This is a genomic window from Gaoshiqia sediminis (assembly GCF_025907915.1).
In the GTDB taxonomy this organism is placed as follows: Bacteria; Bacteroidota; Bacteroidia; order Bacteroidales; family Prolixibacteraceae; genus Gaoshiqia; species Gaoshiqia sediminis.
Genome location: NZ_JAPAAF010000005.1, coordinates 173,015 through 230,315, shown reverse-complemented (window position 1 = coordinate 230,315; position 57,301 = coordinate 173,015). Strand labels below are relative to the sequence as shown.

Sequence of the window (57,301 nt, the reverse complement as noted above, 5' to 3'; positions counted from 1 at the left end):
GACCACCGGAAACCCCGTTTCTGCACGTCGTATAAAATGTTCTTTAAACACGCCGACCCGGTTTTGTCGGATATGGCCGTGCAATGGCAGCAACAGCAGCACGATATGCAGCAAGCTCAACAGAGCCGGGGGAATTACAACGCGTTTTCCGATTTTCTGGGTAAATAACAGTCTGGTTTCAACGAATTTTGTGAGCTATGATTAAACAAAAGGAGATCTCATTGCCAAATTTTAGAAGAGGCTATCATTTAATTACATCGCTGATTGAACGCGAGTTGCCTGATTTACCCGAAACTGGGCTGCTGCACATTCTGGTGAAACATACTTCGGCTGGTATCACGCTGAATGAAAATGCCGATCCCTCGGTGCGACACGATTTTGAATCGTTTATGAATGTGATGATCCCGGAAAATCATCCGGTTTACACGCATACCTACGAAGGCGATGACGATATGCCTGCCCACCTGAAATCGTCGGTCGTTGGCGCCGAGATGACCATTCCCATCACTCGTGGTCGCCTGAATTTGGGTACCTGGCAGGGCATCTATTTTTGCGAATTCCGTAACTATGGTGGTTCGCGCAGGTTGGTGCTGACGGTTTACAGTTAATACGAAAGGAAATCCCGTTTATTTCCGGAACTCACCCGGGCTAATACCGGTTTTATTTTTAAATATGCGGCTGAAATAATGTATGGACTGAAAGCCTAATTCAAAACTAATTTCTTTGATGCTTTTATCCGTTGAAAGCAACAGCTCCTTGGCGCGCATAATCTTCAATTCCAAATGGTATTGGTGTGGCGCCACGCCGGTGTAGCTTTTAAACATTTTGCGGAAATACGAGTAGCCAATATGATGTTCACGGGCGATCTCTTCCAGGTCGATGGCTTTGTCAACCCCGGCGCGCATCTTAAACCGGGCTTCCTCGATGATGGTGGCAATGCGTTTCCCTGTAAATTCTTTCTGCATTTCGAACGAAAGCAGGTAGCCCAGCAATTTAATCACCATGCCTGCAGCAATTTGCTGAAAACCGGGCTTTTCTTCCTTCACCAAATCGAAAATTTTCAAATAGGTGTCGAGAATTTCTTCGCGGATGCCAATGTTGATAACCGGTTGTTGCGGCGAGAATAACGGATGTGCCAAAAATTGAGCAGCAATTTGTCCGTTAAACCCGATGTATTGTTCCTTCCATCCGGTTTTGAGCAGTGGTTTGTACCGGTGCCATACATTGGGAGAGGTGACCAGGATGCTGCCCGGTTTTATTTGAAATCGTCCGTTTTCGTTTTCCAGTACCCCTTTCCCTTCAGTAATGTAATTCAGCTGATATTCGTTCAGATAACGGCCTTGCTCCCAATTGAAATGGTAACCGGTGGGGTGTTGCGGCGACGGGTAAACACTGGAGGGTGCTACCAGCGACGAGCCGGCCACGTTCAGAAAAATGCCCCATTCTTTATCGCGTTCGCCGGGGGTCAGGTATTTTAAAAAGTCTGTCATCCAAAATCAGGCTCAAAAAGTGCAAATAATCTGCCAAATTGTGTATTGATAAAAGCTCTTTTACAAGCTACTTTTGATTCGACTTAATGAAATAGAATCAGACCAAAAGTATTAAATAATCGTCGTAGAACCTGATCAATCAATTTAAACTATGCAAACTATTTTAGGAATTATCTTTCACTCCCTCGGTGGTGCTTCATCCGGAAGCTGGTACATGCCATATAACGTTGTAAAGAAATGGCGTTGGGAGGTCTATTGGATTGTTGGCGGACTTTTTTCATGGCTTATTATGCCATTTATCGCTGTGTTGTTAACGACTCCGGGATGGCAGGGCGTTTTATCAGCCGCTGATTCTTCCGTCGTACGTTTGACCTATATCCTAGGCGTTCTTTGGGGAATTGGAGGACTGACCTACGGCTTAGGTATTCGCTACCTGGGAATGTCGCTTGGTAATTCGGTCCTACTTGGAATTACCTCGTTGGTGGGGTCGTTAGGATTGCCAATTCTTCGCGATGTCGGTAATTTAGCTGAAGTTTTACCAGCAGGTGATTCGTTTACCGGTATGTTGGCAAGCTCCAGCGGCCGTGTGATCTTGTTCGGTATTCTTGTGCTGATGATTGGCATTGTCCTTTGCGGCAAGGCCGGTCTCATGAAAGACAATGATCTTGTGGGCCATAAAGATGGCGTTAATACCGAGTTTAAATTGACAAAAGGTTTAATTATCGCCGGGATCTCCGGTGTTTTAAGTGCCTTTTTCAGTTTTGGAATCGATGCCGGTAAGCAGATGGGAGAGGCCGTTCGTGAAATTGCTGTAACAAATAATTTTCCATTTGTTAGCGATGGTACCTACCTGTTTGAGAACAATATCATTTTCTTAGTTATTCTTTGGGGTGGGTTAACGACCAATTTGATTTGGTCGGTTGCGCTTATTGTTAAAAATAAAACCGGAGGCGACTTTGTTGACTCATCGACTCCATTGCTTAAAAACTATCTGCTTTGTGCATTAGCCGGGACAACTTGGTTTCTTCAATTTTTCTTTTACGGAATGGGTGAAACAAAAATTGGCAATGGTGCCAGTTCCTGGATTTTACACATGTCAACGATTATTCTTACGGCTAACTTCTGGGGATTTTATCGAAAAGAGTGGGCTGGCGTTTCCAGCAAGACTCGTTCTACCATTTTTCTTGGAATTGGTCTGATTTTATTATCTATAATTATCATGGGTATTGCTAAAAGCGATTTCTTAAATTAAAACACAAACAGTATGAATCGTTTAGCTTTTAAAATGTACCTGAATGAAGGTCAAAAAGCCGAATATAAAAAGCGGCACGATCAGATCTGGCCCGAACTGAAAAAGCTTTTGAAAGACGCTGGGGTCAGCGAGTATTCCATCTTTCTGGATGAAGAAACCAACACCTTGTTTGCCTTTCAGAAAGTGAGCGGTGAAGGTGGTTCGCAAGACCTCGGCAAAACAGCCATTGTTCAGAAATGGTGGGCCTACATGGCCGATATCATGAAAACCAATCCGGATAATTCTCCGGTCAGTATTGCGCTGGAGGAAGTGTTTTATATGGAGTAACGTTTCAAGTTACAAATTCCAGGTTTTAAAAATCAAAATCTAAAAATCAATAAAAATGAGCAAGACAGAACTAATCAAAAAAGCTTACGAAATTGCAAAAGAACAGTATGCTGCGCTGGGCGTTGATACGGATGCGGTTTTGAAAAAAATGAGTGAATTGGCTATCTCGTTACATTGCTGGCAAACCGACGATGTAGGTGGTTTTGAAACACCTGACGCGACTTTGTCGGGCGGTGGCATTCAGGCAACCGGAAACTATCCGGGCAAAGCAAAATCGATTGCCGATGTTCGTGCCGACCTTGAAAAAGTACTGGCACTTCTTCCAGGGAAACAACGCCTGAATTTGCATGCTATCTACGGTGATTTTCAGGGTGAATTGGTGGATCGTGACCAAATCCAAGTGAAACACTTCCAGAGCTGGATTGACTGGTGCAAATCGCAGGGTATTGGGATGGATTTCAATGCTTCCTGCTTCTCGCACCCGAAAGCAGCTGATGGGTTCACGCTGGCCAGCAAAAACGAGGAAAATCGCAAATTCTGGGTGGAACACGTTGCTCGTTGTCGTGCAATCGCCGCCGAAATGGGTAAACAATTAGGAACGCCTTGTGTGCACAATACCTGGATTCCGGATGGTTCAAAAGATGTGCCGGTTGATCGTAATGGCTACCGTAAAATCCTGATGAAATCATTGGATGAAGCAATGGCTGTTGATTACCCGAAAGAATACATGAAAGATGCTGTTGAAAGTAAAGTATTCGGTATTGGTGCTGAAGCGATGACTGTCGGTTCGCATGAGTTTTACATGGGATATGCCATGAAAAACAATAAAATGATTTGTTTGGACAATGGTCATTTCCATCCGACAGAAGTTGTTGGCGATAAAATTTCGTCGTGCCTGCTGTATGTCGATGAAGTGCTGTTGCACGTAACACGACCTATTCGCTGGGACTCTGACCATGTGGTTACCCTGAACGAAGAAATTCAGTTGATCGCCTCGGAAATTGTACGCAACGATTTTATGAGCCGCGTGAAAGTTGGGTTAGACTTCTTCGATGCTTCCATTAACCGGATTGGTGCTTATGTGGTTGGTACCCGTGCTGCACAAAAAGCATTCCTGATTGCCATGTTGGAACCAACAAAATCATTGATTGAGTTGGAAGAAGCAGGACAAAACTTTGAGCGTTTGGCTATGTTGGAAGAATTGAAAACCATGCCTTTCGCTGCTGTGTGGGATTATTACTGTCTGCAGGAAAATGTTCCTGTTGGTATAGATTATATTGCTGAAATTCAGCAATACGAAAAAGACGTTTTAAGCAAACGATAATTATAAACTAAAACGAAAGACAGTTCCTCAAAGACTGTCTTTCGTTTTTTTTCTACTGGTTATGAAAAAAGTAATTGCTGTTTTCGACATTGGGAAAACCAATAAAAAACTACTTCTTTTTGATGAAAACATGCAGGTGGTTTTTCAGCAGGAGCAGAAGTTTCCTGTCATTTCGGATGAAGATGGTTTTGAATGTGATGATATCGACCTGATTACCGCCTGGATTGAGCAGGAATTAAGCGCGTTGGTTGCCGGAAACAATTATGGACTGATAGCAGCGAACTTTTCAACGTATGGCGCGTCGCTGATGTTTTTGGATAAAGACGGAGAACGATTGACGCCGGTGTACAATTACCTGAAGCAGGTTCCGGAAGCAATTGCCGAAGATTTGTTTAGCAGGTATGGAGGTAAAGATGAATTTTGCCGCCGCACAGCCAGCCCGGCCCTGGGATTGCTGCTAAACTCGGGGATCCAGATCTTGTGGCTGAAACTGGAAAAAGCGGATGTATTTGATAAGGCCCGGTCCATTCTGCATTTTCCGCAGTATTTGTCGTATTCGTTGTGCGGAAAAGTCGTTTCGGAACCAACTTCCATTGGCTGCCACACGTTTATGTGGGATTACGATAACATGGCTTATCATCCTTGGATCAAAGATCAAAACATTGAATTACCACAGCCGGTGACCAATGATGTCGTTTTTGAAAGCGAAATCAGGGGTAAAAAAGTATTGGTGGGAACCGGCATCCACGATAGCTCGGCATCGCTGGTGCCGTACCTGAAAGGCAGCGATGAACCTTTTATCCTGTTGTCAACCGGAACCTGGTGTATTACGATGAACCCGTTCAACAGTGAGCCGTTGACTGCTGATCAGTTAGAGCAGGATTGTCTTTGCTTTCTAAGCCCTGACAAACAACAAGTAAAATCTTCCCGTTTGTTTATGGGGCATTTCCACGAAGTGTGGGCCGAAAAACTGGCCCGGCATTTCCAGGTGGAAACCGGCCGTTTTAAAACCGTTAGTTATGACGAAGGGCTCGTCAACTCATTGGCGCAGCAGCCTTCCGTTTTCTTTCCAAATGGAAAAGAAAGCTTTGAAGAAGGTTTGAAATCAGTGGATTTATCAGTCTTTACATCTTACGAGGAAGCTTATACGAAACTGGTCATGGAGCTGACCGAGCTTTGTATAAGATCCATTCAACTGGTCATCCCTCAAAAAGATGTAACGCAAAACCTGTATATTTCCGGTGGTTTTGCCCGGAATGAAATATTTATCCGCCTATTGGCCAAACACTTTTCGGATAAAAAAGTATATACATCAGAAATCGATAATGCCAGCGCGCTGGGTGCGGCGTTGGTAATTGCCGGAACCATTGGCCGTAAAAATCTTTCGCAATTGGATTTAGGGCTTAAACGTTGGAGCGAATAGGTCAGCGGGCTTCCATGTTAAAAAGGACACCTTATTAGTTTAGTACCAGATATGAGAAAGTTAGACCCTGCATTGATGCATCCGCGTGATCAGATCACGATGATCATCGACAAAATTTACCGGAGCGGCCTCACCACCACTTCCGGAGGAAATGTTTCTATTATTGATGAAAACGGCGACATTTGGGTGACTCCCTCCGCCATCGACAAAGGTTCGCTGCGCCCATCGGATATCATGTGCGTGAAAAAGGACGGTTCGATTGTGGGACGCCATAAACCATCGTCGGAGTACCCCTTTCACCGGGCGATTTATGAATGCCGGCCCGAGATCAAGGCGGTTATCCATGCGCATCCGCCTGCGCTGGTGTCGTTCAGTATCGTGCGGCAAATTCCGAACACCAATGTGATTCCGCAAGCCAAATACATCTGCGGCGATATTGGCTATGCGCCTTACGAATTGCCTGGAAGTGAGATTCTTGGTGATGTGATTGCCGAGGAATTTAAGAAAGGGTTCAATGCTGTGATCATGGAGAACCATGGAACGGTGGTTGGCGGAACCGACATGGTCGATGCTTTCCAACGCTTCGAAACCCTGGAATTTTGCTGCCGGACCATCATCTACGGAAATACCATCGGAACACCGAATTACCTGACCGATCAGCAAATCGATGAATTTGAAGACCAAATTCCACGTCTGCTTCCCGAAATGGAATCGGTGGAATATCCTTCGGATGAACGGGCTATTCGCGAAGAAATCAAGAAAATTGTACACCGGGCCTGTGCACAAGGACTGATGATCAGTTCGTATGGAACGGTTTCGGTTCGCTGGCGCGGAAACGATTTTCTGATTACGCCTCCCACCGTTTCTCGCTGGGACATGCAAAACGAAGATATCGTGCAAATTAAGGACGGAAAGCGCGAACCCGGGAAAATACCAAGCCGCTCTACCTGGCTGCACCAGGAAATCTATAAGCGCAATCCGCATGTGAACTCAATCATCCTAACACAAACGCCTTATTTGATGGCATACAGTGTTACCGGTGAGAAATTAGATGTACGCACAATCCCGGAAAGCTGGATCTTCTTACAAGATATTCCAAATATGCCTTTTGGTTCTCATTTCGCCGGTGAAGAAGCCATTCTGAATACCATTTCAAAAGATACTCCGGCAGTTTTGGTAAACAACGATTCAGTGATTGTTACCGGCGACAAATTGCTGGGGACTTTCGATAAATTGGAAGTAGCTGAATTTAGCGCGAAATCTCTTGTTATGGGGGCTTCTTTAGGTGCATTGGTGCCAATCAACGATGACCAGGTAGAAGATTTGCGCAAGAAATTTTTGAGCTAAACGGTTCCGTTACGCCGGATAACAGCAAATTATAACTCAATTTTAAGCTAAAAAGGCAAGTTGTTTTGAAACAGCTTGCCTTTTAAATTTTTTAGGAATTTTCCGGTTGAGAATCCTGTCCACCTTTTTGAACCGCTATTTTTCAAACGAACAGGCTATCCAGTTATTCCGTTCTTTAATAGAAAGCTTTCGCAAAAACAGCTCCGAAGCTTTGCCCATGATATCTTCCAAATCATCTTTATAAAAACCACTGACGATCAGAATGCCATCATCATTCAGAACAGAAACATATTTTTCCAGGTCCTGTAGGATTATATTCTTCTGAATATTAGCCAGGATCAAGTCGAATTTCTTATTCCCCAGCAAGGTTGCGTCACCAATAAAAGCGTCAAGATTTGTGATGTTATTCAGCCGGCAATTTTCGAGTGTGCCCTCAAAAGCCCAATGGTCGATGTCGATGGCAGTTACCTTTTTGCAGCCAAGCATCGATGCAAAGATTCCCAGTATCCCGGTGCCGCAACCCATATCCAGCACAAGTTGGTCGTGTAGGTTCAGTTCCATCAGGTGTTCGATCATGAGCGAAGTTGTTTCATGGTTTCCAGTGCCAAAAGCCATGTTAGGCTCAATGATGATTTCATAAGGCGCTTCCGGATAATCTTTATGGAACGGCGCCCGGATCAAACATTCATTCCCGATCAGCAGCGGTTGAAAATAGTTTTTCTCCCATTCTTCGTTCCAGTTTATGTCGGGCATTTCTTCTTCCGAAAAATGCACTTCAAAAGGCAATTCGTCCACAATCTGTTGAATATCTTCCGGGGTCACTTTCCCGACCGGGTAGAACGCATTTAATTCGGTTCCCGATTCATCAAAGCTTTCAAAGTTGAGTTGGGCCAGGAATGCCGTTGCTATTTCACGGTTCGTTTCGTTATCCGGATTTAGTTTAAATGAGGCTTTTATGTATTGCATCTTTTTTTGGTTACAATGAAAGGATTATACGAGGTTTCGTTCTTTTTTGAGTTGTTCGTAAGCTTCGTTTACTTTCTGGAACTTCTCGTGAGCGGCCTTTTGAAAGTCCTCGCCCAGGTAGCTTACTTTATCCGGGTGATATTTCATGGCCATTTTTCGGTAGGCTTTTTTGATTTCTTCATCCGTTGCAGATGGTTCAACTTCCAGTATTTTGTAGGCGGCATCTGTATTCGCAACAAACATGGATTTGATGGATTCAAAATCTTTGGCGGTAATATGCATGTTTTTTGCGATATGGTCGATCAGATTCAGCTCAACCGGATCGACTTTTCCATCGGCTTGTGCAATTCCAAACAGAAAGTGGAGCAATTGCAGGCGCGAAGAATAATCCATATTTTTTTGGATTTGGTGGCAGATATCGGCCACCGGAATGGTTTGGTTTAGCAAATCGCGCAACATTTTAATGGCCTCCTGCGCCGATGCGGCACCAAAGGAGCGCACAAAAAAGGCTTTCACATAATCCAACTCTGATTTCAGCACTTTGCCATCCGCCTTCATTACGGCGGCCACCAGTACCAATAAACTCATCACGTAGCCACCGGTGGTGGTGCGCGTTGCCTGTCCGGCTTCGGGTGCAGTAACTGGATTTCCATTTTCAAACATGGAGCCGACCACAAATCCAACAATTCCGCCAATCGGGCCAAAGAAGGCCCATCCCAGTCCGCCGGCAACCCATTTTCCAAATTTAGCCATGTGTCTTAAATTTAATGTCCAATTCAATTAATTGAGGAAGAATCAGTTCCTCGTTGTTGTTATTCAATATGTATGTCGCCAGTTTCATTTTTTCTTCATCGGGCCATTGTTTCGAAATCCGGTTCCGGATATCTTCTTCATTTGTATTTTCGCGTGCCATCACCCTTTTAATCCGTTCTTCCAGCGGGGCGGTCACCAAAATGGTTTGGTCCATCATCCGGTAAAAACCGCTTTCGAACAGGATGGCCGCTTCATGAACGATGTAGGGTGCTTTTTGTTTTTCGCACCATTCAAAAAAATATTTTCGCACCTCGGGGTGTATGATGGAATTGACTTTCTCCAGCAAAGGTGGCGAATTAAAAATCAAACCAGCCAGTTTTTTTCGGTCAATGGTCTGATTGGCCAGGTAAATGTCCTTGCCAAAAAGCATCTGCATGTTGCTGCGGATTACCGGCGATTGGTTCATAATTTTTTTTGCTTCCAGATCAGCCTCAAAAATTGGCGCCCCCAGCAGCCTGAAAAAGTGGCAAATTGTAGACTTTCCGCTGCCAATGCCTCCTGTTATTCCTATTTTGAGCATCATTTTACTGTTCAATCAAATATTCAACTTTTTCGGGCGAGAAGGAAACCGAAAACGAATAGGGTGGTTGCGATTCGAGCTTTAGATCCAGCAGCTCCACTTTATTCAGAATATCCTGAAACGAAACACTGATCAGAAAGTCGGTGGGTTTTATTTCGGAGAAACGGTTTAGGCTGATCAAAAAGTTCACTTTCACCTTATCGGGAAACAGGTTTACCTGTACACTGTCAGGTAAATTACGGACAGTTACGGGCACCATGAGTTGTTTCTCGGTATATTCTTCTACCGGAATATTCAGCGCCACGCGGTTGGGTTCATACACCATGTTTTTATTTGGCGCCAAGGCAACCTGCTGCTGAATGGTATGGTCGAGCGATTTAAAGTGCTGGTGTTTCGTTTGAATGAATTGCAGGGTGTCGAGTACCGTTTCCGGTCCCCAAACCATCGCCGAATCGGGCTGGGTAGTTATGATGCTGCTCAAAAGGTGTTGTTTTTTCAGTTCATAACTTAGGTTTGGCTGGATAGCAATTTTTTTGGCAACAATACGGTCGAACCTGAAATACAAGGTGTCCGGGTGTATTTCTGTTATTCTCAGTTCATTGCTTACCTGTTCGGATATCCGGTTGATGAATTGTTTGCTGGGGATGGCGTATTCGGCATGATCGCTTGTCTCCATCCGTTTTCCGGTAAATTCATTGACATCGAAAACCAGCGGTGAAAACGCCAGGCTTAATTTGTGTCGCAGTATGGTGAAACCGTACGAATTTACTTTCAGTGAAAACCGGTCGGGTGGGGTGTTGGACAATAACTTGTTTTTGGGAAGGTTGGTGTATTTCACCGGGAAGTACAGCTCAACGCTATACTCTTTGTTCAGGGCATTCAAAAACCAAAAAATAGTGGATATGGCAACGCAAATCAAATATATGATCAGTCTGCGGTCATTCTTCATCCGGAGCAACCTGAAGATAGCCTGAATACTATTTATCCATTTGTAATTCACGCAGCCAAAGATAAAAAAAAGGGCTGACTAATATGCCGGCCCTTTCTCATTTCTTATTTGATCGGTCTATTTTTGCTGGGGTACATCAGACATGTCCTTCACCACTGCACTTTTGTCAACGCGTAATTTTACATTGTCGTCAACCTGTAACAGGAGGTAGTTGTCTTTAATTTCTACTACTTTTCCGTAAATACCACCGGTTGTTACCACCTTGTCGCCTTTAGAAAGGCTTTCGCGGAATTTTTTCAGTTCTTTTTGTCTTTTTACCTGTGGGCGGATCATGAAAAAGTAGAAAACCACGATAATCAGGATCAGTGGTAAGAATGATGTCAGCGGATTTGCTTCGGCGCCTTGTTGCGGGGCCATTAATAAGTAATTCATTTTTTAGTCTATTTAATTTTTACTGTAGATATTTATCAATTCGTTTTGCACTGTTGCTGCAATAGCCAATTTTGTTTCGTCGGGTTCGGTGTTCGAATATAAGATTATTTCTTTGTACACCTTCCCAACTTCACCGGCCGCGTTAAAAATGACTTCCACATAACCCGTTTTTCCAGGCTGAATTGCTTCCCGGGGAAATTCCACCGTAATGCAGCCGCAATCGCTCTCTGCCTTTTCAATCATTAAATCACCGTCTCCGGTATTGGTGAACTGAAAACTGTAGGCTACGATTTCTCCGGCCTGCAGTGTCCCAAAATTATGGAATTCTTGCAGAAACGCAAATTTTGGCACCCCTTGATTTTCGGAGGAAGATTCCTGCTTTTTCTGTGTTGCATTCTGACAGGCAAAGGCCAGCAATAAAAGTAAAATCTGAATTATCGTTCTATTCATCCGGAGTTTCTTCACCAATGAGTCCGCGTCCGGCTTTAATAACGCGATTTTCTTTTTTTAGTGCTTTTAGCGATTTGTCGAGGATGCCATTGATGAAGTTGCGGCTTTTCTGTGTGCTGTAGTATTTCGAAAGCTCGATATACTCGTTCAGTGTAACTTTTGTAGGAATCGAGGGGAAGTAAAGAAACTCAGCCATCGCCAGTTCCAGAATCAGGTTGTCGATAACCGCAATCCGCTCCACATCCCAATTTACCGTGTGTTCTTCCACGATCTTTTTTAATTCGTCGTGGTTGAGAACGGTTTTACGGTAAAGGTTTTTGGCAAATTCACGGTCTTCTTCATCCTTGAAAAAGGGCAGCAGCGCCAGGTCTTCTCGCGAATATTCCTTGAACTTTTTCAGTGTTTTGATGATCATGCTAACCACAAAATCGATATCATCGTTCCAGTAAATGCTTTGTTCCTCAAGCAGGTGGAGTAAATCTTCGGATTGCAGGATGACTTCGCCGAAAAGTTGTTCGACCAATTTTTTGTCGTCCAGGTAGCTATGCTCTTTGGCCGACATATATTCGGCATAGAAATCGGTGTTGATCAGTGCCGTGTATAGCTTTTTGATCAACTCAGGCTCGTCTTCCCAGCTCAATTTTGATTGGGCCAATTGCTTGTTCAGTGCATTGTTTGTTTTAAGCTGATAAATTAGCAGGTTGTTTACAAACCGGGTGTTTGGCGTTAAATCTTCGGCTGTGGGAAAGTGTTTTTTCTTGCGTAGCTCGATCACCGAGTTGGCATGATTAGCAATTTCTACCGCTAGTTGGAATAAATAATGATAAAGGTCGTACGTTTTTTGAATACTGAAAAACAGTTCTTTTTCGGTATTGTTAATGGATTTGTCCGGCGACGTATAAAAGGCATATAATACCTGTAATACTTTAATTCGGATAATTCTTCTGCTAATCATTTTTATAGAACTTGTTATCTTTTTGAGGGTGGCAAAGTTAAGAAAATTCTCTCAGTGCTTTTCAACATGTTTAAGTTTTTTCCTGCTCAGCCTCATTTTTGTTCTCGTGCCAATCGGCAGTCCCGCCATCTTCGTTCGCAACAAGGGCATCTTCATCATCGGGTTCATCTTCCCACTCAAAACGTGAGCGTTGCGGACCTTGGTGACGATAAAAAACGCTGAGGAACAAACCACTGGCAGCTCCCCATAAATGGCTTTCCCAAGAGATCGTTGGTTCAATCGGAAAAATACCCCAGAACATGCCGCCGTACAAAAACACCACAATGATGGCAATGGTCAGCAAACGGACATCGTTTCGGAAAATACCGCTGAAAAACAGGAAAGCCCCCAGCCCATATACTAGTCCGCTTGCCCCGATATGCCATGCCTCGCGTCCGCCCAGCCAAACGCAAATGCCTGAAAGAAAATAAATAAGAAAGAAAATGCGATAAGCCAGTTTGCGATAGAAATAAAATAGGGCCAGCGACAGAACAAAGAATGGAACCGAGTTGGCAAAAAGATGTTTAAATCCGCTGTGAATGAAGGGCGAAAAGAGAATCCCTTTCAGCCCTTTCAGTTGATGCGGGAAAATGCCAAACTGGGTGAAATTGTAGCCTAGCGTTGATTCAACTAAAAGCACTAACCAAAAGCACAACAGGAAGAAGCCGGGGAAAACCATGCTGTGTTTGAAGATTTTCTTTTCGAGCCGGGCATCTGTCTCACTTTTGTTTGGGTAGTAGTTGAACAGGCGCATCGTCAGAGCAATCGTTTTAAAGCTTCCACAAATCCGTAAATATCGTCTTCAGTAGTATCAAATGAAGTCATCCAGCGGACTTCCGAAGTGGCTTCATCCCATACGTAAAAGAAGTACTGCTCCTGCAATTTGGAAATGATTTCTTTTGGGAGAATGGCGAAAACGCCGTTGGCCCCTGTTTTTTGGGTGAGTTTTATACCATTTATTTTTGCGATTTCAGTTTCCAGTAAGTTGGCCATTTTATTGGCATGTGACGCATTTTTCTTCCAAAGTTCGTTTTCGAAATAGGCCAGAAACTGAGCGCCTACAAAGCGCATTTTCGAAAAAAGCTGCATGCTTTGCTTACGGATGTATTTGGTGCTGCGTGCCTGTTCGGGGTCGAAAAAGACAACGGCTTCGCCCATCATCATGCCATTTTTTGTGCCGCCAAACGAAAGTACATCAATGCCGGCATCTTTGGTGAATGCTTTAAAAGGCAGGTCAAGCGCCACGGCAGCATTGGCAATCCGGGCGCCATCCATATGAACAGACAGCCCGTATTCATGTGCCAGCGTAGTAATCGCTCTAATTTCTTCCACCGAATAGACGGTACCCAACTCGGTTACCTGCGAAATGGAAATAATGCCGGGTTGAGCATGGTGCTCAAAATCAAAACCGTGCAGGTATTTTTTTATCTCGTCGGGGAAGATTTTGCCGTTAACGGTTTTTACCGGAAGCAGCTTGCATCCGGTCAGTTTCTCCGGCGCGCCGCATTCGTCTACCTGAATGTGGGCTGTTTCGGCACAAATGATGGAATTGAAACTGTGTGTCAGGCTGGATAGCGAAAGCACGTTCGCCCCGGTACCGTTAAATACAAAATAGACATCAATATCGTCTCCAAACTCCTTTTTGAATTGATTGACAGCTTGTTCGGTCACCGGATCGCCGCCGTACCCAACCATGTGCCCCTGGTTGACCGATGCCATCGCTTTTAATATCTCCGGGTGCACTCCGGCATTGTTGTCACTGGCAAAACCTCGTTTCATTATGAAAATTTTCAGATTGATTAAGTTGTTCTTATTTTTTTGAATGACCAAACTAATAAAAATTGCCGGCAAATGCGGTTTTATCGTCGATATTTCTATTGCATGAAATTTCTGGAAGGGCAGGGTTTTTATTGTAATGATTAGCTTTTTAACGGGTGACAAAGGAGGATGCTTAATCGGTGAAGCTTGGTTACCCTTTGGGTTTTATCCCAATCCCCGGAAGTTCATTCAAGGAAACTTTGCCATCCACAATCTTTATTCCGTCAAAAAGGTCATTGGTGATGAGCAGGTTGCCGTCCAGATCGGCCCAGTGGCACAAGGGTGAGAGTTGAGCGGCAGCCGAAATGGCACAGGATGTTTCTGTCATGCAGCCAATCATGATTTTCATATTCAATGCGTTGGCCGCACTAATCATGTTGCTGGCCTCGAGCATGCCGGTACATTTCATCAGTTTGATATTGATTCCGGAATAAACCTGATAAACAGACGCGATATCAGACAATCGTTGCACGGACTCATCGGCAATGGTTGGCAGCGGGCTGTGGGCAGTCAGCCAGGCCATTTCATCGGTCATGTGCTTGGGCATGGGCTGTTCAACAAACACCACTCCCTGTTCCTTCAGCCAGTAAATTTGTTCCAGCGCTTGCTGTTTATCTGTCCATCCCTGGTTGACGTCGACACATAGGGGAACGTTAGTGACCGATCTGATCGTGTGAATCATTTCGCGGTCGTTGCCTGCACCCAGTTTCACTTTTAATATGTTGAAGGATGAAGCATCTTTTACTTTCTCCGTAACAATCTCAGGTTGGTCAATCCCAATGGTGAAAGAAGAGTAGGGAGTATTGGCAGCATTCAGTCCCCAGATGCTATGCCACGGCTTGCCGATTAATTTGCCGGTCAGGTCATGCAAAGCAATATCAACAGCTGCTTTAGCGGCGGTGTTTCCGGCTTGCACCCGATCTGTGTAGCTTAAAATTTCTTCTATACGGAATGGATCGTGAAACTGGGAGAGGTTGAGTTGCGATAAAAATTGAGCGGCACTTTGTTGGTTTTCTCCCAGGTATGGCGGCATGGAAGCTTCGCCATAGCCGATAAAGCCGTCGTATTCAATTTCGGTAAGCATGATTGGTGTGCTTTGCCTTGAACTGTTGGCCAACGTGAAAGTGTGCTTCATCAACAGTTCATATGGGCGAAACCGCAATTTCAACCTGTTTTTTCGGTTATGAGCCCGGAAATTTCCAAGTGGTCTATAATGCTCAGCGGATGCAGTCAGTGCTTCTGATAGATAATTGTTGTTTTCGGGAGTTTCCATTTCAGGTTTTTAGATGGGGAGTAAATAAAGAAAAGCAAAAAAATGACAAACCGATCCCCCCAGGATAAACAAGTGAAAAATGAGGTGAAAAAACGGGACCCGATGATACAAATAGAAAAATACGCCGCCCGAATAACTCACCCCACCCGCCAGCAGAAACCAAAGCGAAGTGTTGGGAACGTTTTGTATTACGGGCCCGATGGCCAGAATTACCAACCAGCCCATAGCTACGTATAGCCAGGTTGACAAGGTTCTCCATTTGGAAGAGTAGAACCAGATTTTGAAAACCACTCCGGCAATGGCCAGCGACCAAATCAGTCCGAAAATGGTCCAACCTACCCAGCCACGTAATGAAATAAGCGAAAGCGGCGTGTAGGAGCCGGCAATCAGAATATAAATCGCCGAATGGTCCAACTTGTTTAGCATTACTTTTAACCGGGGCTTTTTTACGCCATGAAATAGGGTAGAGGCGAGGTACAGTAGAATCATGCTGGTCCCAAAGACCGAGAAACTTATAATGTGCCAGATGTTTCCGTAAACGGCCCCAAAAGCAACCAGTAAAGTTACGCCTGCCACAGCCAAAGCAATGCCAATTCCGTGTGAAACACTGTTGGCAATCTCTTCTGCTTTTCTCAGCCTTTTTCTTTTTCCGTTTACCATTTCTTCAATTCCCCCAAAAGCTATGACAACGACAAAAATACAAAAACCATTTCACACTATTTTTACTAAACCGGAAGATAGAGGATCGAACTTTTGCGGTTTGTTTTTTGGGAAAGAATGATCGCGTTGTAGTTTGGCCCGTCCGGACGTTGTCTGCCGGATTTTTTCAAGTCGGGTGGTTTACAGATCGTTCTCCAGGATTTTTTTATACTCGATATCTTGCTTGATGCTTTTTACCAGGTATTCTTTGCATTTGTATTTCCGTTTTTTGGCATATTTCTCACCCTGAAATCCCATAACCTGCGCGATTTGTTTCAGTGGAACTTTATCGAAAAACATTTGGAGTATTTTTTGGCAGTCTTTCCCCAGGTTTTTAAAATGCTTTTGGTACAACCGGTATTTTTCGTTCATATCCACCGTTGTTTCAAAAGAACTGTCGTAAATATCATCGTTGAAATCGTGGTTGTCCCGTATTTTCTCTCGTTCGTTTTTCCTTTTTTCCAACTGTTTCAACCATAAAAATCGACAAACCGAATAGAGGTAGGTTTCAAATGAGCAGTCCAGCACCAGATCGTTAGCTTTCAACTTTCGGTAGATAATGATAATTGCTTCCTGGAAGATATCATTCGAGTCTTCATCATCTCCGCTGTTTTTTTTGATGAAGAAGTTAATCTTATAAAAGAAGTTCTTGTAGATATACTGAAGGATCAAATTGTCGTTTCTGAGGATCCCATGTAGGAGCTCTTCGTTTGTATAGTTTATCATTTTACCTCTTTTTGCTTAAAATTTCCAATGTTTATACAGCCTTAAAAAGAGCTTTTCTGGCTGAAAACCTGATTTCCTTCATGCAACGATGTTCATCGGTTAAATATGTCTATAAAATGTTGAATATACAAGAGTGTCGTTCAACATTTTTGGCCGTTGGTTTTGAAGGGTAAATGTAGCTATTTTCTTTAAAAACATGATGTTTCAGATGTTTTTATCTGTGTGGTTTAATTTTGAAAGAGATGTTGCCTTTTTTGTTGATTTGCATACGCTTGTTTTGTGTTTATTAAAAATGAAACTATTCGATGTAACTTGCTGTTTCAATAAATATGAAAATCACAACAATGAAAGAGCAACCTGTAACAGTATTTTGGTTTCGGCGCGATTTGCGAATTTCAGACAATCATGGGCTTTTTAAAGCATTAACTTCCGGTAGGCCCGTGCTTCCGGTTTTTGTTTTCGATACCGATATTCTAAATGACTTGGAGGACGATGATTCATGCGTGTCATTCATCTTAAGGCAGGTGCAGCAGTTGCAGGATAAGTTTGAGGCTGATGGGAGTTCGTTTTGGATTTATCACGGGAAGACGCTGGATGCCTTTAAGCGCCTGGTAGCTGAATATTCGGTTGAGCGCGTTTTTATCAATCAGGACTATGAACCATACGCCCGAAAAAGGGATCAGGAAATATTTGAATATCTTGGATCTATGGGTATTGAGATGAAGGCTTTTAAAGATCAGGTGATTTTTCATAAAAATGAAATATTGAATGGCGACGGAAAGCCTTATACGGTATTTACGCCTTACAGTAAAAGATGGCTGGCCAAGCTGTCTGAAAAGGATTGGAAGCCCTACCCATCCGAAAAGTATCTGGGTAATTTATTGAAGATGGCCCCATTGCGAAAATTTCACCATGTAGATATAGGCTTCCGTCGCGGTTCGTTGGAGATTCCACCACAGGAAATTACCCCGGAAATACTGACCGCTTACAAAGATAAACGCGATTTTCCTGCCGTGGATGCTACTTCTCGCTTGGGAGTTCATCTACGTTTTGGGACCATCAGTATCCGGCAGGTTACAGCTGCTGCGGTTCAATATTCGTCGGCGTTTTTAAACGAATTGATCTGGCGTAACTTTTATATGGATATCCTCTGGCATTTTCCACAGGTGGAGAAGCAATCGTTTAAACCGGCGTACGATCATATTGCCTGGATCAATTCTGAAAAGGATTTTGCCCGGTGGTGTGAGGGAACTACCGGGTTTCCGTTGGTTGATGCGGGCATGCGGCAACTAAACCAGACCGGCTTCATGCATAACCGGGTCCGTATGGTTACAGCGAGCTTTTTATGCAAGCATTTACTGATAGACTGGCGATGGGGTGAAGCCTTTTTCGCAGAAAAGCTACTTGACTACGAATTGGCATCGAATAATGGAGGTTGGCAGTGGGCGGCAGGTTCGGGGTGTGATGCTGCTCCGTACTTCCGGGTTTTCAATCCAATCCTCCAGCAGGAAAAGTTTGATCCTGAGTTGGTTTATGTGCATCGCTGGGTGCCGGAGTTTGGTACGGATCATTATCCAAAACCGATGGTCGATCATAGAATGGCGCGGCAAAGGGCGATTGATACGTATCGGGCCGGGTTGGTGGAGCGGGCTGGAGGTGAGGCTGTTAAGTCGGTTAAAAAATAAAAGGTAGACCCTCTGGCCTACCTTTTCTCACTAAACTAACTAACCTAACTAAACCTAAACTTATGAAAAAAAACGTACTACAAAGATATGCTTTTAAACAGTAAATGAGTTTAAAAATTTGTTAATTGTTGTTAAATTAGTGTTTTCTTTTAAATTATTGCCGCTATTGAGCGACAAAAGTGTAGGTGATGGTTCCTTTTTGCGGTGAAGGAGCCGCCTGGTTGGCATTAAAGATGGTCCTTAAAGCAGCTTGCCGGGCATATTCCGGAAGCATTTGATCATTTATCTTTCCTGCCGGACGAACCTCAGCTCTCACTACCTTCCCGGAGGTAGCTACCCAAATGTCAACCGTAATGGTGCCACCCCCTTGCGCCAGGTAAACCGGTACGGGGAGCCTCAGATGGTATCGGTTTTCAAGTGAATAGTGAATGTTGCTTTCCCCTGAATAAATCGTATTCCGGATGGAGTCAGGATGAACGCCTTCGGTTGTTTCTTCGGGCATTTCAAATTGTTTTATTTCGGGAATCTTTTTTGAAAGCTGGTTGTTAACATCGGAAACCAATTTCTGGGCCGCTTCCATTTCCTGTCGGTATGTTTCATCAAAAAACGGATCTTTGGCAGCGGCATCGTTCACTGCCCGGTTGCTACGAGTAGTGGTGGACAGTTGATCTTCACGTGCCGGGGTGTTTTCATCCTCTTGCTCTTCTTGTGGTATTTCGGGCAAATCGTCTTCAACGTCGCTAAAGTCAATGATAACAGGCTCTTCTTTCAACTCTCCCTTTAAATTGACATCGGCAAGCAAGAAGCTGCTAACCAGTAGGATGTGGAAGATCAATGTCCCCATGACGCCGTAAATATGATCTTTGTATAGTGTTGTCAGTTTCTTCATCAACTAAAATTCTACTTTCCTTTAATGGACTCGGGCTGCATTTTGTACTTTTTTGAAGCGTTTTTAAAGCGCCGGGTTTGCAGGGGTAAAGTTAAAAACAAAGAAAGGTATTTCTATTTATTATTTGCTTTTTCAAATATTGGTGCACGGTGTACGTTCAAAAGAAATTGATCTGCTGAGAATATCGATGGTGCTTTTAAAAAGCAGATATATTTAAAGAGGTAAGTCAATTGTTTTGACAAAGGATTAAGTAAATTGGAAGTGAAGATCTTTTTTCGGGTTAGTTGTTTATTTTTAACAGCAGAAGAAATTTTGAAAAAGGAAAGCTGAAAACAGAGGAATCGCGTGTGAAGATCTGGTGCATTATATGGATATCGGTGGTATTAATCCGGGCAAATGTAGCCTGGGGCGGTGATGCCATGACTGATTCGGTGGCTTCGGGGATAAACGATGCGGAACTTTTCTATGATAGCTTGAAAACCAAAGCATACCGCCACGGTTTAACCCGTTTCGTTTATCAAAATATTGTCAACGGAGTTTCCAGTCAACAGGAGTTGACCCGGCAATATGAGCAGTTGAAGCGTTTTCAGGGAAAAACCATCGCATCGGTTAATTTGAAACCGCTGGATGTTTTTGGGCCTACTTTTCGTGATACAACGCAAGTTGCACATTCGAAATTGGGTGTTTTTGCCAATAAAATGCATACAAAAACCAATACCCGCATTATTCGAAAGAATGTGCTATTTGAGCCTGGTGATAGCCTTGACCTGGAAAAAGTGATGGACAATGAGCGTATTTTTCGCTTGCTTCCATACATTAAAGATGTACGTTTTCTGGTTTCGGAACACGCGACTGACACCAATCTGGTAGATTTGACAGTATTGACCAAAGACGTTTTTTCATTTGGGATCGGCGCTCGTTTCAATGGCGTAGAGTCGGGCAATATCAATATGTATAACCAAAATATTTGGGGGGCCGGGCATCAAATTTCTGCCAATATAATTGGTCATATCCACGAAGAGCCTTATATCGGTTTTGAAGGCTATTATACCATCAATAATATTCATGGCGATTTTCTCAACCTTACTCTTGGCTATGCCAATTCGTACCGGCGTGAAGGGTTTTTATTCAATTTCGACCGACAGTTTTTGCGTACATCAACGCGCTGGGGTGGAGGATTGCTGGCTTGTCATTTTTATGAAACCGACCGGCTGTATCAACATTATCCGGTGATTACGGATACGCCGCTAAATTATAAATCGGTGGACTGGTGGAGCGGTTATGCTTTTCAGTTGAATAAAGGGCAACCAGCAAAAAATAAGCAGTTGGTTTTGTCAGGGAGGATTTGTTACCTGGAGTTTTTTGGCCGGCCCGGACCCGGGGCGGATGGTAGCCAATTTTTTGCAAACTCCAATTTGTACATGGCCGGACTGTCATTATCCAAACGCAATTATATTCGCGACCACCACATTTATGGCTACGGCATCACCGAAGATATACCCAAGGGCTTTTTGCATGAACTGGTGGTCGGTTTCGACGATCATGAATTTCATAACCGATGGTATGCCCATTTGTATCTGTCATCGGGGAACTTCATCCGCTACAAACCTTCCTATCTTTTTGCATCTGCCGGTATCGGAAGTTTTTTTAATGCCCGGCGTCAGGAACAGGGGCAACTGGAATTTAACCTGAATTATATCAGCCGGTTTTTCCCTTTCTTTGGTCAAAATGCACGTCAATTCATCCGGTTGAAATATTTGTACGGGATCAACCGGTTTGAACAGGAAGACCTGTTTCTGAAAAATGATTACGGGATCCGGGGTTTTTACAGCGATGTGGCTACCGGAAAGCAGCGGCTTGTTCTTAGTTTGGAAACTGTTCTCTTTCAAAAACGGGAAATCCTGAACTTCAATTTTGCCTTTTTTGGTTTCACAGATCTGGGTATCATTGGCCCGTCCAATCAGTCGGTATTTGCAGGAGATTACTATACTGGTATTGGCGCCGGATTGCGAATCCGGAATGAAAGTTTGGTTTTTAAAACCTTACAGCTTCGTTTAGCTTTTTACCCCGGCCATCCGTCTGATGTTAGCGCTATGGGATTTGGTTTTACAGAATTGGGGCGCCATTCGTTTTACAGTTTTCAGCCTCGAAAACCCGAACCGATGCATTTCTATTGAGATAAGGTGGTTGGATGAAACGGTAACAGTTGAAAACTTGCGAAACTGACCTGTTTTTCACATGTTTTCAACTGTTACCGGCTGCTTTTTGTTTTTCAACAGTTAATGTCTATGTCTTTGACGATAAGGTATATCCGGGCTAATTCTTCTGAAATGCTGTATTGGATAGCTCAGCTGGGTTAAAAACCGGAAAGTAATCCCCAAAATACTGGCTTACTTTGGTCATCAGGTGTACACGGTCCAGCCCGCGCACATTGTGCGGGTGGGTCGGATAAGCGAAAAAGTCAACCTGTTTGTTCAACCTTACACATTCACGCAGGAATTTTATGCTGTGCTGCATGACCACCGTGTCGTCCTGAACGCCGTGAATGAGCAGCAGTTTGCCACTCAGCCGATCGACAAGATTGATCATGTTTGACTGGGAATAACCAGAGGGATTCTCCTGTGGCATGTCCATATAGCGTTCGCCGTACATGATTTCGTACATTTCCCAATCGACTACCGGCCCACCAGCCACGCCAACCTTGAAAACATCCGGGTGCCGGAGCATCAGGTTGAGGGTCATAAAACCGCCGTAGCTCCAGCCATGTACTCCAATCCGCTCCGTATCAACATACGGGAGGCTTTTCAGATATTCAACGCCCTTCATCTGGTCGCCGGTTTCTTCAATTCCCAGTTGGCGGTGGATTACCTCTTCAAAGGCTTTTCCCCGATTTGCCGAGCCCCGGTTGTCGAGGGTAAAGGAAATGTAGCCTTTGGATGCCATGTAATACTGCCACAAACCGGCATCATTCAGCCAGGTGTTGTTTACCAGCTGCGCATGTGGCCCGCCATACACGTAAATGATGACCGGATATTTTTTGGAAGCATCAAAATCAGGTGGGAGGATCATCCGGCAATACAAATCGGTTTTTTCATCTGCCGCCTTGATTGTAAAGAGCCGGTTTTCGCCCAGCTCAAATTCTTCGAGGGTGTTTTTGCCTTGATGGACATTTCGCAACTGTTTTCCGGTTGTACTTATCAAATCGGTTTTTGAAGGCACATCAACCGCCGACCATTGGTCGATCAGTTTGTCTTTTGATGGCGACAACATGGCTTGGTGGGTGCCGGTAGCGCTGCTGAGCCGTTGGATTTTCCCGGTGGCAATTTCAACCCTGTAAATGTGCCGTTCAACCGGACTTTCTTTCGTGGCCTGGATGAAAATGAATTTTTCTTTTGCGTCTGTTCCGTAAAAATCGGTCACTTCCCAGTTGCCCCGGGTGATTTGGCGGATTAATTTTCCGTCGGTGCCAAACAGGTAGATGTGGTCCCAGCCGTCTTTGCGCGACCAATAGTAAAACTGATTTGGGTTTGTTTTTGAAAACTGAAGGGGGTGCTGTGGCTCCACGTAAGTTGCACAGGTTTCTTCAAAAAGCGTTTTCACTTTTTCACCGGTTTCCACTGCGTATTGATTGAGCTGCATGTGATTTTGTTCACGGTTCAGTTCGGCCACGTAAATGTATTGGTCGTTTGGCCCCCAGCTTATGTTGGTCAGGTAATGGTCGGCTGGCTCGCCGGTTTTTAGAGACACGGTATTTCCGGTTTCCAGGTTGTAGATGCCCAGTGTAACCTGATGACTTTTCATGCCGGCCATGGGGTATTTTACCGGCGTGTGTTCGGCCTGGCGGGTCATAAAATCAACCAGCGGATAATCTTGAACCATGCTTTCGTCCATTCGGTAAAAGGCGAGGTACTTGCCCGAGTTCGACCAAAAAGTACCCTTTTCAATGCCGAATTCGCGCCGGTGCACTTCCTGTCCGCAAACGATTCCCGGTTGGGTTTCGAAAGTGATTTGCTTTTCGCCATCCGAATTTAAGATGAACAGATTTTGTCCTTTAATATAGGCTAAGTGGCTGTTTGCCTGACAGAAATCCAATTTGTCGGCCTCGTCTGGGATCGTGAGGTTCAGACTGATTTTCCGATCAGCCAAATTAAACTGCAACATATTTTTCCGGTGCCGGATGTGCAGTCGGTTTTTGTCTGAAAACGAAAAGTCCGGAAAACGTACCAACGAAATTGCGGTTTGGGCCAGCGACTGGTTAAGTTCGTCCAAGGTCAGCAAAACAGTGGGGGAGTCCTTTTTTACCGTGTTGGCCCAAAGCGTGTCGTTGATCAAGTATGCAAAGGTTTCGTCATCTTTCCATTGCAGCGATTGAAGCCGTTCGGGCCTTAAATAGGTATATTGACCAACAACGGCATCTTCGATACTGAGTTGTTCTTGGGCAGAAACTGCGGTTAAAAACAGCGTGAATAGCAGCCAGAAAAATGATGTCTTCATAATCTATTATTAAAGCAGGTAAAATTAGGATTGAATTGTTTTTGGTGAAATGAGTTATCGCATCTTTCGTTTCGTTACAGCTCGCTAGCTGAGTAAATTCAGGATTTCATCCTTGGTGATGGCTTTGAACGGGTTGTTAGAGTTGATAAATTTCTCGGCCAACGATGATTTTCGCTCCTGTAATTGCTGAATTTTGCCTTCGATGCTGTCTACGGTGATAAAGCGGTAAACCATCACTTTTTTGTCTTGCCCGATGCGGTGGGCGCGGTTAATGGCTTGCAACTCGGCTGCCGGGTTCCACCACGGATCGATGATGAACACATAATCGGCCGAGGTCAGGTTCAGGCCAACGCCACCGGCCTTCAGCGAAATCAGGAAAATGCGGTTGTCCGGATCTTCCTGGAAACTTTTGATAACCTGTTCGCGGTTGGTGGTTTGGCCTGTCAGCAGGGAATACTTCCATTTTTTCATCTCAATTTGTTCTTTCACCAGTGTGAGGTGTTTCACAAACGACGAGAATATCAGTACTTTGTGTTTTTCTGCCATCAAGCTTTCCAAACTACGGAAAATTTCGTCAAACTTGCCCGACTCGTTTTCATCGGTATCGTGCAACATCGATGGGTGGTTGGCGAGTTGCCTTAGCTTGGTGAGTCCCTGCAAAACGACAAAGGCTGATTTTTCAACGCCTTCCTTTTCAATGTTCTCCAGAATTTGGTTCCGGATGGCCGACTTTTCTTTTTCGTAAATACGCTTTTGGTTGCCGGTCATCTGGCAGTAGCGGATTTGCTCGGTGAGCGGCGGCAAATCGCGAGCAACTTGCTCTTTGGTCCGCCGCAACACAAAAGGCCGGATCAGCGTTTGCAGCTTTTCCTGTTTCTCCGGATCATTTTTCTTTTCGATGGGCGTGATAAACTCGCGTTTAAAATAAGCGAGGTTTCCCAGCAGCCCTTTATTGATGAAATTGATCTGCGACCACAGATCGGACAGTGAGTTTTCGATGGGCGTTCCGGTAATTACCAGTCGGTTACGGGCTTTTAGTTGGCTAACCGTTTGGTAGGTTTTCGACCCCGGATTTTTAATGTTTTGGCTTTCATCCAAAATCAGGTAGAAAAATTCATGTTCTTGCAGTAAATCAAAGTCATTGCGCACCGTACCGTAAGTGGTTAGGATGATGTCGTAATAACCCAACAATTGTTTAAAGCCACCGGCCTTTTTTCGTTGAATGCCGAAGTGCTTATATACTTTCAGCGATGGGGTGAACTTTTGGATTTCATTTTCCCAGTTGTGAATCAGCGAAGTAGGCATCACAATCAGCGAAGCGGGTTGATCTTTTTCTGCCTGCTCCTCGTTTTTGTGATTTTCGGTATCCGAAAACAAACTCATTTGCTCGCTGTGGGTGTCAAATTCAGGGATGACGATTTGCTTTTTGAGTCGTTTCAGTTTCAGCAGCAGGGTCAGGGTTTGCAGGGTTTTGCCCAAGCCCATGTCATCGGCCAGACAGCCGCCAAATTGGTGCTCGTACAACTGGTACATCCACGAAAAGCCTTCGTGCTGATACGATCTCAAGGTAGCCTGAATGTTGGCTGGGAGGGCAACTTTCTTTTCCGCGTTTTTTCCAATATCGAGCAACCGCTGATAAAAGCTTTTGTCGATACCTTTCAGCCGCTTCTGGATGAGCTGGTAATGGTATTTTCGTAGGTGGAGGACTTGCCCGTCCTGCTTGGCAAAGTGCATTAAATCCTTGTATTCGGTGAACCATTCGATGGGCAAAATGGCTGTTTCTCCGTTGGGCAGTTCAAATTCGCGAATGTCATTCAAAATGTACTTTCGTAGCTTGAGGAACGGGATTTGGTAATCGCCAAACGTAACATTGGCATAGATGTCGAACCAGTCGGCATTGGTTTTAATTTGTATATCCAGCGCTTGTTGCTCAGTGAAATAGCGCTTTTCGAATTGGTTTTGCTGAAGTTGGAAACCGGCATCATTCAGTTGTTGCCGGTTTTTAGCAATCCAGCTAATCAATTCATACAAACGGTCAATATCCGAAAGCAGCTCTGCGCCCTTGGTAAACCAACTTCCGTCTTTTTCAATCAAACCCAAATTTTTCAAGGTTTGCAGCAAACCATTTTCCCATTCCCGATTACGCAGAATTTTGATAAAATGATAATTCCCGTTTTCCTGTTTCAGGCTCACGGCCACTTCGGTTTTACTGTTGGCCAGGTATTCGTTACCGTTGTATTCAAATTTTGGCAGAAAAATGGCTTCCATCCGCAGGTTGGGCTCCAACGATAGGATGGCCCGCTTATTGCCTTCCCCTGCGGACACGGTGAAGCCGGTAGCTTTTACCGAATGTTCTTTCAGGGTATTCAGCACAAAGCTTTTGTAGTATTTATCTTCTACCTGTGACGGAATAAAAATGGCTTCTTTTTCGAAAAAAGGCAGCAATTTTTTGGCGCTGATTTTTTCGAAAGCATACATTTTATTCTGCCACACCAAGGCACATGGATTGCTGCTAACCAGGGTGACTGTTCGATGCAATAGATTTAGCGGTTTATTGTCGTGCTCCAGTTGCAGGCTATAACGCGTACCCGCCTCCGAACGGTCGAACCGGAAAATACATTCGGAAAAAGTAGTGGGCACCGTAATCACGTCTTCGTCGTACAGGTTGGAATATTTTGCCTGCTTAAAAAATAGACGTGTCTGTCCGCCCATTAACAGGCGGATGATGCGGTTTATGTGTTTGTCGATGTACGGGCTGATGTGGTTCTCGAACAAGTCCGGATCCATTTGCTGGAAGAATTTGCTGGCTTCTTTTAGCTTCGAAAATTTCTGAACCAGCTTTTCGTCGCTGTATTGTTCAATCTGTTTTACGAGGGCGATCTGTTCTTCATTAAGGTTGAGGGAGGCCAAGTCGCGCAGTTTCACCAGCTTTTCGATGGCGTAAAAAGAGATTCTTTTTTCAATCAAAAAAGCTTGAAAAATATACCCGAAGGTGCGATGTTCCGTTAATCCTACAATAAATTCCAGCGCCATATTCCCGTATGAAATTATAAGTCAATATCATTTGCGAAGGCGTTCCGATAAACTCCTTGCTTCAACCCAAAACTTCAAATATACATGAAAGGGAAATGTCGCGGAAATTTATTTTTCGAGTATAAGGAAAAAAGTAGCAGCTGGTTACGGGAAATTACTGATCACTCAGGAATTCCAGCAGGATTTGATTGGTTTCGAGGGTTTTTTCAATGGCGATGAGATGGGCGGATTCTAATATTTCGGTTTGCAGTTTGCCGATCGGTTTGGTGCGCTCCGTCACCTGTTGGGGCGTTCCGGTGTGTTGATCGTTTGTGCCCAGTACCAGCAACACGGGAGCTTCAATTTTGGCGAGCTCTTCCGGGGCGATGGCCATGGGGTAGGCCGTGTGGGGCACACATCCGCGCAATACGGCATCGTACCAGTCAGTCCATGCGGCGGTCGTTTCCGAAGTTCCAATCGTCCAGGTAGCCACTTTTTGCCGGATTGCGGGCAGCGGAAACATGCTGATGGCCAATCGCTGCCACAGAAATTCCGGGGCGGGTTTATGAATGCCCATGGGAGCGATCAGCGCCAGTTTGCTGACACGCCCGGGGGCGTTGATGGCACGTAACAACGCGTTTCGTCCGCCCGTACCCGCGCCGGCCAGTGCCATGTTGTCCAAGCCCAGGCTGTCGGCAATTTCGAGGTAAAGCCGGGCCAGTTCCTGTTCGCTTTTCGGGAAGCTGTTTAAGTCGGCCAGTTTGCTTTTCCCGGCTTCACCCGGATGGTCGATGGCATAGCAGCGGAAATGGCTTGCCAGTACCGGGAAATTGGCGCTCCAGGAAACAGCGCCCATATTTTCAGCAGGAAACAACAATAATGGTGGAGCCGTATCCGGGCCTGCTATCAGCACATGAATTTTACCGTATTGGTTCCCGATGAACAGGCTTTCAGTGCCGGTTGGCCAATCTTTTTGCAGCTCATCATACCGGGCCATAATTTCTTCCCGGTCGGCTGCTGAACGGTAAATTGTGGAGCGCAGGTAAATTTTTCCGGCAGAAAAGTAGGAAACCAACAAGAAAATGATGATCAGCAGCTCGGTGCGCTGGCTGTAATTGTTGATTTTTTCGCTCAAAAAATGCCGGACGGGCTTCATAAACAGTAGGGAAAGTATAAGCACAACGGGTACCAGTTGTAGGTACTGTTTGGTGAGGAAGGACGACAGGCCCAGTAAAATGATGATTAGTAGGAATAAGGCTTTCAGTATTCTTTTTATCAGGTTCATGGCGAAAAATCGAAATTTGTTTTCGCTGTAAAAATAAACCTTTTAACGGAGGCCGTAAAAAAAGCAGCCCGGAAAGCAATTGACAAAGTCATCCTGAACTTGTTTCAGGATCTAAATCAACTCGGAGACTGATCTTGTAATAAATTCGGAATGACAGTTTTTGACGAAATCTTTACTTCCTACACAGCCACGCCATTGTCAATAGCTTTCCGGACAGCCTTGTCGTTTGCTGTCGTCATTAGTCCTCGATAAATTGTCAGGACCAACGACCAACGAATTTTTCTATTGCCCGGTTAACAAAAACTTGTTGATGTTTTCGACAAACATATTTTTGGTGTCTTCTTTTGTTCGGCCAATGCCTGCAGTCATTACCGGTTTGCCTTCCACCGGGATATATAAAAATGCCGGAATACTTTGGATGCCAAACACACCGGCCAGTTCCCGTTCTTTTTGCGTGTCGATTTTATACACTTTCACTTTCCCGGCATATTCATTGGCAATTTCTTCCAAAATAGGCGCAGCAATTTTACAGGGGCCGCACCAATCCGCATAAAAATCGATGATGACGGGCACTTTGCCCAGGAACTTCCATTCGTTTGGCGATTCGTTGTAGTTCCATACTTCTTTTAAAAACTGGTCTTTGGTGATGAGGGTCGTTCCTCCTTCATTTGCTTTTGTTTCTGAAACACTTGCTATGTCTGCCGGATTTGCTTTCCCGTTTTCGGCTGCGCAAGCCTGAAAACTTAGGGCTGCCAGGCTTAGGATAAATACTAATTTTCTCATATTATTACTGTATAACTGTTTTCTGGACATGATTTTCATTTTAAAAACATGTAAATATATAAATATATCAGAAGATATCCATCAATAGCCATGCCACTTTTTTTTGCGTCCTAAACGCAACCTTCCATGGCTGATTTCAATCTTTTTTTAAATGTTTGAAAGGAGGAAGTCTATGAAAGAGTTGTTGAAACTTAGTTTAATCGGGCTGTTGGCCTTGGGATTGTTTGGTTGCGATTTGAATGATGATGACGATTATTCGTTGGGCAAATTTTGGGTTGGTTTCGGTGTGGTAACTTTTGATGACCTGGAAGGTACAAGTTACACCGTGAAAATGGACAACGGCTCGGAGTTGTTCCCGGTAAACATATACCGTCCGCATGGGATGGAAGACCGCGACCGGATTTTGGTGAATTATACCATTGTGGGCGACAAGCTGGTGACCGATGATGTCAGGCAGTACTTTGTGAAGATCAATTCGATGAAGGACATCCTGTTTAAGGGGATTTTCGATATCACACCCGAAACGGAAGACAGTATCGGGAACGATCCGGTACACGTGAAGGATGTTTTGAAAACAGATAGTTTATTGACGCTTGAACTGGGTTTTTACGGGAATGGTGGAATCCATTACATCAACCTGGTTAAAGAACCCGGTGGGCTGACTGCCGATGATCAGCCTATTCAGTTGGAGCTGAGGCACAATGACAATGCCGACGAGCCGCGGTACAGGATGTCAGCCTTTGTTTCGTTTACACTGTCAGCTATTCAGCTGGCCGGACAGGATTCAGTTTCGTACGTGGTTACCGGCGACGATTATGATGGCGAAACATTCACTTACGAAGGGGTTTATCGTTATTGATGCGTGTTGGTCGTCATCAATTGGTTAAGATGGCACCTGTCTCTGTGGAGGCGGGTGTTTTTTTGCATTCACTTTTCAGATTGTTATTTTGCCGGAAGCCTGTCATCTGATCTTTCAATATTCTCGGTAAAAACGTATTTTGTGCACACTGAAATTTCTGAAAACGTTACATACCTATGAGAAAATTTTATGTGTTACTTGTCGCGGCCACGCTGATTGGTGCCTGCACAAAACAAACAACTATGACAGACGAAAAGAAAACTTATGTGCCAGGCACGCCAACGCTAAGTTCCGATGTAATGACCCCCGAAGTGCTGTGGTCGTTCGGAAGGGTGGGGAACACGACGCTTTCGCCCGACGGAACGATGGTGCTTTTTGCGGTTACCTACTACAACAAAGATGAAAATAAAGGCTACCGCGAGTTGTACACGGTGCCTGTTTCGGGTGGCGACGTGAGCCGGATTACCAACACGGCCACGAACGAGTCGGAGGCCAGGTGGCGTCCCGACGGCAAAAAGATCGGCTACCTTTCTTCTGAATCAGGCAGCGTACAACTGTGGGAAATGAACCCCGACGGTACTGAGGCCGTTCAGGTAACAGAAATTGAAGGTGGGATTAGCGGGTTCAACTACTCGCCCGACCTTAGTAAAATCTTCTATATCAAAGCCGTAAAACTGGATGAAAATGTACAGGATCTGTTTCCTGACCTTCCCAAAGCCAATGCCCGCCTCGAAAGCGATTTGATGTACCGTCACTGGGATAGCTGGCACGATTACACCTACAACCACATCTTTTTTGCCGAATACGGAAATGGGAAAATCACTTCGGGAAAAGACATCCTGGAAGGCGAGAAATATGATAGTCCGGACAAGCCATTCGATGGTTCGGAGCAGGTGGCCTGGAGCCCCGACAGTAAATCGATTGTGTATTCCTGCAAAAAATTGCTCGGGAAAGCATACGCTTTTTCCACCAACACTGATTTGTACCAGTATGACCTGGAAACCGGTGAAACCCGCAATTTGACAGAAGTGCACAAAGGCTACGACAAGAACCCTGTTTTTTCGCCCGATGGCAACCTGCTGGCCTGGACCAGTATGGAGCGAGATGGCTACGAATCGGATCAGACGCGCCTGTTTGTGATGGACATGACCACCGAAAAGCAGGTCAATTATTCTGCAGGCTGGGAGCAAAACGCCGGGCATTTGAGCTGGGGCCGTAACGGAAATTCGATCTTCTTCATCAGCGATATTCATGCTACCGAAGAAATATACCGGCTGGATCTGGCAGATGGCAAAATCACCCGCCTGACGGATGGTGTGCATGATTATCATTCGGTGGTTGAAACAGCTGACGGAAAGCTGCTGGCCGAAAAAGTATCCATGTCGCAACCGGCCGAGCTTTACCTTGTTGACCCGGCAACAGGAACCGACGTGCCGCTGACTGCCATTAACAAGGGCCTGATGGACCAGCTGACATTGGGCAAGGTGGAAAAACGCTGGGTAAAGACGGTTGACGATAAGGACATGCTGGTGTGGGTGATTTTTCCGCCCCACTTCGACCCGAGCCAAAAATACCCGGCCATTTTGTACTGCCAAGGCGGGCCACAAGGAACGGTCAGTCAGTTTTGGTCGTACCGCTGGAATTTTCAACAGATGGCGGCCAACGGTTACATTGTGGTGGCTCCCAATCGCCGAGGATTGCCCGGTTTTGGAATGGAATGGCTGGAGCAAATCAGCAAGGACTACGGCGGACTGAATATCCAGGATTACCTGTCGGCCATCGATAATGTGGCTAAAGAGCCCTACGTGGATGAAAACCGGTTGGGAGCAGTGGGCGCCAGTTATGGTGGCTTCTCGGTGAATTACCTGGCCGGTCATCACGAAGGCCGCTTCAAGGCGTTTATTTCGCACTGTGGCATTTTCAACTTCGAACAGCAGTATGTAACCACTGAAGAAATGTGGTTTGAGGATTGGGACATCGGCGGCCCTTACTGGGATAAAACCAACCAGGCAGCCCAGCGTTCGTATAGTTTTTCGCCACACCTTTTTGTCGAAAAGTGGGATACGCCCATTCTGGTCATCCACGGCGAAAAGGATTTCCGCATTCCTTACACGCAGGGAATGGGAGCATTCAATGCCGCAGTGATGCGCGATATACCGGCACAGTTCCTGTTTTTCCCGGAAGAAAACCACTGGGTGGTTCAACCGCAAAACGGCATCCTTTGGCAGCGGGTTTTCAAAAACTGGCTGGACAAATGGTTGAAGTAAGTTAAACTGAACATTCGATACGAGGCCGTTTCCTAAAGGGGACGGCCTTTTTCCTGTGTGGCGGAATGATACCTCTGACGGGAAACAATCTTTTGCTTTTACAAACAGTTGTCCACAAAACTCATGTTTTCGCTAAGGCCATACGGGGGCAGGCTAGCCTCCATCTCAGGCTGTTAGCAAGAGAAACACTACTCGTCCCCAAAGGATGCCATCGGAATCCCATTTATGGATCAAGCGGAAAACCTGGAGGATTTTATCTCTCATTTATTTCAAGCAGGAGGGCTAAAAACAATAATGGGAACCATTCTGTATGAATAGCTCCCATTCACGTCCAACAACATGCGTTATTTTCTGCGCCAGGCTACTGTTATTTTTGCCGGCGGCTTGACGGAAACCTTGCGGCCCATTTCAAACTGCCCTGTCCTTTAGAATTGGCTTGTTACAACCTTTCCCTTGGGATGTCCTTCGGTATTTCTTGCGAAACCCTTCCCGGACGAAGTCTTTGCAGGCTTTTGAAGAAGTTTGGTCTTTCGATTTGCTTCATTCAATTTGAAGATTTCCGGGATGTTACTCGCTTCCATCTTTGTTTTCTTTCCGGAACGGAATTCCTTTATGAAAACTCCTGCTGCAGTCAAAACTTACCAGAACGCTGTGCGATCTTTTTGTCTTGATTTAAGCTTCCGGAGAAGACTCCTTTCACTTAAAACTTCGGCTCTTTCGGATGGCAGGTACTTAAACCTGATCGACTTAACTACGGCTCAACTAAGAACTTTGGTTTCCTCCTCATCTTCCGGAGCAGCCTTTTATCGCTCACCTGATAAATCAAAGTTACAACCTCCGGACTATACAAGTCAATAGTAAGCCAATTTTTTTAATGAACGGTGTTTCCACTTTTGTTATCAACAATAGTTAATAACTCCTATATGTGAATAAAGACAATGAATATCACCGTTTTTTGTTTCTTCTTCTTGAAAGTTATGAACAGATTTTAATCATACTTGTGGTTGGGATTTGCAGGGCCACATTCGCACTCGCAATCCAATCCCTTTTCGTATTGTTCCAACGCACGAAGGCTCATCCCCATTGAGGAAAAACCGCCATCGTGGAAGAGGTTTTGCATGGTTACTTTGCGGGTCAAATCCGAGAATAGCGTGATGCAGTAATCAGCACACTCATCGCCAGTAGCATTGCCAAGGGGTGACATGCGTTCGCCAAAATCGAGCAATTTATCGATCCCTTTTACTCCACTACCTGCTGTAGTCCGGGTCGGCGACTGCGAAACAGTGTTGATACGCACGTTTCGTTCGCGACCATAGATGTAGCCAAAACTGCGGGCGATGGATTCCAGCAGGGCTTTTGCATCAGCCATGTCATTGTATCCGTAAAACGTACGCTGAGCAGCCACATACGATAGGGCAACGACTGATCCCCATTCATTGATAGCATCCAATTTACGGGCAACTTGCAAAACTTTGTGAAACGAGATGGCCGAAATATCCAGGGTCTTTTCCAGGTAGTTGTAGTCCAGGTCACTGTAATGGCGACCTTTACGTACGTTAGGCGACATGCCGATAGAATGCAGAATGAAATCGATTTTTCCACCCAGTATTTCCATGGATTGTTTAACCAGGTTTTCCAGGTCTTCTACGTTGGTGGCATCTGCCGCAATCAACTGGGCGTTGCATTTTTCGGCCAATTGTGCTGTTTCGCCCATACGTAGGGCTACGGAAGTATTGGTTAACGTGAAGGTAGCTCCTTCTTCATAAGCACGTTCTGCTATTTTCCATGCAATAGAATCAGCATTTAATGCGCCAAAAATAATTCCTCTTTTACCTTTTAGTAAATTATAAGCCATGATTTTAAATTTATGAGTTAAACAACTCGCTTTTAAAATGGTTTTAAAAATTTCTTCAAAACAAAAATACCGGCGTTGGCCGGCATTTAATCAGATTTTTTCGAGGCTGTTTGCGGGCAACCATCCTTGGTTCCCGTCAGCCAGGCGGATTTCAATCCAGCTGCCCAAGCTGTCTTTAATTTTGACTTTTAAGCCTTCGTGAATTAAAAACAAATCGGTGCCACTTTCTGATGGTGAGCTTTTTACGGTTACACTTGGCTGAGTGATAATCGCAAAATTATGCTCGGTTATCCGTTTTTTCTGCCGGGCGGCAAAGTTAAAACTAAAAATGGAAATTGCTACTATTAAGATTCCTGCCCAGAATGAAATTCGTTTGATGGCTGTTACCTGGCTAAAAAAGAATATCCCGGCCAACAACAAAGCTACAATAAAGGCAGCTACGCTGAGTTTTGCCCACCCATCGGCTGAAAGTTTATTCACGATGTTATGAAACCACCGCACAAAGAATACCTGGGGCAGGGGTTCGATGGCATCAATCACATGCTGGTTGGCCAATTCCAGGTTGAACCGGATATCTTCGTCATTAGGTGCGAGCAAAGCAGCGCGTTCGTAGTTGATAATGGATTGGGTAAACTGATTTGTTTTAAAATAGGCATTGCCCAGGTTGTAATATAACTCAGCAGATTCCACATTTCCGTTCAGGATTTCCAGGTAGGTTTTGATGGCTTCTTCGTATTCGCCGGCAGTGTAATGTTGGTTGGCTTTTTCAAGCAGTTGGTTTTGTGCAAAAGTAGTTAATGCCAGAAACAGGATGAATATCGTTGAAATAATCGCTTTCATTTTCCGTAAATTTTAAGGTTACTTATCGGATCTGTTTTTCCAATTTGCCCATCAGGTCAACTGATTTTCGGTATAATTCCTCCAGCGTGCCACCAGCTGCACTTGGCGCATATCGGGCAAATTCGCAGGTGTCTATCATGCTGATAAATTCACTGACAACTTCTTCACTAACCTGACGTTTGGCCAATGTCGCCGTTGCTTTGTCCCGGTTGAGATCGGCTACCGGAATACTCAGTTTATCACTTAAATAGCCCCAAAAAGCTTTTAATACAGCTTCATAAAACTCTTCCGCTTTCTGGTGTTTCATCGAATTGGCTGCTTCTTTTAGCCGCTTGCGGGCCACTTTGTTGGCTTTCTTATTTTTTACCAATTGCAGGTCGGCATTCTCGCGTAATTTTTTCCGGTAAACGATGAAGATAAAAAAGAAAATAAGTGCCGATCCAATGTAGGCAAACCAGAAGGACGGGCTTCCATAGAAAGATGCCTCTTTCTCTCTCAACTTATATTGATTTTGTTTAATATAGCGAATATCTTTTCCGATGAAACGGACATCTTCCTTTGAAAAAGCGCTGGTTACGGTGGTGCTTTGGCTGTCGTCTCCCTTTTCAATTTGTAAGGTGAATGCGGCAGACACATCGGTCTTGAACTTTCGGGTAGCCGGATTAAAGCTGACAAATTTGACAGGCGGAATGGAGTACTCACCAGCAAAACGGGGAATGATCAGGTATTCGAATGTTTTGCTCCCGTTGAGCCCATTTTCAGTAGCACGTAGGTTTTCGCTGGTTTTGGGGTCGTACACTTCAAAATCAGCCGGGAAGTCAACTTTAGGGGCTTCAATCAATCGGAGGTTTCCGGTTCCCGAAACGGTCATTCTCAGGGTGAGGGCTTCATTGGCACGGGCAGTGGTCCTGTCAAATGAAGCGGAGAAATCCAGGTTTCCCACGCCACCGTAAAATCCATCGGGTTGCGATGGAAGTTCTTTTACGGAAACCGTTACCGGTTCGCTAACAACTTTTGCGGAAACTGTGCGGTAATTGTCAAAAAAATCATCAAAAAAACTGCGTTGCCGTTTTATTTGCTGGCGAACTGAACAGGTGATTTCGAACGGATCGATTTTTATTTTGCCGGTTTGCTGCGGAAAGAGAATGGTCTTTTTCAGCACGCCAACCTGATAAATCTTATTGTTGAAAACTTCGCGTGTGAAACTGATCTGGCTGGGTATTTCAATCTCCTGTGTCCAGAAACCGGCGTAAGAAGGGAGTTTTACATCTTCAAAATTGGTGATGGGCACATTGGGCGACACATAAATTTTTACGGTGGCAATAACCTGCTCTCCCCGGAACACGTCCCTTTTATCGAGCTCAACCCTGACAAATAAGTCGTCTTTACTTAATTCGGTGGCAACCGCTGCCGGTTCTTGTTGTTGCTGTTGAGAGGCAGCGCTTTGTTGTCCGGCCTGCCCTTTTACTACCTGTATTTCCAACTCGTTGGATTCGTAAATCTTTCCATCCACCTTGATGGATGCGGGCCGGATCGTAAACTTGCCCTCCTGTTTTGCCCTCAAAATGAAAATATAGGAGAAAGAAACTGATTGGGTTGTTTTCCCATTAATGATTTGGATGCTTGAACTTTGCGAGGTTGATGGCCCCATCAAAATGTCGAATCCTGATAATTCGGGCAATTGCAGGTCGGTGCCGCGTTCGTTCAGGGTGAAGGAGAGCCGGAATTGTTCGCCTACGGTTACGACATTGGGCCCCGACATGGTAAACCGTACATTATCTGCCCCGGCAAAAAGAACGGGGATCATTAATAAAACTGAGAAGATGAGCTTTCTGATCATGTTACTCATTATGCGTTATTTAAATCGGTTCAAAAATAACAAATTATCCGAAGGGGAATTTCTGGCAGTTCGCTGTACTTACCACTTGATTTACCACTCTTTTTCGGTCTTGCGCTGCAGGGCTTGTTCGGCTTTTGCCTTTTTTACCCTTTCCTGAATTTTTTCTTCATCGTTTTGCAGGGCCTGCAACAATCGTTCCGCATTTTCCTTTGAAATTTGTTGTTGTTGTTGTTGTTGTTGTTGTTGTTGTTGGTTCTGCTGGTCTTGTTTGTTATCCTGATCCTTATTTTGATCTTGTTGGTCTTTGTTTTGATCCTGGTTTTGATCTTTGTTCTGCTGGTCTTTATTCTGATCTTTGTTTTTGTCCTGATTCTTATCCTGATTCTGCTGTTGTTGTTCCTGTTGTTTTTTCATATTCATAGCATACAACAGGTTATATTTGCTTTCCAGATCGTTCGGATTGTTGCGCAACGCATTCTTGTAGGCTTCAATACTTTCGTCCAGTTTGTTTTGCATCAACAGCGAATTGCCGATGTTGTGGTAAGCCCGTGATTTTTCGGTTTTGTCGGTACTTTTTTGTGCGACTTCCTCAAAGGTGCTGGTGGCCTGGTCAAACTGCATTTGCTTGTAAAGTGCATCGCCCAGGTTGAAGTTCCAATATAAGTCGTCCGGTCGCTTGTCCAGTGCGCGTCGGTAAGCTGTTTCGGCCTGGCTGAAAGCCAGTGTGTCGAGTTTCGTGGTGTCGGCCAGTGCTTGCTCGTAAATTTTATTACCTTGACGTACAAATTTTCGCTCGTTTTGGGCTTGAAGTTGCATGCTGATCAAACCCAGCAGCAGGATTAAAAGTCCTGAATATGTTTTTTGTCTCATGTTCATTTTCCAAATAATTTGATGTTTTTCAAATATTTGTTTTTACGTTCCAGTATCAGAAAATCAATCAATAACAAGAAAAGTGCGAACCCAATAAACCATTGAAACTGATCCTCGTATTCGGCATATACCAGCGATTCGAGTTCGGCTTCTTCCATCTTATTGATTTCCGTGAAAAGGGTATTCAGCCCCACCTGGGCATTGTTTGCCCGCACATAGATGCCTTTTCCGGCAGCGGCAATTTTTTGCAGCATTTGCTCGTCCAGTTTGGTAATCACTACCTGCCCGTCTTTATCTTTCCAGTAGTCGCGCTGTCCGTTACGAATAACCGGAATGGGCGCCCCCTGCGGAAGGCCCATGCCGATCGTGTGAACGATAATTCCATTCTCGGCGGCAGCTGTTGCTGCGCCAATGGCGTCGTCTTCGTGATTTTCGCCATCGGTAATGATAACAATCGCCTTGTTGCCGGTAAATTGCGGGCTGAATGAATTATTGGCCAGATTGATGGCTGCTCCAATTGCGGTGCCCTGGCGGGGAACAATCTGGGTGCTCACGGCATTTAAAAACAATTTGGCTGAAGAGTAGTCGGAGGTTATTGGCAACTGGGTGTATGCGTCGCCGGCAAACACAATTAATCCGATCTTGTCGTCGTTCAGGTTGTCAACCAGTCGCGAAATAGCTCGTTTTGCCCGTTCCAGTCGATTGGGCTGGATGTCTTCGGCCAACATGGAGTTTGATACATCAAGTGCTATAATGAGCTCCACACCTTTACGCTTTTCGGTTTTCAATTTGCTTCCAAACTGTGGCTGGGCAATCGCCAAAATAATGCCAGCCAGTGCCAGCATCCAAATCAGGAACTTCACAACCGGCCTGTATTTGCTCACATTTGGCATCAGCTGATTGACGATTTCTTTTTGGCCAAATTTTTCGAGTGCTCTTTTTCGGCCCATTCGTGTGAGGGCAAACAATAAGATCAGCACCGGGATAATGGCCAGGGCGTATAGGTATTCAGTATGTGCAAATCTGAACATTTCCATGCTAGAATGAGTTAAGGAATGTTTCTAAATAGGGATGTTTTCAGCAGTAATCCAACCATCAGCACGAGTGCGCCAAGCAGGGCGAACTGCCGGTATTCTTCATCTTTCCTGCTGTATTCTTTTACTTCTATTTTTGATTTTTCGAGCTGGTCAATCTCATCATAAATTTGTTTTAGTTTTTCGTTGTTGGTGGCCCTGAAATACTGACCGCCCGTCAAATCTGCAATTTGCTGCATGGTTTCTTCATCAATTTTTACTTCCACATCGCGGATTTGTGTGCCAAAAGGGGTTTGCACCGGGAAGGGAGCCGTGCCGATGGTTCCCACACCAATGGAATAAACCCTGATTCCGTATGTCTTAGCCAGTTCGGCAGCCGTGATTGGGGCAATTTCGCCCCGGTTGTTTTCACCGTCGGTAAGCAAAATGATGACTTTGCTGATGGCTTCGCTTTCTTTCAACCGGGAAACTGCCGTGGCCAATCCGTTACCGATGGCTGTGCCGTCTTCAATCATTCCGCTTTCAATGTCTTTGAAAAGGTTGATCAACACAGCGTGGTCGGTTGTCAGCGGGCATTGCGTGAAGCTTTCGCCGGCAAAAACTACCAGCCCCATTTTATCGTTTGGGCGCCCGGCAATAAACTGCGTGGCAATTTCTTTGGAGGCCTGCAAGCGGTTGGGCTGAAAATCGCGGGCCAGCATCGAACTGGAGATATCGAGGGCAATAACGATGTCAATCCCTTCGGTGGTTACGTTTTGCCAGCTGTTTGACGATTGCGGGCGGGCCAATGCCGTGGTGAGCAGCGTAATCCCTGCCAGTAGCATGGCAAATGGCAAATGGCGCAAATAATGCTTCCAGCTTTTAGCTATGTTTTGAAAACCCATCGTGGTGGAGTAGCGGATGCTGGCGCCAGCTTTCCGGTGTTGGAAGATATACCAGACCAGCATGGGTACCATCACCAGCAGCAAATAAAAAAACTCCGGGTTTTTAAATACTATTCCGTTCATCATTTGTAACTATTTTAGGACAACTTCCTCTCCGTCCCGTTCATTTTCCTTTGTCTGGCTTGTTTTCTTTTCTTCCAACTTGGTGTCGTTCACAAAGAAATAAGCGTTCATCAGTGTCAGGTTGTGGTCATCGGGCAGGGGTTCGTACTTGGCAAATTTCACCAGGTCGGCCAGGCTAAGTATGTTTTTCAGTTCACTGAAGTTCTTTTCGTTTAGCAGGCCTCGTTGAGTCTGAAACGCCTTTATTGTTTCGTCGGTGGTATATTCCATGGCATTAATACTGAACCGTTCTTCGATATAGGTTCGCAGCGTGTCGGAAATATCGCTGTAATATGTTTTTACCTGATTTTGCTGCCACAGTTTTTGTTCTTTTATCTGGTCCAGATGCCGGAGGGCGATTACATGTGCCGGTTCTTTTGGTTTTTCAGCTTTCCGAAATACCGGTTTGTTTTTCTTCCGGCGCTGAATGTAATAAAACAGGAAGAAAATCAATGCGCCAATCAGGATTGCCCCCAAAATGTAAGGTGAAACTTCCTTCAAGGTGACGGGGGCCGCGTATGGTTTTTTAATGTCAACCGGCCCTTTTGTGGTATCAATGGGCATCCCGTGCACAAAAAACTCAGCTGGCAAACTTTCGATCGTATCGGTCAGGTTATTGTATTTCAGCTCAAATTTCAACGATGGCACCACTTGTCGCCCAGTGTCAAACGAAGTGATGGTCAGGTTTTGGATGATTTTTAGTTGCTGGCTTTCGTCCAGGGTAAAGGTATCCAGCGGCGATTGTGCAATCACTTCGATGGTTGGCGAGAGCGAATCGCCGATTTGCGGGAAATCCACTCTCACCCCTTGGGGCTGGTCAACTTCAAGCCGTAGATTGAATTGATCGCCAATCAGCACATGGGTCGAGTCGATCACCGCACGGGTGCTCACCTGTTGGGCCGAAACCACTCCCGGGTGAATGGCCCAAAGGCATGCAGCGAGAACTGTAATTTTGAGTCCGTTCATTTTTTATGCTTTTAACCCCCGCTTTTTGAACAAAGTCATCAGGGATTTGACATAGTCTTCTTTCGTGTTGATGTTAGCGTAATCCACGCCGCTTTTTTTGAAGGCGTAATCCAGCTTACTGGTATTTGTTTGCCACCAGTTTTCGTACGTGTCACGCACTTTTTTGCTGCTGCTGTCCACCCAAATATACTGGCCGGTTTCGGCATCTTTCAGCTTGATCATTCCGATTGGCGGAAGACTGGTTTCGCGTTCGTCGAACACGCGCAGGGCTACTACATCGTGTTTGTTGTTCGCGATGGTAAGCGCCTTTTCAAATTCAGTTTCCTGCTGAATGAAGTCGGAAATGATAAAACAGGTGCATCGCTTTTTGATGGCGTTGGTCATGTAGCGCAACGCGCCGGTGATATTGGTACCCTTGTTTTCGGGTTCAAAATCGATCAACTCGCGGATGATGCGCAGGATATGCGATCTTCCTTTTTTTGGGGGGATGAATTTCTCAATGGTTTCGGAGAAGAAAATCACGCCGATTTTGTCGTTGTTTTGGATGGCCGAAAACGAAAGGATGGCCGAAATTTCGGTAATCACATTCTTTTTGAACTTTTCAAACGAACCAAAATCCCGTGAACCGCTCACATCAATCAGTAACATGACCGTCAGCTCGCGTTCTTCCTCAAAGATTTTGATGAAGGGCTTATTATAGCGTGCGGTCACATTCCAGTCGATGTTGCGCACGTCGTCGCCAAACTGGTACTCGCGCACCTCGCTAAAAGCCATACCACGCCCTTTAAAGGCCGAGTGGTATTCGCCGGCAAAAATGTTGCTGCTCAGCCCCCTGGTTTTTATCTCAATCTTCCGAACTTTCTTGAGTAATTCTGTGTGTTCCACTTTGTTCTGGTTTCAAGTTCCAATTTCCAAGTTCCAAGTTTTGGGTTGTCCAAATTCGTAATGTGCAACCTGTTACGGAACTTCAACTGTATTCAGGATTTCGGTAATGATTTCTTCGGAAGTGATATTGTTCGCCTCGGCTTCATAACTCAGTCCGATCCGATGGCGCATCACATCCGGGCAAACAGCCCTGACATCTTCTGGAATGACGTAGCCACGTCGTTTGATAAACGCGTAGGCCTTGGCCGCTTGCGCCAGGCTGATACTGGCACGCGGCGATGCTCCATAAGAAATCATGTCGGTGTATTTGTCCAGTTTGTATTCGGCCGGGGTACGGGTGGCAAATACAATGTCAACAATATATTTGCTGATTTTTTCATCCAGGTACACGTCTTTCACCACGTCGCGGGCTTTCAGGATGTCCTCGGGTTTCAACACGGCCATTGCCTGCGGAAACTGTTTAAGCAGGTTTTGCTGAATGATGAGCTTTTCCTCTTCCTTTTGCGGATAGCTGATGACCACTTTCAGCATAAAACGGTCAACCTGTGCTTCCGGGAGAGGATAAGTGCCTTCTTGTTCAATGGGGTTTTGGGTGGCCATTACCAAAAATGGCTCTTCCAGTTTGAAGGTTTTGTCGCCAATGGTGATTTGCCGTTCCTGCATGGCTTCGAGTAAGGCCGATTGCACTTTGGCCGGGGCACGGTTAATCTCATCGGCCAACACAAAGTTGGTGAAAATTGGCCCCTTTTTAACCACAAATTCTTCATTTTTCTGACTGTAGATCAGGGTTCCCAGCAAGTCGGCAGGCAGCAGGTCGGGCGTGAACTGAATGCGGGCAAAATCGGCGCTGATGGTTTTTGAAAGCGAAGTGATGGCCAGCGTTTTTGCCAGACCGGGAACACCTTCCAACAAAATGTGCCCGCCGGAAAGCAAACCAATCATCAAACTCTCCACCAAGTGTTTCTGACCAATAATCACCTTGTTCATTTCCATGCTGATTATGTCCACAAAAGAACTTTCTTTCTGGATCCGTTCGTTTAGCTCACGAATATCAACTGCTTGATTCATATTTTTTGATTATTATTTTTTTAATGGTTGACGAAAATAATTTATCCTTCTACAAAAAAGGGTATAACTTTGTTAAAAGTTGTTAAGCTCATTCTCGCCCGAAAGAGCCGTAAAATTAATAAAACCGGGCTGTTTATTGTTACCCGCCCGTAATTTTTTTACTCTGCAAATATGGAATTAAAACAACGTTATTTTATTGAATTGGCTTATAACGGAACCCGGTTTCATGGGTGGCAAATACAGCCGAACGCTAAAAGTGTGCAGCAAACGCTGGAATATGCTTTGAGCACAATTTGCCGCGAACCAATTGCCGTTACCGGTGCCGGAAGAACAGACACAGGGGTCCATGCCAGTTATTTTGTGGCTCATTTCGACTCGGTAAAGCAAACGCTTGACCACTCCGATTTTACCTATAAATTAAATAGTTTTTTAAGCGCTGATGTCGTGATTTTTGGTTTAACCAAGGTAAGTCCGGAAGCGCATGCTCGCTTTGATGCGGTTTCGCGCACCTATCACTATTTCATCAATCAGCGCAAAGACCCGTTTTTGCAGGAGACCTCCTGGTATTTTACCCGGAAATTGGATGTGGGTAAAATGAATGAAGCCTGCCGGTTGTTGTTCGATTACGAGGATTTTACCAGTTTCAGCAAATTGCACACCGATGTGAAAACCAATATTTGCCACATTTCGCAGGTGGAGTGGACACAGAAAGGCCATCAGTTGGTATTTACCGTGAAAGCTGATCGTTTTTTGCGGAATATGGTGCGGGCAATTGTCGGCACGCTGGTTGAAGTAGGGCAGGGGAAGCTTTCGGTGGAAGGATTTCGGGACATCATAGAGGCGAAGGATCGTGGAGCAGCCGGCGCTTCGGCGCCTTCCGAAGGTTTATTCTTAGCAGAAATCGTTTATCCGGAGCTGGTGTTTCAACGGAAATCTGTCGGGTGATTACGCTGTATTTATAAAAGACCGGCTATGGCGGTGAGGTCATCCACTTTTTCCTGGTAGCCCATCGAATTATAAGCTTCAATCAAACTTTCCAGTAGTTTTTTTATCATCACGCGGTCTTCGCAGGGTTGGTAAAACGTTTCTTCGTTGACCTGCTCATTCTTTTTCAGAAAAAAATCGATCTCTTTCCTGCCAATTATGGCGCCCTTGTTTGAAGGATTAATGTAGAAAAGTACAGGCGAGTTGTAGTCTTTCCCATGCGCTTTACGGGCAGTTTCGGGGTCAATGTAGGCCAGTAAGGGGTTGCGCGGAAAATCGATCAGCTGAACCGGGAAGCCCAGTTCGCGAGCCACCAGGGTATAAAGAATGGCTATAGAAACCGGATTCCCCTTTTTCGTTTCAAGCAATTGGTTCAGGTAACAATTTTGCGGCGAATGCAGGTTGCCCATATTTACCGTAAACTTATGCACATCGTAAAACAGGTGGTTGAGCACTGTAATTTTTTCGATGGAGGTAAGTTTGTTGCTGATTTCGAGCCAAACGTCGCTGCTGATTTTCTGAATTTTGCTTTTTATAGCCTTTACTTTCAGTTCGGGGTATTGGTACTGACTGATCAGGAAGAATCCCTCAAACAAATCGACATTCATTTGTTTTGACCAGCTTTTTATTTTTTTGCTGGTTTCCCTGAACTGGATTTGTTGAACCAGGTTTTCAATTCGCGATTGCAGAAGATGGTCCAGGCTGGTTTCCCAGATCTGTTCCAGTTGCCCGATGATTGCGGCGTCTTCCTGCAACAATTCTTTTTCCACCTGTTCAAAAACAGCTTGGTCCGGGTCGTCCAGCAAAGCAATCAGTGCTTGTAATTTTTCTTCTTTCATCGGTTTTTAACTAGCTCGTTAACCTGTCCAGTACCAACTTGATCAATTCTTTCATTTTCGGGTGATAATCGCCATTTGACTGTTTGCTCAGCCGGTTGGCAATAATCAGGCAAACCGTCAGCGCATGGTGCCCCATTAAGGCCGCCAGACCGTAAATGGCCGAGCATTCCATTTCGTAATTGGTGATTTTATGGTTTCCGTAGTTGAAACTTTCTATTTTTTTGTTGATTTCGGGATCGGCAATGGGCAGGCGCAATACCCGTCCCTGTGGTCCGTAAAATCCGGGAGCCGAGATCGTTACCCCTGGTGTAAACTCGCCATGGCTTATTTTTCGGTATAAGGAAGCAGAACAATTCACCACATAAGGGGTTGTCAGTTGTGGATTCCAGTTGACGTGGTCTTTAAAATGGGTTTCAAAATCCAGGTCGGACACCCGGTTTCGCCCGGCATAAAAATTAAGCAGTCCGTCAAAGCCGATCGCTTTTTCCGAGATCACGAATGAATTCAGTCCCAAATATTCTTGCAACCCGCCCGAAGTGCCGATACGGATGATTTGCAGCGAGCGTTTTTCGTGTTTGATTTCGCGGGTCGTAAAATCGATATTCACCAAGGCATCCAATTCGTTCATGACGATATCAATATTATCGGTCCCGATGCCGGTGGATATGACCGTAATGCGCTGATTGTTATAGGTTCCGGTCAGGGATACGAATTCCCTGTTTTGAATTTTCATTTCAACAGAACTGAAAAAACCGGCGATGAGCTCAACCCGGCCCGGATCGCCTACCAAAATCACCTGGTTGGCTACCTGTTCCGGCTTTAAATGAAGGTGGAAAATACTTCCATCCTGATTGATAATGAGTTCAGAAGAGCCAATCATAGCAGTGGGGGTTTTGATCTGTTTCAAATCTAAAGAAAAAAATATTCTTCGGCAATTCTTTTGGCGTTCGGCTGGTTACGTTTGCGGTAATGTTAATGATTATAGGCAGGAATTGCAGAAAATCTGCTATTTTTACGAAAGTCTTAAATGAAAACTTACCGAAAATGAATTCTTTAAACAAATCGTATTTAATTATTGGCGCTGTTATATTGGTGGTACTCATCTTCTTTGGCAGCAGTATGTTTGTAACCATCCAGCCCGGTGAGCGCGGGATTATTTTCCGTCCGTTTGGTTCCGGACTGGATAAGGAACATTTGTATATTCCGGGCTTTCATGTGATTGCCCCCTGGAATGATTTGATTGTTTACGACGTAAAAGAGCAGCAACGCGAAGAAACGATGGATGTGCTGGATAAAAACGGGCTGTCGCTCAATGTGGATGTTTCTGTACGTTTTAACCCGACGTATGAAAAAATTGGCCATTTGCACGAGATCTTCGGCAAACGGTTTGTCGAACAACTGATTATCCCCGAAGTCCGCTCGTCAGTGCGGCAGGTGGCCGGACGCTATACGGCTGAAGAAATTTATTCAACCAAGCGCAGCGAAGTGGAGTCCTCCATTATCAACGAAACCAAAGAAATTTTGGAGGCCAATAACATTGATATGCGTGCCCTGTTGATCCGGTCGATTAATCTGCCCGACCAAATCCGCATCGCCATTGAAAACAAACTGAAACAAGAGCAGGAAGCGTTGGCCTATCAGTTTCGCTTAACCCGCGAAACAGCCGAAGCTGAACGTAAACGGATCGAAGCCGAGGGGATCGCAGCGTTCAACAAAATCATCAATTCCAGTTTAACAGACCAAATCCTGAAACAACGGGGCATTGAAGCGACCATCGACCTGGCCAAATCGCCAAACGCGAAAGTAGTTGTCGTGGGCAGCGGGAAAGAGGGCTTGCCGCTCATTTTGGGAAATAACTAAAAAGTAGAATAGCCGGTACCAGGGTAAAGAGCTGAACCGGCTCTTTTTTTATTGAAATTATGAGGAAAATTATCAATGTACATCAGCATGACGATCCGGCGCAATACCAGTGTATTGGCTGCTCGCCGCACAATCCGATCGGGATAAAGCTTGAATTTTGGGACGATGGCGAAGGCCTGTATGCCGAATGGGATCCCCGGGCCGAATTTGCAGGTTGGGTAAATGTGCTTCATGGCGGCATTCAGGCCACATTGCTGGATGAAATCGCAGCCTGGGTGGTGTACACCAAATGCGAAACGGCAGGCGTAACGGCCGAAATGCAGGTGAAATATAAAGATACCGTTTACCTGGATCAGGGGAAAGTTATCTTGCGGGGCAAACTGCTGGAACAAAACAAGCGCCTTGCCACCATTCAGGCACAACTGTTTAACTCAGCCGGTAAGCTCTGCACCGAAGCAACCCTGAAATACTTCATTTTCCCGGAAAAAATTGCCCGCGAAAAATTTCACTATCCCGGCATCGGCGCTTTTTACGAACCATAGCATTTTCACAGATTAAATCAGGAAAAAAACAGACGAATGGAGGACCACTGTAACCGCAGAAAAGGTCCTCCATTTTTTTTGCACCGACCGGAAGAAATTTCTACAGGCAGCAGTAATCATTCGCATCAGGATTCAATAAATCACGGTTAAGGATGTAATAAAATTTTAATACCTGTCAAAATAATTTTTGATACTTGTTAAAATATAATTTAATAAGTATTAAAAAATATTTTTATACGTATTAAATTTGTAACTGATAACTATTAAAAATTCTAAATAACCTGAAGAAATGACTGTAAAGTACCGATTGGTAAAGCAAGCCACCCCGGGAGTAAAAGGTGGCGGCCATTATAAATATTACGCAAGGGCCTGCGACCGCCGGAAGATAACCCTGGACGAGCTGGCGGATATGCTCGAAAAACGCTCGTCGCTGAGCCGGGGCGACATTATCGGAACCCTGGTGGGGATGATCGATCTCATTCCCGACTTGCTGCTGAATAACCATACCATTGAGTTGGGGCAGCTGGGAACTTTCAGCCTGAACCTGAAAAGCCACGCCTCTGAAGAGCCGCGTACCGATGGTTTTCGCCTGATTAAATCGGCTGATATTAGTTTCCGACCCAGTCCACGGTTAAAGCAAGCCGTAAAATATCCCGATTACACGAAATCGAAAACCAGCGACTATTGATCACGAACAGGACTTTTTGCGGGCAGGCAAGGCTTTTTGTTTATTTGCCCGTCATAACAGAAAATCTTATTACTTTTGCATGGATTAATGTTGATGTATGTCTGAGGAAAGTTTAAATCCGCTAGTTTATTCTAAAAATGTCATTGAGTTTGTGACTGTTGCCAACGAATACTGCAAGTTTGTAGAAGGCGCCGGCAGCGAAAATGTACGTTCCCTGCTCGGGAAAACGCAAAAAATTTTACCCTTGCTTTATCTGAAGGCCAGCCTGCTGCCCGAACTCGACAGTTCGGAAGAATTGACACTGGAAAAGTCGGTAACCGAGGTGGACTATAATTTCCTGCAGCAGCGGATCATGAATTTGCTGGGCGAACACGATGATTACCAGGAGGTATTTGATGCGGACATGCAGTTTAGCGATGCTCCGCTGACAGCGAGCATTTCAGAAAACCTGGCCGATATTTACCAGGACCTGAAAGATTTTATCATGCTCTACCGTACCGGCGATGAGCTGGTGATGCAGGAATCGTTGTGGGAATGCCAGGACAACTTCAAGAACTACTGGGGGCAGAAATTGGTAAACAGTTTGCGCGCTGTTCATTCGCTTATTTATAGCACGGTTGATTTTGATCAGGAGATCAGATTGCCGTCAGAAGAGGAAGAAGAGAGCAACAAGCCCGATTGGTTGAATAGTTTGTTTAATAACGAGATAGATTAGAAGAGAATGTTTCAGGAAAGTATCACCAAAGAAGAATTGGACGAATTGCCATTGAAATCGTTTGAAGGGGAAATTGTCCTCGTGGAAAATGAACGCACCCTGCAGGCCGCTTTGTCGTATTTGTCGCAATCCGAAGTGCTTGGGTTCGATACCGAAACAAAACCTTCGTTTAAACGCGGGCAGGTTAACCGGGTGGCCTTGCTGCAACTTTCGAGCGGCGAAAAGGCTTTCCTGTTCCGGCTTAACGTTACCGGACTGCCTGCCGGGCTGAAAGCGATTCTTTCCGATCCGGATATTTTAAAAGTGGGTGTGGCCATTCGCGACGATGTTAAAGCCCTGCAACGCCTGGGCCATTTCAAACCTGCCGGTTTTGTCGAACTTCAGGAAGAAGTGAAAGACTATGGCATCCAGGATTTCAGCCTCAAAAAAATAGCCGGCATCGTATTGGGCATGCGCATCTCCAAATCGCAGCGCCTCACCAATTGGGAAAGCGACGGCCTTACCGAGGCGCAGCAACGCTATGCTGCTACCGATGCCTGGGTTTCCTACGAAATATTTCATTCATTAGCTGCCAAACAATCATGACAAATACGAAAGCGACCGTTGTTCTTAAATCAACAAAAGAACAATCGCTCAAGCGTTTCCATCCCTGGGTTTTCTCCGGGGCAATCAAAGAAATTGAAGGTACAGTTCAAGAGGGCGACCTGGTGAAAGTAGTTTCCAATACCCGCGAATTTTTGGGCACGGGGCATTACCAAATTGGTTCTATTGCTGTGCGTATTGTTACGTTTACCGACGAACCGGTTGATTCGGCCTTTTGGAAGAAAAAGCTGGCCGAAGCCGTTAGCCTGCGCCGGGCGCTTGGCCTTCTCGATAGTACCGACACCAACGTATTTCGCCTGGTCCATGGCGAAGGCGACGGGCTTCCCGGGCTGATTGTTGACTTTTACAACGGGACAGCCGTATTGCAGGCTCATTCTGTTGGGATGTATCTGATCCGAAATGAATTGGCACAACTGCTGAAAGAATTGCTGGGCGAGCAGTTACAGGCGGTGTACAATAAAAGCGACAAAACCTTGCCGTTCAAGGCCGACTTGAAACCCGAAAACGGTTATCTGCTCGGAACTTCCGAGCCAACTATTGTAAAAGAATATGGTCAGGCATTTCGGGTTGACTGGGTAGAAGGCCAGAAAACCGGCTTCTTTATCGATCAACGCGAAAACCGGCGGTTGGTGCAGGAGTATGCCCAAGGCCGCGATGTACTGAACATGTTTTGCTACAGCGGTGGTTTTTCGTTTTATGCTATGCGTGGCGGCGCCAACCTGGTACATTCGGTTGATTCTTCGGCAAAAGCCATCGACCTGACCAACCAAAATGTTGAATTGAACTTTGAAAATGACCCGCGTCACGAGGCCTTTGTAGCCGATGCCTTTAGTTTCATGCGCGACATCAAAGATAAGTACGACCTGATCATTCTTGATCCACCTGCCTTTGCCAAACACCGAAACGCATTGCACCAAGCCCTGCAGGCCTACAAACGGCTAAACGCAAAGGCCTTCGAGCAAGTTCGTCCGGGGGGAATTGTTTTTACCTTCAGCTGTTCGCAAGTGGTAACCAAAGATAAATTCCGCGAGGCAGTTTTTTCTGGAGCGGCCATCTCGGGGCGTAAAGTGCGCATCCTGCATCAGCTGACACAACCTGCCGATCACCCCATCAATATGTACCATCCGGAGGGTGAATACCTGAAAGGGTTGGTTTTATATGTCGATTAAGGTGTTTTGCCGCCTGTTTTCGGTAACCTGAAAATGATGTAAAAAAAACCGGCAGGAGACTTGCAGATCCAAAACAATCTTTATTTTTGTATAGAGCTATGGTGTAATGACTTGTAAAGTTCTTTTTCATGTGAAGTAAATATCCCTTTCATGTTAAACGATTTTCTTTCATAACCATTTCTTTGACTTAAATTGTGTTTTACAAGGCAGGGCTTTAGCTTTTAGGTTGCAGTTAATCTCTCGTTTCCCAAAAGATCGATCTTCAGTCCGAAGGTAAATGGTTCTGCCAGGTGCGTTTATTATTTATTTAATTTTTATCTTTCAATTATGAACATTTACGTAGGTAATCTGAACTACAACCTCAAGGAAGAAGAATTGGCAGAATTGTTTTCCCAGTATGGTGAAGTTGTTTCTGTGAAAATTGTAAAAGACCAGGAGACCGGACGCGCCAAAGGGTTTGGTTTCGTTGAAATGGCCGATGAGAGCGAAGGCGCCGAGGCTATTGAAAAACTGGATGGCGCTGATGTTCGCGGCCGGAATATTAAAGTGAACCAGGCTAAACCAAAAGAAAGAAGCAGCCGTCCTGAACGCTCGGATCGTTTTCAGCGTCCCCAGCAACGTCCACAGCAACGACGCGACCGTGACCGTTACTAAGGATTGACTTTGTAGATGGAAAAAATATTAGTTCGCCGGCTTGCCCGGCGAACTTTTTTTTTCAAAACTTATCGGAAAGCAGGGCACAAACCTTTTCCAGAAACAAGCTGTCATCATCCCTGAACGGTGCAGGAGAGTGGCTGTCGATATCGAGTTCGGCAACAAATTCGCCGTTTTTCAGAATGGGCACCACAATTTCAGACTGCACATCCAGACCGCACGAAATGTAATTGTCCACCTGTGTGACATCCTGTACCACCATCGTTTCTTTTTTCTCGGCTACTTGTCCGCAAATCCCTTTCCCGATAGCAATGTGTGTATGCTCGGTTGGCTTGCCAACATAGGGACCCAGTACCAACCCTCCATTTTCCAGTACATAAAAACCTACCCAGTCGTAATGGTAGATACATTCTTTTAGTATCTGGCAGATCCGGAGCAGTAAATCCTCCGGACTTTTCTCAACCAACAATTGTATTTCAACGAGTGTTTTCTCAAAAATAGCTTCCATCTCAATATTTATCATTTGAATAACAGCCATGCAGGCTATTCCTACATATTTATTGATTATTTGATCACCATCTGGTGCTCATGGGTGATCTTCTCGCAATATTTGCATTTTAGCGCAAGCGGTTCTTTGTGCAGGACGGTAAACGATGTGGTAATCGCTTCGTTGTTGGTGATGCATTTGGGATTGAAGCACTTGACAATCCCGACCACCTGTTCGGGCACTTCCACGATTCGTTTCTCCACAACTTCGTAGTCGCGGATGATATTTAGCTTGGCGTGAGGGGCAATCAGCGCTATGCGGTTGATGTCGTCATCCTCAAAAAACTGGTTCGACACTTTAATGATGGCTTTCCTTCCCAGCTTGTCGCTGTCAAGGTTGGCCCCGAAAGTGATCATGTTGTGGGTTTTGTCCAGCTCAAGAATGGAGATAACCTTAAACAAGTTTTCGGCCGGAATGTGGTCAATTACTGTGCCTTCACTAATGGCGCTGACTTTCAGTTTTAGTTTCTTCTTTATCGGATCGTTCATGGCGTGCTAAATTAAGTTCAGGGTATGTGCAATGATAGCCTCGCGGGTAAAAATACCGTTTCGGGCTTGTTCAAAATAGTAGGCTTTTTCATTCTTGTCAACATCCGGGTGGATTTCGTTTACACGGGGTAGCGGATGCAGAATACGCATGTTGGGCTTCGTATTTTTTAGCATACTGTTGCGCAGGATATAAACATTTTTTACCTGTTCATATTCAATGGGGTCAGAAAAACGTTCTTTCTGAACGCGGGTCATATAGACAATGTCGGCCTCCGAGATAAAATCAGTGAATTCGCGGTGTTCAAAATACCGGATACCTTGTTCGCGCAGGTGGATTTTGTATTCGTCGGGCATTTGCAATTCATCCGGGGCAATGAAGTTGAAAATTGGGTTTTCAAACTGCGACATAGCCATCAGCAACGAATGCACGGTGCGTCCGTATTTCAGATCGCCTACCATAAATATGTTCAGGTTGTCGAGGGTTTTCTGGGTTTTGATAATCGAATACATATCCAGCAGGGTTTGGGTGGGGTGTTGGTTGGCCCCGTCGCCGGCATTGATAATCGGAACGCTGGAAATTTCGGCGGCATACCGTGCGCTGCCTTCCAGCGGGTGACGCATCACAATCAGGTCGGCATAATTGGATACCATGCGGATGGTGTCGTGCAGGGTCTCGCCTTTGGTTACGCTCGATGAGTTGGAATCGGAAAAGCCAATAATCCGGCCGCCAAGCCGGTTGATCGCTGTTTCGAAACTCAGGCGGGTGCGGGTGGAGGGTTCGAAGAACAAGGTTGCAACCACTTTACCTTCGAGCAGCCGTTGGTTGGGATTTTGCTCAAATTCGGCGGCCAATTCCATAATTCGAAGGTATTCTTCCTTCGAATAGTCCATGATTGAAATTAAATCTTTCTTCATTTATCGGGTAATTGTTTATGGTTCCTATTTCTAAAAAAAAACCAACAGGAATAAGATTCACTGCTGGTTTTTTGTTCCCGGCAATTTGGCCAGGCAACCAATTCTTCACAAAGTAACTGCTCAAAATGTTGATGTCTGATCCGTAATTTGGGAAAACTCGATTGAAGTGGTTGGGACCACCTTGGGAAAATTCATATCGAATTACTGGATGTTTCATCAAAATTCAAATTTAATGGCTGTTAGTTACAAAATGAATGATTTTGGGCATGACTTTTCATCAATTTATTAACAAGAACAGCTTATGTTAGCGGTTGAATGACAACCCCTTCAATTTTTCTGAAGGCTTCAAAAAGTCGTTCGGCCTCTCCCTGCCGGATGGAAGTTTTGATCCGGCAGCGCAAATCAAACTCGTTCTTTTCTTGTGGCAGGTTTTCATCCTTGAAAATTTTCATGACGCTGTTCATGTTTAAATAATCGAATTCTACCCAAAATGGAACCTCTACCAGTTTTTCGATGATTTCGGCATGCGCAAGGGTGTCGGCAGCAGCAGCCCGGTAAGCATTGATCAATCCGCTCACTCCAAGTAGGGTTCCGCCAAAATAGCGAACGACCACAATCAGAATGTTGGTCAGATCGAGGCGTTGAATTTGGCCCAGGATGGGCTTGCCGGCAGTCGAGGAAGGTTCTCCGTCGTCATTCGCCCTGAACTGGGTTTTATCGGCACCCAATCGCCAGGCAAAACAGTGGTGGCGTGCCTGGAAGTGTTCCTTTTTAAGGGTTTGTACATATTCTTTAATTTCCTCTTCAGAGCTTACCGGGTAGGCAAAGGCCAGGAATTTGCTGCCTTTGTCTTTGAATAGTCCTTCAACAGGTTTTGCAATGGTCAGGTATGAGTCAGTCATTCCTTTATCCTGTAAAAAAGGCAGATCAAAAATGACCTGCCTTTTTCTATTTACATTTTTAATTTTTTCTCGATTTCATCGACAAAACTGCGGAACCCTTTGTCGGTTTCCATCAGATTACTTACGGTTTTGCAAGCGTGGAGCACTGTAGCATGGTCCTTTTTACCAATTTGCGAACCGATGGAAGCGAGCGACGACTTGGTCATGCTTTTCGAAAAATACATGGCCAGTTGGCGTGCTTGCACAATTTCGCGTTTCCGGGTTTTAGTTTGCAAATGGTCAACCGGCAGGTTGAAGTAATCGCAAACCACTTTCGAAATATAATCGATCGACAGTTCCCGTTTCGAGCTTTTTACCAGTTTGTTGATCATTTCGCTGGCCAGTTCCAGCGTGATTTGCTTTTTATTCAGTGTGGATTGGGCCAACAGCGAAACCAGCGCCCCTTCGAGTTCGCGTACATTATTATTAATGTGCGAAGCGATATATTCCAACACTTCATCGCTGATTTCTATACCGTCTTTGTATATTTTTCGTTTCAGGATTTCCATCCGCGTTTCAAAATCCGGTATTTGTAAATCGGCAGTCAGCCCCCATTTGAAGCGCGAAAGCAAGCGTTGCTCCATCCCTTTCAACTCGATTGGCGGCTTGTCGGAGGTCAGAATAAGTTGCTTGCCACTTTGGTGTAAATGGTTGAAAATGTGAAAGAAAGTTTCCTGCGTTTTTTCCTTTCCGGCAAATTCCTGTACGTCGTCCAAAATAAGCACATCAATCATCTGATAAAAATGCAGGAAATCATTTCGATTATTATTCCGAACGGCTTCGGTGAATTGCGTCTGAAATTTATTGGCGTTGACGTAAAGAACCACCTTGTCCGGATAGCGTTCTTTTACCTCAATGCCAATCGCATGGGCCAGATGGGTTTTTCCTAAACCTGAGTTCCCGTAAATCATCAAGGGGTTAAAAGCAGTTCCTCCCGGGTTTTGCGAAACGGCGTAACCAGCGCTGCGAGCCAGTCGGTTACATTCTCCTTCCACAAAATTTTCGAAAGTGTTGTCCGGCTTTAGTTGCGGGTCAACCTGTAGTTTTTGGATGCCCGGAATGATAAACGGATTTTTAATCGATGGCTTTCCCTCATTATTTAGGGGCAGGCTAAGCGGTTTATTCTGTATTTTGGTGTTATTGTTTGTCGGATATTTTACCGTATAAGGTTGTGAATTCGACTGGTTGTTGCCCATTACCACAACATACTCAAGTTTGGCCTCCTGGCCAACCTCTTTTCGAAGGGTTTTTCTTAACAGATCAATGTATTGTTCTTCCAGATATTCGTAAAAAAACGGACTGGGCACCTGGATGGTCAATACCTGATTGTCAATTTTTAGTGGCAAGATTGGCTCAAACCATGTTTTGAAACTGATTGCCGGAACGTTGTCCCTTATAACTGACAGACAACGATTCCATACAGCAAGATGATTATTACTCATTTTGAACAGCAGGATTTAAAAATAATTCGACAAAAATTTTCCCTGTTTTTTTTCCCGGAAACAAAATTGTTGAAAAAAAAAGTATTAAAAAAATGAAAATAGCCTTGACTTTTTAAAAATAATTATAATGGCTTTAGAAGTCAGGCATTTAAATTTGATTTTTTTTTAGCTGTTTTGCAATCGATTGATATGTAGATATTTGCGCCGATTACAGTTGTAACTAACCGTAATAAAGGTAGTTAATGAATGATTTTGGAATATTTATTATGAATAGTACTATTTGTTTGTTTTACGTAAAGCTTTTTCCAGCTTGACTTGCCGTTCGTTTTTGAAAGAAATAATAGTAGCATCGGGGAAAACATGCATAGCCTGTTTGTGTAGTTCAAAAATCTCCTCCAGGTTGCTGGTATTGCCAATCAAGTAATTATATACCCCTGAAACTTCTACTTCCTCCACTTTTGGTAGATTGTCGAACAGCTCCAGATTGGTGTTTAGCCGGGTTGGGCTCGAAATTAAATGGACTTTGAATGAGTAGTCGGAACTAGCCTGTTTTTCCGGTTCTCGGGTAGAAATATAAACATCCTTGCCGAGGTCGAAGGCAGAGAAGTGAACGTAGCGCTTTGGGTTGTTACGAATGTCGTTCAGCAGGTTGTCCAGACTTTGGCTGACCAGGGTCAGGTTGTTGTATAGTTGCGGATCGTTGATCAGCATACCCGCAGAGCCTTCTTTGTTGTTTATTTTAGCGATGATCTGTTCCAGTCCATTGACCGAACTGACAATGTCCTCCATCATGGCTGTAAGTTGAACGGCAGCCAGGCTGTCGCTTATTGCTGAGAAATTTTCGGCAATGTTGGCGAAATTTGCCGAACTGCCACTCAGCGTTTCACTCACTTGTTTAAGGTTGCCGATGATAGCTTGAATATTGCCGCTTTCTGCCTGCATAAGGGTGTTGAATTGGGCTGACGTTTGCTGAAGGTTTAGAATGGTTTGGTTAATGTGGGCAAAACTTTCGGATAGATTTTTACGGGCTTCGGCATTAAAAATATAAGTAACCACAGTGATGGCCGAATCGAGCGAAGCCAGCAACTGTTCTGCTTTGTTTTTCAGTGGAAGCACCTGCATGCTCACCTGTTCTTTTAAATCACCTTCAATGCTGCCCGGAATGGTATCGTAAGACGAATAATAATTATCCGAAGGATTAATCAGCAGCTTGATTGATCTTGTCCCCATGATATCGCTCGAAACGATCCGGGCTTCGGAGCCTTGAGGGATTTTAAAATCCCCTTCCAGTGAAAAAGTCACCAGCAAGCTGCCGTCATTCCTTCCGGAGAAATTTATTTCCTTGACCTGCCCAACCTGATACCCGTTCATCATGACTGCGCTGGATGTAACCAGTCCGTCAATATGGTCATAGAGAGCATAATATACCGTGTTCTTTTTGAAAAAATCAATTCCTTTCAGGTAATTCATTCCCCAAATAAAAACAGCGATACTAAATATGATCAGAATTCCGAGTTTGGTGTATTTTGATACCTTCATCTGACGGGAATTTTTGTTGTTTTGATCGAATGTTTTTGTTTCTATATAGTGTGTTCGGCAGCATTTCAATGCAGTGCCGGGCTTGCAACTGTGGACTGTTTGTTTCTGGTTTCGTTATACAATATTAAGAAGCATTCTGCTGGAAAACAAACCGACTGCCATTTCTCACTGGTCTGATTTTCGTAGTGCTTTTTTCAGAGGTATCTGGTTGTCAAGTTCAAAAGCAGTGATAAAGGCATCACGAAAATGCTTGGCCGCTTCATTTTTTCGTTTCAAAATTTCTTCGTACGAACTTTCGCGCCCATAAAAATACTTGAACATTCCGTTTTGTTCGCGCACAAAGACAGGGGTCAGCCCATTAAAATTTGACGGCGTTGGCTCTATTCGGGTTGATATAACGGCCAGTTGTACACTAAATGTTATTTTCCTGTTCGCTGCGGGGGAGGTATTTGTTCCTTTTTCAACCGGAGCTGAAATTTGCTCAGTTCGCGATTGAGCCGTTTGTTGCGTTACTAATTTATAGTCGCTGCGGGTATCAACTGATATTTTATAGTCTTTAAAAGCTCGGTAAATGGCCGAAGCAAGATAGGATTGTCCTTCATCCGAATTCAAGTATTGGGCTTCGCCGGGATTGCTCAAAAAGCCGGCTTCTATCAGTACGCTTGGCATACTGGTCCGACGCAGTACCAGAAAGCCAGCTTGTTTTACTCCGCGGTCCTTCCGGGCAGCGCGATTTTTAAATTGATCCTGGATAAAAGCTGCCATACTAATGCTTTGATCGAGATATTCGTCTTGAACCATTTCAAACATGATGTACGATTCGGATGAATTCGGATCAAAACCTTCGTAGCGGGTGGAATAATCCTCTTCCAGCAGAATAACCGAGTTCTCTTT

The 57,301-nt window shown here is 44.9% G+C and carries 54 protein-coding genes (1 of these 54 only partly in view); 18 read left to right on the top strand and 36 right to left on the bottom strand.

What is annotated here, in order from left to right; genetic code table 11:
- Positions 1 to 197: 197 nt before the first annotated feature.
- Positions 198 to 608 carry a secondary thiamine-phosphate synthase enzyme YjbQ gene (locus tag N2K84_RS05975; protein ID WP_282590877.1) on the top strand — a complete coding sequence of 137 codons (411 nt, stop codon included), beginning with the start codon at positions 198 to 200 and terminating at the stop codon, positions 606 to 608.
- Between the two features lie 18 nt (positions 609 to 626).
- Here the strand turns inward: N2K84_RS05975 and N2K84_RS05970 are convergent, their stop codons facing one another.
- Entirely contained in the window at positions 627 to 1,490 is an 864-nt protein-coding gene (locus N2K84_RS05970; protein WP_282590876.1) for an AraC family transcriptional regulator, read from the bottom strand.
- 151 nt (positions 1,491 to 1,641) lie between these two features.
- On the opposite strand from N2K84_RS05970, the gene N2K84_RS05965 reads away from it, so the two are divergent.
- The 5 genes from N2K84_RS05965 (at position 1,642) to N2K84_RS05945 (ending at position 7,163) form a co-directional block, all read left to right on the top strand.
- The gene (locus N2K84_RS05965) at positions 1,642 to 2,742 is read left to right on the top strand and encodes an L-rhamnose/proton symporter RhaT (RefSeq protein WP_282590875.1); all 1,101 of its coding nucleotides are present in this window, start codon (positions 1,642 to 1,644) and stop codon (positions 2,740 to 2,742) included.
- 12 nt (positions 2,743 to 2,754) lie between these two features.
- Complete coding sequence (gene rhaM, locus N2K84_RS05960; protein ID WP_282590874.1) at positions 2,755 to 3,069, top strand: L-rhamnose mutarotase; 315 nt, start codon at positions 2,755 to 2,757, stop codon at positions 3,067 to 3,069.
- A 55-nt stretch (positions 3,070 to 3,124) separates the two neighbouring features.
- On the top strand, positions 3,125 to 4,393 hold the full coding sequence (locus N2K84_RS05955) for an L-rhamnose isomerase (protein ID WP_282590873.1): 1,269 nt from the start codon (positions 3,125 to 3,127) through the stop codon (positions 4,391 to 4,393).
- 61 nt (positions 4,394 to 4,454) lie between these two features.
- Positions 4,455 to 5,816, top strand: coding sequence for an FGGY-family carbohydrate kinase (locus N2K84_RS05950; protein WP_282590872.1), 1,362 nt, complete (start codon positions 4,455 to 4,457; stop codon positions 5,814 to 5,816).
- A gap of 51 nt (positions 5,817 to 5,867) precedes the next feature.
- Positions 5,868 to 7,163 (top strand): class II aldolase/adducin family protein, encoded by a 1,296-nt coding sequence (locus N2K84_RS05945; protein WP_282590871.1) that lies wholly within the window; start codon positions 5,868 to 5,870, stop codon positions 7,161 to 7,163.
- A gap of 135 nt (positions 7,164 to 7,298) precedes the next feature.
- On the opposite strand, the gene prmA is transcribed toward N2K84_RS05945, so the two are convergent.
- From prmA to N2K84_RS05885, 12 genes are all read right to left on the bottom strand, one after another.
- Positions 7,299 to 8,129 (bottom strand): 50S ribosomal protein L11 methyltransferase, encoded by an 831-nt coding sequence (prmA, locus tag N2K84_RS05940; protein WP_282590870.1) that lies wholly within the window; start codon positions 8,127 to 8,129, stop codon positions 7,299 to 7,301.
- Between the two features lie 24 nt (positions 8,130 to 8,153).
- Positions 8,154 to 8,882: a TerB family tellurite resistance protein gene (locus N2K84_RS05935; protein ID WP_282590869.1), complete on the bottom strand. Its 729-nt coding sequence runs from the start codon at positions 8,880 to 8,882 to the stop codon at positions 8,154 to 8,156.
- On the bottom strand, positions 8,875 to 9,465 hold the full coding sequence (coaE, locus tag N2K84_RS05930) for a dephospho-CoA kinase (protein ID WP_282590868.1): 591 nt from the start codon (positions 9,463 to 9,465) through the stop codon (positions 8,875 to 8,877). Before coaE ends, N2K84_RS05935 begins: the two co-directional genes overlap by 8 nt.
- Position 9,466: 1 nt before the next feature.
- The gene (locus N2K84_RS05925; protein WP_282590867.1) at positions 9,467 to 10,462 is read right to left on the bottom strand and encodes a YbbR-like domain-containing protein; all 996 of its coding nucleotides are present in this window, start codon (positions 10,460 to 10,462) and stop codon (positions 9,467 to 9,469) included.
- Between the two features lie 66 nt (positions 10,463 to 10,528).
- On the bottom strand, positions 10,529 to 10,843 hold the full coding sequence (gene yajC, locus N2K84_RS05920) for a preprotein translocase subunit YajC (RefSeq protein ID WP_282590866.1): 315 nt from the start codon (positions 10,841 to 10,843) through the stop codon (positions 10,529 to 10,531).
- A gap of 12 nt (positions 10,844 to 10,855) precedes the next feature.
- Positions 10,856 to 11,293 (bottom strand): DUF1573 domain-containing protein, encoded by a 438-nt coding sequence (locus N2K84_RS05915; RefSeq protein WP_282590865.1) that lies wholly within the window; start codon positions 11,291 to 11,293, stop codon positions 10,856 to 10,858.
- On the bottom strand, positions 11,286 to 12,248 hold the full coding sequence (nusB, locus tag N2K84_RS05910; protein ID WP_282590864.1) for a transcription antitermination factor NusB: 963 nt from the start codon (positions 12,246 to 12,248) through the stop codon (positions 11,286 to 11,288). The genes N2K84_RS05915 and nusB overlap by 8 nt, the downstream gene beginning before the upstream one ends.
- A 70-nt stretch (positions 12,249 to 12,318) precedes the next feature.
- Entirely contained in the window at positions 12,319 to 13,041 is a 723-nt protein-coding gene (locus N2K84_RS05905; RefSeq protein WP_282590863.1) for a rhomboid family intramembrane serine protease, read from the bottom strand.
- A 2-nt stretch (positions 13,042 to 13,043) separates the two neighbouring features.
- Positions 13,044 to 14,066 (bottom strand): threonine aldolase family protein, encoded by a 1,023-nt coding sequence (locus N2K84_RS05900; protein WP_282590862.1) that lies wholly within the window; start codon positions 14,064 to 14,066, stop codon positions 13,044 to 13,046.
- 190 nt (positions 14,067 to 14,256) lie between these two features.
- Entirely contained in the window at positions 14,257 to 15,240 is a 984-nt protein-coding gene (locus N2K84_RS05895) for a dipeptide epimerase (protein ID WP_282590861.1), read from the bottom strand.
- A 147-nt stretch (positions 15,241 to 15,387) separates the two neighbouring features.
- Positions 15,388 to 16,038: a PAQR family membrane homeostasis protein TrhA gene (gene trhA, locus N2K84_RS05890; RefSeq protein ID WP_282590860.1), complete on the bottom strand. Its 651-nt coding sequence runs from the start codon at positions 16,036 to 16,038 to the stop codon at positions 15,388 to 15,390.
- Positions 16,039 to 16,218: 180 nt separating this feature from the next.
- On the bottom strand, positions 16,219 to 16,803 hold the full coding sequence (locus N2K84_RS05885) for an RNA polymerase sigma factor (RefSeq protein ID WP_282590859.1): 585 nt from the start codon (positions 16,801 to 16,803) through the stop codon (positions 16,219 to 16,221).
- Between the two features lie 344 nt (positions 16,804 to 17,147).
- Here N2K84_RS05885 and N2K84_RS05880 point away from each other — a divergent pair, with 344 nt between their 5' ends.
- Positions 17,148 to 18,488, top strand: a complete 1,341-nt coding sequence (locus N2K84_RS05880; protein ID WP_282590858.1) for a cryptochrome/photolyase family protein — start codon at positions 17,148 to 17,150, stop codon at positions 18,486 to 18,488.
- Positions 18,489 to 18,651: 163 nt separating this feature from the next.
- Here the strand turns inward: N2K84_RS05880 and N2K84_RS05875 are convergent, their stop codons facing one another.
- Positions 18,652 to 19,377, bottom strand: a complete 726-nt coding sequence (locus N2K84_RS05875) for an energy transducer TonB family protein (RefSeq protein WP_282590857.1) — start codon at positions 19,375 to 19,377, stop codon at positions 18,652 to 18,654.
- A gap of 347 nt (positions 19,378 to 19,724) precedes the next feature.
- Between N2K84_RS05875 and N2K84_RS05870 the strand changes: the two genes are divergently transcribed.
- Positions 19,725 to 21,554 (top strand): BamA/TamA family outer membrane protein, encoded by a 1,830-nt coding sequence (locus N2K84_RS05870; RefSeq protein WP_282590856.1) that lies wholly within the window; start codon positions 19,725 to 19,727, stop codon positions 21,552 to 21,554.
- 139 nt (positions 21,555 to 21,693) lie between these two features.
- On the opposite strand, the gene N2K84_RS05865 is transcribed toward N2K84_RS05870, so the two are convergent.
- From N2K84_RS05865 to N2K84_RS20435, 4 genes are all read right to left on the bottom strand, one after another.
- A complete protein-coding gene (locus N2K84_RS05865; protein ID WP_282590855.1) occupies positions 21,694 to 23,871 on the bottom strand; it encodes a S9 family peptidase in 2,178 nt (725 codons plus the stop codon).
- Between the two features lie 84 nt (positions 23,872 to 23,955).
- A complete protein-coding gene (locus tag N2K84_RS05860) occupies positions 23,956 to 26,904 on the bottom strand; it encodes a DEAD/DEAH box helicase (protein ID WP_282590854.1) in 2,949 nt (982 codons plus the stop codon).
- A 154-nt stretch (positions 26,905 to 27,058) separates the two neighbouring features.
- On the bottom strand, positions 27,059 to 28,168 hold the full coding sequence (locus N2K84_RS05855; protein ID WP_282590853.1) for an alpha/beta fold hydrolase: 1,110 nt from the start codon (positions 28,166 to 28,168) through the stop codon (positions 27,059 to 27,061).
- A gap of 282 nt (positions 28,169 to 28,450) precedes the next feature.
- Positions 28,451 to 28,951 (bottom strand): thioredoxin family protein, encoded by a 501-nt coding sequence (locus N2K84_RS20435; RefSeq protein ID WP_345894128.1) that lies wholly within the window; start codon positions 28,949 to 28,951, stop codon positions 28,451 to 28,453.
- 172 nt (positions 28,952 to 29,123) lie between these two features.
- Between N2K84_RS20435 and N2K84_RS05845 the strand changes: the two genes are divergently transcribed.
- Positions 29,124 to 29,810: a NigD1/NigD2 family lipoprotein gene (locus tag N2K84_RS05845; protein WP_282590852.1), complete on the top strand. Its 687-nt coding sequence runs from the start codon at positions 29,124 to 29,126 to the stop codon at positions 29,808 to 29,810.
- Between the two features lie 176 nt (positions 29,811 to 29,986).
- Positions 29,987 to 32,077 carry a dipeptidyl-peptidase Dpp5 gene (gene dpp5 / locus N2K84_RS05840; RefSeq protein WP_282590851.1) on the top strand — a complete coding sequence of 697 codons (2,091 nt, stop codon included), beginning with the start codon at positions 29,987 to 29,989 and terminating at the stop codon, positions 32,075 to 32,077.
- Positions 32,078 to 33,065: 988 nt separating this feature from the next.
- Here the strand turns inward: dpp5 and N2K84_RS05835 are convergent.
- The 9 genes from N2K84_RS05835 to N2K84_RS05795 form a co-directional block, all read right to left on the bottom strand.
- Complete coding sequence (locus tag N2K84_RS05835; RefSeq protein WP_282590850.1) at positions 33,066 to 33,932, bottom strand: enoyl-ACP reductase FabI; 867 nt, start codon at positions 33,930 to 33,932, stop codon at positions 33,066 to 33,068.
- Positions 33,933 to 34,022: 90 nt separating this feature from the next.
- The gene (locus N2K84_RS05830; RefSeq protein ID WP_282590849.1) at positions 34,023 to 34,772 is read right to left on the bottom strand and encodes a tetratricopeptide repeat protein; all 750 of its coding nucleotides are present in this window, start codon (positions 34,770 to 34,772) and stop codon (positions 34,023 to 34,025) included.
- Between the two features lie 22 nt (positions 34,773 to 34,794).
- Positions 34,795 to 36,621 (bottom strand): BatD family protein, encoded by a 1,827-nt coding sequence (locus N2K84_RS05825; protein WP_282590848.1) that lies wholly within the window; start codon positions 36,619 to 36,621, stop codon positions 34,795 to 34,797.
- 81 nt (positions 36,622 to 36,702) lie between these two features.
- Positions 36,703 to 37,488 (bottom strand): tetratricopeptide repeat protein, encoded by a 786-nt coding sequence (locus N2K84_RS05820; RefSeq protein ID WP_282590847.1) that lies wholly within the window; start codon positions 37,486 to 37,488, stop codon positions 36,703 to 36,705.
- Positions 37,485 to 38,519 (bottom strand): vWA domain-containing protein, encoded by a 1,035-nt coding sequence (locus tag N2K84_RS05815; RefSeq protein ID WP_282590846.1) that lies wholly within the window; start codon positions 38,517 to 38,519, stop codon positions 37,485 to 37,487. Before N2K84_RS05815 ends, N2K84_RS05820 begins: the two co-directional genes overlap by 4 nt.
- An 11-nt stretch (positions 38,520 to 38,530) precedes the next feature.
- Positions 38,531 to 39,526 carry a vWA domain-containing protein gene (locus tag N2K84_RS05810; RefSeq protein ID WP_282590845.1) on the bottom strand — a complete coding sequence of 332 codons (996 nt, stop codon included), beginning with the start codon at positions 39,524 to 39,526 and terminating at the stop codon, positions 38,531 to 38,533.
- 6 nt (positions 39,527 to 39,532) lie between these two features.
- A complete protein-coding gene (locus N2K84_RS05805) occupies positions 39,533 to 40,528 on the bottom strand; it encodes a hypothetical protein (RefSeq protein WP_282590844.1) in 996 nt (331 codons plus the stop codon).
- A gap of 3 nt (positions 40,529 to 40,531) precedes the next feature.
- Complete coding sequence (locus N2K84_RS05800; protein ID WP_282590843.1) at positions 40,532 to 41,413, bottom strand: DUF58 domain-containing protein; 882 nt, start codon at positions 41,411 to 41,413, stop codon at positions 40,532 to 40,534.
- 72 nt (positions 41,414 to 41,485) lie between these two features.
- The gene (locus N2K84_RS05795) at positions 41,486 to 42,481 is read right to left on the bottom strand and encodes an AAA family ATPase (RefSeq protein WP_282590842.1); all 996 of its coding nucleotides are present in this window, start codon (positions 42,479 to 42,481) and stop codon (positions 41,486 to 41,488) included.
- A gap of 171 nt (positions 42,482 to 42,652) precedes the next feature.
- Between N2K84_RS05795 and truA the strand changes: the two genes are divergently transcribed.
- The gene (truA, locus tag N2K84_RS05790) at positions 42,653 to 43,426 is read left to right on the top strand and encodes a tRNA pseudouridine(38-40) synthase TruA (RefSeq protein ID WP_282590841.1); all 774 of its coding nucleotides are present in this window, start codon (positions 42,653 to 42,655) and stop codon (positions 43,424 to 43,426) included.
- An 11-nt stretch (positions 43,427 to 43,437) separates the two neighbouring features.
- On the opposite strand, the gene N2K84_RS05785 is transcribed toward truA, so the two are convergent.
- Positions 43,438 to 44,304 (bottom strand): transglutaminase-like domain-containing protein, encoded by an 867-nt coding sequence (locus N2K84_RS05785; protein WP_282590840.1) that lies wholly within the window; start codon positions 44,302 to 44,304, stop codon positions 43,438 to 43,440.
- Between the two features lie 10 nt (positions 44,305 to 44,314).
- Complete coding sequence (locus N2K84_RS05780; RefSeq protein WP_282590839.1) at positions 44,315 to 45,184, bottom strand: nucleoside phosphorylase; 870 nt, start codon at positions 45,182 to 45,184, stop codon at positions 44,315 to 44,317.
- 164 nt (positions 45,185 to 45,348) lie between these two features.
- On the opposite strand from N2K84_RS05780, the gene N2K84_RS05775 reads away from it, so the two are divergent.
- The 7 genes from N2K84_RS05775 to N2K84_RS05745 all read left to right on the top strand — a co-directional run bounded on the left by N2K84_RS05775 (position 45,349) and on the right by N2K84_RS05745 (position 50,535).
- Positions 45,349 to 46,164 carry a prohibitin family protein gene (locus N2K84_RS05775; RefSeq protein WP_282590838.1) on the top strand — a complete coding sequence of 272 codons (816 nt, stop codon included), beginning with the start codon at positions 45,349 to 45,351 and terminating at the stop codon, positions 46,162 to 46,164.
- Between the two features lie 59 nt (positions 46,165 to 46,223).
- Entirely contained in the window at positions 46,224 to 46,706 is a 483-nt protein-coding gene (locus tag N2K84_RS05770) for a PaaI family thioesterase (protein WP_282590837.1), read from the top strand.
- A 289-nt stretch (positions 46,707 to 46,995) separates the two neighbouring features.
- Positions 46,996 to 47,394, top strand: coding sequence for an HU family DNA-binding protein (locus N2K84_RS05765; protein WP_282590836.1), 399 nt, complete (start codon positions 46,996 to 46,998; stop codon positions 47,392 to 47,394).
- 97 nt (positions 47,395 to 47,491) lie between these two features.
- Positions 47,492 to 48,109, top strand: a complete 618-nt coding sequence (locus N2K84_RS05760) for a DUF5063 domain-containing protein (protein WP_282590835.1) — start codon at positions 47,492 to 47,494, stop codon at positions 48,107 to 48,109.
- A 6-nt stretch (positions 48,110 to 48,115) separates the two neighbouring features.
- Entirely contained in the window at positions 48,116 to 48,694 is a 579-nt protein-coding gene (locus tag N2K84_RS05755; RefSeq protein WP_282590834.1) for a 3'-5' exonuclease, read from the top strand.
- Positions 48,691 to 49,881 carry a class I SAM-dependent rRNA methyltransferase gene (locus N2K84_RS05750; RefSeq protein ID WP_282590833.1) on the top strand — a complete coding sequence of 397 codons (1,191 nt, stop codon included), beginning with the start codon at positions 48,691 to 48,693 and terminating at the stop codon, positions 49,879 to 49,881. The genes N2K84_RS05755 and N2K84_RS05750 overlap by 4 nt, the downstream gene beginning before the upstream one ends.
- 327 nt (positions 49,882 to 50,208) lie before the next feature.
- A complete protein-coding gene (locus N2K84_RS05745; protein ID WP_282590832.1) occupies positions 50,209 to 50,535 on the top strand; it encodes an RNA-binding regulator in 327 nt (108 codons plus the stop codon).
- Between the two features lie 61 nt (positions 50,536 to 50,596).
- On the opposite strand, the gene N2K84_RS05740 is transcribed toward N2K84_RS05745, so the two are convergent.
- The 7 genes from N2K84_RS05740 to N2K84_RS05710 form a co-directional block, all read right to left on the bottom strand.
- The gene (locus N2K84_RS05740) at positions 50,597 to 51,073 is read right to left on the bottom strand and encodes a GAF domain-containing protein (protein ID WP_282590831.1); all 477 of its coding nucleotides are present in this window, start codon (positions 51,071 to 51,073) and stop codon (positions 50,597 to 50,599) included.
- 26 nt (positions 51,074 to 51,099) lie between these two features.
- Positions 51,100 to 51,570, bottom strand: coding sequence for an aspartate carbamoyltransferase regulatory subunit (gene pyrI, locus N2K84_RS05735; RefSeq protein WP_282590830.1), 471 nt, complete (start codon positions 51,568 to 51,570; stop codon positions 51,100 to 51,102).
- A gap of 6 nt (positions 51,571 to 51,576) precedes the next feature.
- Positions 51,577 to 52,485, bottom strand: coding sequence for an aspartate carbamoyltransferase (gene pyrB, locus N2K84_RS05730; RefSeq protein WP_282590829.1), 909 nt, complete (start codon positions 52,483 to 52,485; stop codon positions 51,577 to 51,579).
- A 299-nt stretch (positions 52,486 to 52,784) separates the two neighbouring features.
- Positions 52,785 to 53,387 (bottom strand): IMPACT family protein, encoded by a 603-nt coding sequence (locus N2K84_RS05725; protein ID WP_282590828.1) that lies wholly within the window; start codon positions 53,385 to 53,387, stop codon positions 52,785 to 52,787.
- Between the two features lie 50 nt (positions 53,388 to 53,437).
- A complete protein-coding gene (gene dnaA, locus N2K84_RS05720; RefSeq protein ID WP_282590827.1) occupies positions 53,438 to 54,868 on the bottom strand; it encodes a chromosomal replication initiator protein DnaA in 1,431 nt (476 codons plus the stop codon).
- A 276-nt stretch (positions 54,869 to 55,144) separates the two neighbouring features.
- Positions 55,145 to 56,407, bottom strand: coding sequence for an MlaD family protein (locus N2K84_RS05715; protein ID WP_282590826.1), 1,263 nt, complete (start codon positions 56,405 to 56,407; stop codon positions 55,145 to 55,147).
- A gap of 165 nt (positions 56,408 to 56,572) precedes the next feature.
- Positions 56,573 to 57,301 carry the 3' portion of an N-acetylmuramoyl-L-alanine amidase family protein gene (locus N2K84_RS05710; RefSeq protein ID WP_282590825.1) on the bottom strand. It continues 354 nt past the right edge of the window, so 729 of the gene's 1,083 nt are visible here — the last part of the coding sequence; its start codon lies beyond the right edge, outside the window; its stop codon occupies positions 56,573 to 56,575.

Coding starts and splice junctions, on each gene's coding strand:
- N2K84_RS05975 (WP_282590877.1), top strand. CDS start 198: ATGATTAAACAAAAGGAGATCTCATTGCCAAATTTTAGAAGAGGCTAT.
- N2K84_RS05970 (WP_282590876.1), bottom strand. CDS start 1,490: ATGACAGACTTTTTAAAATACCTGACCCCCGGCGAACGCGATAAAGAA.
- N2K84_RS05965 (WP_282590875.1), top strand. CDS start 1,642: ATGCAAACTATTTTAGGAATTATCTTTCACTCCCTCGGTGGTGCTTCA.
- rhaM (WP_282590874.1), top strand. CDS start 2,755: ATGAATCGTTTAGCTTTTAAAATGTACCTGAATGAAGGTCAAAAAGCC.
- N2K84_RS05955 (WP_282590873.1), top strand. CDS start 3,125: ATGAGCAAGACAGAACTAATCAAAAAAGCTTACGAAATTGCAAAAGAA.
- N2K84_RS05950 (WP_282590872.1), top strand. CDS start 4,455: ATGAAAAAAGTAATTGCTGTTTTCGACATTGGGAAAACCAATAAAAAA.
- N2K84_RS05945 (WP_282590871.1), top strand. CDS start 5,868: ATGAGAAAGTTAGACCCTGCATTGATGCATCCGCGTGATCAGATCACG.
- prmA (WP_282590870.1), bottom strand. CDS start 8,129: ATGCAATACATAAAAGCCTCATTTAAACTAAATCCGGATAACGAAACG.
- N2K84_RS05935 (WP_282590869.1), bottom strand. CDS start 8,882: ATGGCTAAATTTGGAAAATGGGTTGCCGGCGGACTGGGATGGGCCTTC.
- coaE (WP_282590868.1), bottom strand. CDS start 9,465: ATGATGCTCAAAATAGGAATAACAGGAGGCATTGGCAGCGGAAAGTCT.
- yajC (WP_282590866.1), bottom strand. CDS start 10,843: ATGAATTACTTATTAATGGCCCCGCAACAAGGCGCCGAAGCAAATCCG.
- N2K84_RS05915 (WP_282590865.1), bottom strand. CDS start 11,293: ATGAATAGAACGATAATTCAGATTTTACTTTTATTGCTGGCCTTTGCC.
- nusB (WP_282590864.1), bottom strand. CDS start 12,248: ATGATTAGCAGAAGAATTATCCGAATTAAAGTATTACAGGTATTATAT.
- N2K84_RS05905 (WP_282590863.1), bottom strand. CDS start 13,041: ATGCGCCTGTTCAACTACTACCCAAACAAAAGTGAGACAGATGCCCGG.
- N2K84_RS05900 (WP_282590862.1), bottom strand. CDS start 14,066: ATGAAACGAGGTTTTGCCAGTGACAACAATGCCGGAGTGCACCCGGAG.
- N2K84_RS05895 (WP_282590861.1), bottom strand. CDS start 15,240: ATGAAGCACACTTTCACGTTGGCCAACAGTTCAAGGCAAAGCACACCA.
- trhA (WP_282590860.1), bottom strand. CDS start 16,038: ATGGTAAACGGAAAAAGAAAAAGGCTGAGAAAAGCAGAAGAGATTGCC.
- N2K84_RS05885 (WP_282590859.1), bottom strand. CDS start 16,803: ATGATAAACTATACAAACGAAGAGCTCCTACATGGGATCCTCAGAAAC.
- N2K84_RS05880 (WP_282590858.1), top strand. CDS start 17,148: ATGAAAGAGCAACCTGTAACAGTATTTTGGTTTCGGCGCGATTTGCGA.
- N2K84_RS05875 (WP_282590857.1), bottom strand. CDS start 19,377: ATGAAGAAACTGACAACACTATACAAAGATCATATTTACGGCGTCATG.
- N2K84_RS05865 (WP_282590855.1), bottom strand. CDS start 23,871: ATGAAGACATCATTTTTCTGGCTGCTATTCACGCTGTTTTTAACCGCA.
- N2K84_RS05860 (WP_282590854.1), bottom strand. CDS start 26,904: ATGGCGCTGGAATTTATTGTAGGATTAACGGAACATCGCACCTTCGGG.
- N2K84_RS05855 (WP_282590853.1), bottom strand. CDS start 28,168: ATGAACCTGATAAAAAGAATACTGAAAGCCTTATTCCTACTAATCATC.
- N2K84_RS20435 (WP_345894128.1), bottom strand. CDS start 28,951: ATGAGAAAATTAGTATTTATCCTAAGCCTGGCAGCCCTAAGTTTTCAG.
- N2K84_RS05845 (WP_282590852.1), top strand. CDS start 29,124: ATGAAAGAGTTGTTGAAACTTAGTTTAATCGGGCTGTTGGCCTTGGGA.
- dpp5 (WP_282590851.1), top strand. CDS start 29,987: ATGAGAAAATTTTATGTGTTACTTGTCGCGGCCACGCTGATTGGTGCC.
- N2K84_RS05835 (WP_282590850.1), bottom strand. CDS start 33,932: ATGGCTTATAATTTACTAAAAGGTAAAAGAGGAATTATTTTTGGCGCA.
- N2K84_RS05830 (WP_282590849.1), bottom strand. CDS start 34,772: ATGAAAGCGATTATTTCAACGATATTCATCCTGTTTCTGGCATTAACT.
- N2K84_RS05825 (WP_282590848.1), bottom strand. CDS start 36,621: ATGAGTAACATGATCAGAAAGCTCATCTTCTCAGTTTTATTAATGATC.
- N2K84_RS05820 (WP_282590847.1), bottom strand. CDS start 37,488: ATGAACATGAGACAAAAAACATATTCAGGACTTTTAATCCTGCTGCTG.
- N2K84_RS05815 (WP_282590846.1), bottom strand. CDS start 38,519: ATGGAAATGTTCAGATTTGCACATACTGAATACCTATACGCCCTGGCC.
- N2K84_RS05810 (WP_282590845.1), bottom strand. CDS start 39,526: ATGATGAACGGAATAGTATTTAAAAACCCGGAGTTTTTTTATTTGCTG.
- N2K84_RS05805 (WP_282590844.1), bottom strand. CDS start 40,528: ATGAACGGACTCAAAATTACAGTTCTCGCTGCATGCCTTTGGGCCATT.
- N2K84_RS05795 (WP_282590842.1), bottom strand. CDS start 42,481: ATGAATCAAGCAGTTGATATTCGTGAGCTAAACGAACGGATCCAGAAA.
- truA (WP_282590841.1), top strand. CDS start 42,653: ATGGAATTAAAACAACGTTATTTTATTGAATTGGCTTATAACGGAACC.
- N2K84_RS05785 (WP_282590840.1), bottom strand. CDS start 44,304: ATGAAAGAAGAAAAATTACAAGCACTGATTGCTTTGCTGGACGACCCG.
- N2K84_RS05780 (WP_282590839.1), bottom strand. CDS start 45,184: ATGATTGGCTCTTCTGAACTCATTATCAATCAGGATGGAAGTATTTTC.
- N2K84_RS05775 (WP_282590838.1), top strand. CDS start 45,349: ATGAATTCTTTAAACAAATCGTATTTAATTATTGGCGCTGTTATATTG.
- N2K84_RS05770 (WP_282590837.1), top strand. CDS start 46,224: ATGAGGAAAATTATCAATGTACATCAGCATGACGATCCGGCGCAATAC.
- N2K84_RS05765 (WP_282590836.1), top strand. CDS start 46,996: ATGACTGTAAAGTACCGATTGGTAAAGCAAGCCACCCCGGGAGTAAAA.
- N2K84_RS05760 (WP_282590835.1), top strand. CDS start 47,492: ATGTCTGAGGAAAGTTTAAATCCGCTAGTTTATTCTAAAAATGTCATT.
- N2K84_RS05755 (WP_282590834.1), top strand. CDS start 48,116: ATGTTTCAGGAAAGTATCACCAAAGAAGAATTGGACGAATTGCCATTG.
- N2K84_RS05750 (WP_282590833.1), top strand. CDS start 48,691: ATGACAAATACGAAAGCGACCGTTGTTCTTAAATCAACAAAAGAACAA.
- N2K84_RS05745 (WP_282590832.1), top strand. CDS start 50,209: ATGAACATTTACGTAGGTAATCTGAACTACAACCTCAAGGAAGAAGAA.
- N2K84_RS05740 (WP_282590831.1), bottom strand. CDS start 51,073: ATGGCTGTTATTCAAATGATAAATATTGAGATGGAAGCTATTTTTGAG.
- pyrI (WP_282590830.1), bottom strand. CDS start 51,570: ATGAACGATCCGATAAAGAAGAAACTAAAACTGAAAGTCAGCGCCATT.
- pyrB (WP_282590829.1), bottom strand. CDS start 52,485: ATGAAGAAAGATTTAATTTCAATCATGGACTATTCGAAGGAAGAATAC.
- N2K84_RS05725 (WP_282590828.1), bottom strand. CDS start 53,387: ATGACTGACTCATACCTGACCATTGCAAAACCTGTTGAAGGACTATTC.
- dnaA (WP_282590827.1), bottom strand. CDS start 54,868: ATGAGTAATAATCATCTTGCTGTATGGAATCGTTGTCTGTCAGTTATA.
- N2K84_RS05715 (WP_282590826.1), bottom strand. CDS start 56,407: ATGAAGGTATCAAAATACACCAAACTCGGAATTCTGATCATATTTAGT.